The 57375-nt window shown below is 47.5% G+C and carries 68 protein-coding genes, 1 rRNA gene and 2 other annotated features (1 of these 71 only partly in view); all 69 genes read left to right on the top strand.

Translation table 11 applies throughout. The features are described from left to right. A 5S ribosomal RNA gene (gene rrf, locus DFR62_RS15995) occupies positions 1–93 on the top strand; the annotation flags it as partial. 112 nt (positions 94–205) lie between these two features. Next, entirely contained in the window at positions 206–451 is a 246-nt protein-coding gene (locus DFR62_RS16000) for a hypothetical protein (protein ID WP_121301273.1), read from the top strand. Between the two features lie 139 nt (positions 452–590). Beyond that, positions 591–1076 carry a CtsR family transcriptional regulator gene (locus tag DFR62_RS16005; RefSeq protein ID WP_058382202.1) on the top strand — a complete coding sequence of 162 codons (486 nt, stop codon included), beginning with the start codon at positions 591–593 and terminating at the stop codon, positions 1074–1076. Next, positions 1073–1606 (top strand): UvrB/UvrC motif-containing protein, encoded by a 534-nt coding sequence (locus DFR62_RS16010; protein ID WP_121301274.1) that lies wholly within the window; start codon positions 1073–1075, stop codon positions 1604–1606. Before DFR62_RS16005 ends, DFR62_RS16010 begins: the two co-directional genes overlap by 4 nt. Next, positions 1596–2687, top strand: coding sequence for a protein-arginine kinase McsB (mcsB, locus tag DFR62_RS16015; RefSeq protein WP_121301275.1), 1092 nt, complete (start codon positions 1596–1598; stop codon positions 2685–2687). Before DFR62_RS16010 ends, mcsB begins: the two co-directional genes overlap by 11 nt. Beyond that, positions 2684–5128 (top strand): ATP-dependent Clp protease ATP-binding subunit, encoded by a 2445-nt coding sequence (locus DFR62_RS16020; protein ID WP_112233950.1) that lies wholly within the window; start codon positions 2684–2686, stop codon positions 5126–5128. The genes mcsB and DFR62_RS16020 overlap by 4 nt, the downstream gene beginning before the upstream one ends. Before the next feature lie 59 nt (positions 5129–5187). Continuing rightward, the gene (gene radA, locus DFR62_RS16025) at positions 5188–6570 is read left to right on the top strand and encodes a DNA repair protein RadA (protein ID WP_121301276.1); all 1383 of its coding nucleotides are present in this window, start codon (positions 5188–5190) and stop codon (positions 6568–6570) included. Between the two features lie 103 nt (positions 6571–6673). Further along, positions 6674–7774, top strand: coding sequence for a PIN/TRAM domain-containing protein (locus DFR62_RS16030; RefSeq protein WP_101189178.1), 1101 nt, complete (start codon positions 6674–6676; stop codon positions 7772–7774). A gap of 12 nt (positions 7775–7786) precedes the next feature. Then, positions 7787–8476 carry a 2-C-methyl-D-erythritol 4-phosphate cytidylyltransferase gene (ispD, locus tag DFR62_RS16035; RefSeq protein WP_121301277.1) on the top strand — a complete coding sequence of 230 codons (690 nt, stop codon included), beginning with the start codon at positions 7787–7789 and terminating at the stop codon, positions 8474–8476. A 2-nt stretch (positions 8477–8478) separates the two neighbouring features. Next, on the top strand, positions 8479–8979 hold the full coding sequence (ispF, locus tag DFR62_RS16040; RefSeq protein ID WP_058382195.1) for a 2-C-methyl-D-erythritol 2,4-cyclodiphosphate synthase: 501 nt from the start codon (positions 8479–8481) through the stop codon (positions 8977–8979). Between the two features lie 42 nt (positions 8980–9021). Continuing rightward, positions 9022–10485 (top strand): glutamate--tRNA ligase, encoded by a 1464-nt coding sequence (gene gltX / locus DFR62_RS16045; RefSeq protein ID WP_121301278.1) that lies wholly within the window; start codon positions 9022–9024, stop codon positions 10483–10485. 45 nt (positions 10486–10530) lie between these two features. After that, positions 10531–10743: a binding site (T-box leader), on the top strand. A gap of 51 nt (positions 10744–10794) precedes the next feature. Further along, complete coding sequence (gene cysE / locus DFR62_RS16050) at positions 10795–11469, top strand: serine O-acetyltransferase (RefSeq protein WP_058382193.1); 675 nt, start codon at positions 10795–10797, stop codon at positions 11467–11469. Continuing rightward, on the top strand, positions 11466–12863 hold the full coding sequence (cysS, locus tag DFR62_RS16055) for a cysteine--tRNA ligase (RefSeq protein ID WP_121301279.1): 1398 nt from the start codon (positions 11466–11468) through the stop codon (positions 12861–12863). Before cysE ends, cysS begins: the two co-directional genes overlap by 4 nt. 5 nt (positions 12864–12868) lie before the next feature. Beyond that, positions 12869–13285 (top strand): Mini-ribonuclease 3, encoded by a 417-nt coding sequence (locus tag DFR62_RS16060; protein ID WP_121301280.1) that lies wholly within the window; start codon positions 12869–12871, stop codon positions 13283–13285. After that, entirely contained in the window at positions 13282–14031 is a 750-nt protein-coding gene (gene rlmB, locus DFR62_RS16065) for a 23S rRNA (guanosine(2251)-2'-O)-methyltransferase RlmB (protein ID WP_121301281.1), read from the top strand. The genes DFR62_RS16060 and rlmB overlap by 4 nt, the downstream gene beginning before the upstream one ends. Positions 14032–14035: 4 nt before the next feature. Further along, positions 14036–14545 (top strand): NYN domain-containing protein, encoded by a 510-nt coding sequence (locus DFR62_RS16070; RefSeq protein ID WP_121301282.1) that lies wholly within the window; start codon positions 14036–14038, stop codon positions 14543–14545. A 113-nt stretch (positions 14546–14658) separates the two neighbouring features. Further along, positions 14659–15267 (top strand): RNA polymerase sporulation sigma factor SigH, encoded by a 609-nt coding sequence (gene sigH / locus DFR62_RS16075; protein ID WP_232787237.1) that lies wholly within the window; start codon positions 14659–14661, stop codon positions 15265–15267. 69 nt (positions 15268–15336) lie between these two features. Beyond that, complete coding sequence (gene rpmG / locus DFR62_RS16080; protein WP_058382187.1) at positions 15337–15483, top strand: 50S ribosomal protein L33; 147 nt, start codon at positions 15337–15339, stop codon at positions 15481–15483. Between the two features lie 59 nt (positions 15484–15542). Continuing rightward, entirely contained in the window at positions 15543–15728 is a 186-nt protein-coding gene (gene secE, locus DFR62_RS16085; protein WP_058382186.1) for a preprotein translocase subunit SecE, read from the top strand. A gap of 96 nt (positions 15729–15824) precedes the next feature. Then, on the top strand, positions 15825–16358 hold the full coding sequence (nusG, locus tag DFR62_RS16090; RefSeq protein ID WP_058382185.1) for a transcription termination/antitermination protein NusG: 534 nt from the start codon (positions 15825–15827) through the stop codon (positions 16356–16358). 173 nt (positions 16359–16531) lie between these two features. Further along, complete coding sequence (gene rplK / locus DFR62_RS16095) at positions 16532–16957, top strand: 50S ribosomal protein L11 (protein WP_058382184.1); 426 nt, start codon at positions 16532–16534, stop codon at positions 16955–16957. Positions 16958–17063: 106 nt separating this feature from the next. After that, complete coding sequence (gene rplA / locus DFR62_RS16100) at positions 17064–17762, top strand: 50S ribosomal protein L1 (RefSeq protein WP_068459658.1); 699 nt, start codon at positions 17064–17066, stop codon at positions 17760–17762. A gap of 42 nt (positions 17763–17804) precedes the next feature. Further along, positions 17805–17955: a sequence feature (ribosomal protein L10 leader region), on the top strand. A gap of 35 nt (positions 17956–17990) precedes the next feature. After that, entirely contained in the window at positions 17991–18491 is a 501-nt protein-coding gene (gene rplJ, locus DFR62_RS16105) for a 50S ribosomal protein L10 (RefSeq protein ID WP_101189186.1), read from the top strand. Positions 18492–18545: 54 nt separating this feature from the next. After that, on the top strand, positions 18546–18905 hold the full coding sequence (gene rplL / locus DFR62_RS16110; protein ID WP_121301283.1) for a 50S ribosomal protein L7/L12: 360 nt from the start codon (positions 18546–18548) through the stop codon (positions 18903–18905). Positions 18906–19018: 113 nt separating this feature from the next. After that, complete coding sequence (locus DFR62_RS16115) at positions 19019–19621, top strand: class I SAM-dependent methyltransferase (protein WP_121301284.1); 603 nt, start codon at positions 19019–19021, stop codon at positions 19619–19621. Positions 19622–19837: 216 nt separating this feature from the next. Continuing rightward, the gene (rpoB, locus tag DFR62_RS16120; protein WP_121301285.1) at positions 19838–23392 is read left to right on the top strand and encodes a DNA-directed RNA polymerase subunit beta; all 3555 of its coding nucleotides are present in this window, start codon (positions 19838–19840) and stop codon (positions 23390–23392) included. Between the two features lie 110 nt (positions 23393–23502). After that, complete coding sequence (rpoC, locus tag DFR62_RS16125; protein WP_121301286.1) at positions 23503–27108, top strand: DNA-directed RNA polymerase subunit beta'; 3606 nt, start codon at positions 23503–23505, stop codon at positions 27106–27108. Between the two features lie 305 nt (positions 27109–27413). Beyond that, positions 27414–27833 carry a 30S ribosomal protein S12 gene (rpsL, locus tag DFR62_RS16130; protein WP_068459672.1) on the top strand — a complete coding sequence of 140 codons (420 nt, stop codon included), beginning with the start codon at positions 27414–27416 and terminating at the stop codon, positions 27831–27833. A gap of 44 nt (positions 27834–27877) precedes the next feature. Further along, positions 27878–28348 (top strand): 30S ribosomal protein S7, encoded by a 471-nt coding sequence (gene rpsG, locus DFR62_RS16135; RefSeq protein ID WP_058382176.1) that lies wholly within the window; start codon positions 27878–27880, stop codon positions 28346–28348. Positions 28349–28398: 50 nt separating this feature from the next. Further along, positions 28399–30477: an elongation factor G gene (fusA, locus tag DFR62_RS16140; RefSeq protein WP_058382175.1), complete on the top strand. Its 2079-nt coding sequence runs from the start codon at positions 28399–28401 to the stop codon at positions 30475–30477. A 118-nt stretch (positions 30478–30595) separates the two neighbouring features. Next, positions 30596–31783, top strand: coding sequence for an elongation factor Tu (gene tuf / locus DFR62_RS16145; protein WP_121301287.1), 1188 nt, complete (start codon positions 30596–30598; stop codon positions 31781–31783). 425 nt (positions 31784–32208) lie between these two features. Beyond that, positions 32209–33111: a branched-chain-amino-acid transaminase gene (ilvE, locus tag DFR62_RS16150; RefSeq protein ID WP_058382173.1), complete on the top strand. Its 903-nt coding sequence runs from the start codon at positions 32209–32211 to the stop codon at positions 33109–33111. Between the two features lie 339 nt (positions 33112–33450). Then, positions 33451–35184, top strand: a complete 1734-nt coding sequence (ilvB, locus tag DFR62_RS16155) for a biosynthetic-type acetolactate synthase large subunit (RefSeq protein ID WP_121301288.1) — start codon at positions 33451–33453, stop codon at positions 35182–35184. Further along, entirely contained in the window at positions 35181–35693 is a 513-nt protein-coding gene (gene ilvN / locus DFR62_RS16160; protein ID WP_058382171.1) for an acetolactate synthase small subunit, read from the top strand. Before ilvB ends, ilvN begins: the two co-directional genes overlap by 4 nt. A 34-nt stretch (positions 35694–35727) precedes the next feature. Then, positions 35728–36756, top strand: coding sequence for a ketol-acid reductoisomerase (gene ilvC, locus DFR62_RS16165; protein ID WP_121301289.1), 1029 nt, complete (start codon positions 35728–35730; stop codon positions 36754–36756). Further along, positions 36743–38284, top strand: coding sequence for a 2-isopropylmalate synthase (locus DFR62_RS16170; RefSeq protein WP_121301290.1), 1542 nt, complete (start codon positions 36743–36745; stop codon positions 38282–38284). The genes ilvC and DFR62_RS16170 overlap by 14 nt, the downstream gene beginning before the upstream one ends. A gap of 29 nt (positions 38285–38313) precedes the next feature. Continuing rightward, positions 38314–39414, top strand: coding sequence for a 3-isopropylmalate dehydrogenase (gene leuB, locus DFR62_RS16175; protein ID WP_121301291.1), 1101 nt, complete (start codon positions 38314–38316; stop codon positions 39412–39414). A 19-nt stretch (positions 39415–39433) separates the two neighbouring features. Then, complete coding sequence (gene leuC / locus DFR62_RS16180) at positions 39434–40852, top strand: 3-isopropylmalate dehydratase large subunit (protein WP_121301292.1); 1419 nt, start codon at positions 39434–39436, stop codon at positions 40850–40852. Positions 40853–40870: 18 nt separating this feature from the next. Further along, entirely contained in the window at positions 40871–41464 is a 594-nt protein-coding gene (leuD, locus tag DFR62_RS16185; RefSeq protein ID WP_121301293.1) for a 3-isopropylmalate dehydratase small subunit, read from the top strand. A 142-nt stretch (positions 41465–41606) separates the two neighbouring features. Next, entirely contained in the window at positions 41607–42935 is a 1329-nt protein-coding gene (locus tag DFR62_RS16190) for a Na+/H+ antiporter family protein (RefSeq protein ID WP_121301294.1), read from the top strand. 256 nt (positions 42936–43191) lie between these two features. Then, positions 43192–43500: a 30S ribosomal protein S10 gene (gene rpsJ, locus DFR62_RS16195; protein WP_068459695.1), complete on the top strand. Its 309-nt coding sequence runs from the start codon at positions 43192–43194 to the stop codon at positions 43498–43500. Positions 43501–43549: 49 nt separating this feature from the next. After that, on the top strand, positions 43550–44179 hold the full coding sequence (gene rplC / locus DFR62_RS16200) for a 50S ribosomal protein L3 (protein WP_058382164.1): 630 nt from the start codon (positions 43550–43552) through the stop codon (positions 44177–44179). Positions 44180–44207: 28 nt separating this feature from the next. Then, positions 44208–44831 carry a 50S ribosomal protein L4 gene (rplD, locus tag DFR62_RS16205; protein ID WP_068459697.1) on the top strand — a complete coding sequence of 208 codons (624 nt, stop codon included), beginning with the start codon at positions 44208–44210 and terminating at the stop codon, positions 44829–44831. Next, positions 44831–45115, top strand: coding sequence for a 50S ribosomal protein L23 (gene rplW / locus DFR62_RS16210; RefSeq protein WP_058382162.1), 285 nt, complete (start codon positions 44831–44833; stop codon positions 45113–45115). Before rplD ends, rplW begins: the two co-directional genes overlap by 1 nt. A 47-nt stretch (positions 45116–45162) precedes the next feature. Continuing rightward, a complete protein-coding gene (gene rplB / locus DFR62_RS16215; RefSeq protein ID WP_058382161.1) occupies positions 45163–45993 on the top strand; it encodes a 50S ribosomal protein L2 in 831 nt (276 codons plus the stop codon). 60 nt (positions 45994–46053) lie between these two features. Beyond that, on the top strand, positions 46054–46332 hold the full coding sequence (gene rpsS / locus DFR62_RS16220; RefSeq protein ID WP_058382160.1) for a 30S ribosomal protein S19: 279 nt from the start codon (positions 46054–46056) through the stop codon (positions 46330–46332). A gap of 19 nt (positions 46333–46351) precedes the next feature. Then, positions 46352–46693 carry a 50S ribosomal protein L22 gene (rplV, locus tag DFR62_RS16225; RefSeq protein ID WP_058382159.1) on the top strand — a complete coding sequence of 114 codons (342 nt, stop codon included), beginning with the start codon at positions 46352–46354 and terminating at the stop codon, positions 46691–46693. 3 nt (positions 46694–46696) lie between these two features. Next, positions 46697–47353 (top strand): 30S ribosomal protein S3, encoded by a 657-nt coding sequence (rpsC, locus tag DFR62_RS16230; RefSeq protein ID WP_068871364.1) that lies wholly within the window; start codon positions 46697–46699, stop codon positions 47351–47353. A gap of 1 nt (position 47354) precedes the next feature. Continuing rightward, positions 47355–47789, top strand: coding sequence for a 50S ribosomal protein L16 (gene rplP / locus DFR62_RS16235; protein ID WP_058382157.1), 435 nt, complete (start codon positions 47355–47357; stop codon positions 47787–47789). Then, a complete protein-coding gene (gene rpmC, locus DFR62_RS16240) occupies positions 47779–47979 on the top strand; it encodes a 50S ribosomal protein L29 (RefSeq protein ID WP_058382156.1) in 201 nt (66 codons plus the stop codon). Before rplP ends, rpmC begins: the two co-directional genes overlap by 11 nt. 23 nt (positions 47980–48002) lie before the next feature. After that, positions 48003–48266: a 30S ribosomal protein S17 gene (gene rpsQ, locus DFR62_RS16245; RefSeq protein ID WP_121301295.1), complete on the top strand. Its 264-nt coding sequence runs from the start codon at positions 48003–48005 to the stop codon at positions 48264–48266. Between the two features lie 47 nt (positions 48267–48313). Next, positions 48314–48682, top strand: a complete 369-nt coding sequence (gene rplN / locus DFR62_RS16250; RefSeq protein ID WP_033542790.1) for a 50S ribosomal protein L14 — start codon at positions 48314–48316, stop codon at positions 48680–48682. Between the two features lie 36 nt (positions 48683–48718). Next, entirely contained in the window at positions 48719–49030 is a 312-nt protein-coding gene (rplX, locus tag DFR62_RS16255; protein WP_058382154.1) for a 50S ribosomal protein L24, read from the top strand. A gap of 27 nt (positions 49031–49057) precedes the next feature. Next, entirely contained in the window at positions 49058–49597 is a 540-nt protein-coding gene (gene rplE / locus DFR62_RS16260; protein WP_058382153.1) for a 50S ribosomal protein L5, read from the top strand. Between the two features lie 19 nt (positions 49598–49616). Then, on the top strand, positions 49617–49802 hold the full coding sequence (locus tag DFR62_RS16265) for a type Z 30S ribosomal protein S14 (RefSeq protein WP_068489164.1): 186 nt from the start codon (positions 49617–49619) through the stop codon (positions 49800–49802). Between the two features lie 29 nt (positions 49803–49831). Further along, complete coding sequence (gene rpsH, locus DFR62_RS16270) at positions 49832–50230, top strand: 30S ribosomal protein S8 (protein ID WP_058382152.1); 399 nt, start codon at positions 49832–49834, stop codon at positions 50228–50230. A gap of 30 nt (positions 50231–50260) precedes the next feature. Next, positions 50261–50800 (top strand): 50S ribosomal protein L6, encoded by a 540-nt coding sequence (gene rplF, locus DFR62_RS16275; protein WP_121301296.1) that lies wholly within the window; start codon positions 50261–50263, stop codon positions 50798–50800. 33 nt (positions 50801–50833) lie between these two features. Next, positions 50834–51196: a 50S ribosomal protein L18 gene (gene rplR / locus DFR62_RS16280; protein WP_058382150.1), complete on the top strand. Its 363-nt coding sequence runs from the start codon at positions 50834–50836 to the stop codon at positions 51194–51196. 20 nt (positions 51197–51216) lie between these two features. Beyond that, positions 51217–51717, top strand: coding sequence for a 30S ribosomal protein S5 (rpsE, locus tag DFR62_RS16285; RefSeq protein WP_058382149.1), 501 nt, complete (start codon positions 51217–51219; stop codon positions 51715–51717). A 14-nt stretch (positions 51718–51731) separates the two neighbouring features. Next, complete coding sequence (gene rpmD, locus DFR62_RS16290; RefSeq protein WP_058382148.1) at positions 51732–51914, top strand: 50S ribosomal protein L30; 183 nt, start codon at positions 51732–51734, stop codon at positions 51912–51914. A 33-nt stretch (positions 51915–51947) separates the two neighbouring features. Continuing rightward, on the top strand, positions 51948–52388 hold the full coding sequence (gene rplO / locus DFR62_RS16295; protein WP_058382147.1) for a 50S ribosomal protein L15: 441 nt from the start codon (positions 51948–51950) through the stop codon (positions 52386–52388). Continuing rightward, a complete protein-coding gene (gene secY, locus DFR62_RS16300) occupies positions 52388–53683 on the top strand; it encodes a preprotein translocase subunit SecY (RefSeq protein WP_112233917.1) in 1296 nt (431 codons plus the stop codon). Before rplO ends, secY begins: the two co-directional genes overlap by 1 nt. 57 nt (positions 53684–53740) lie before the next feature. Further along, positions 53741–54394, top strand: a complete 654-nt coding sequence (locus DFR62_RS16305) for an adenylate kinase (protein WP_121301297.1) — start codon at positions 53741–53743, stop codon at positions 54392–54394. 404 nt (positions 54395–54798) lie between these two features. Further along, positions 54799–55017, top strand: a complete 219-nt coding sequence (infA, locus tag DFR62_RS16310; RefSeq protein ID WP_050613653.1) for a translation initiation factor IF-1 — start codon at positions 54799–54801, stop codon at positions 55015–55017. A 37-nt stretch (positions 55018–55054) separates the two neighbouring features. Continuing rightward, entirely contained in the window at positions 55055–55168 is a 114-nt protein-coding gene (gene rpmJ, locus DFR62_RS16315; protein ID WP_006828951.1) for a 50S ribosomal protein L36, read from the top strand. A gap of 24 nt (positions 55169–55192) precedes the next feature. Continuing rightward, complete coding sequence (rpsM, locus tag DFR62_RS16320) at positions 55193–55558, top strand: 30S ribosomal protein S13 (protein WP_058382144.1); 366 nt, start codon at positions 55193–55195, stop codon at positions 55556–55558. 25 nt (positions 55559–55583) lie between these two features. Continuing rightward, positions 55584–55973: a 30S ribosomal protein S11 gene (rpsK, locus tag DFR62_RS16325; RefSeq protein WP_058382143.1), complete on the top strand. Its 390-nt coding sequence runs from the start codon at positions 55584–55586 to the stop codon at positions 55971–55973. Positions 55974–56100: 127 nt separating this feature from the next. Then, complete coding sequence (locus DFR62_RS16330; RefSeq protein WP_058382142.1) at positions 56101–57045, top strand: DNA-directed RNA polymerase subunit alpha; 945 nt, start codon at positions 56101–56103, stop codon at positions 57043–57045. 45 nt (positions 57046–57090) lie between these two features. Then, positions 57091–57375, top strand: the 5' portion of a protein-coding gene (gene rplQ / locus DFR62_RS16335) for a 50S ribosomal protein L17 (protein ID WP_058382141.1). 90 nt of this gene lie beyond the right edge of the window; only the first 285 of its 375 coding nucleotides appear in the window; its start codon is at positions 57091–57093; its stop codon lies off the right edge, out of view.

The raw sequence follows: 57375 nt of genomic DNA on the forward strand, positions 1-57375 counted from the left end.
CACACCCGTTCCCATCCCGAACACGGAAGTTAAGCTCTTTTGCGCCGATGGTAGTTGGGGGTTTCCCCCTGTGAGAGTAGGACGTCGCTGGGCAAGTAGAAAGGCCGTTACCGGTTCATTCCGGTAGCGGTCTTTTTTGTATTTCAAATTAAAAAAAGGATTGAAAATATAGTATAAAGGGAAAAAAGAACTGAGGTGAAAACTTATGAAAGCTGGTTATTACAAAGTGAAAACGGTCGAGAAAAGAACAGCATTATTAGTTTCATTAAAAGATTCTGCTGAACAATATACTTACCCCATTGCAGATTTTACTCATGATGTAAATAAAGGGGATATAGTAGAAGTTTGGCAAGAAGGCACCCGTTGGAGAACCAAGTATGTCGAAGAAAAAACTCGTTCGGTATCTAGTCATACTAAAGATTTTATGAAACGGATGATGGACGAAGAATGAGGAGTCTCGGGATATTCTACCCGAGACTTTTTCTATCTCAAACTAAGTATTTGATATCCGTAAAACGCTTATGTATAATTAAGTCAAATATAGTCAAAGTCAATCATTAGCGCATTTAAACGCTAAAGAGGTGAAAGCGATGCGGAATATTTCAGATATAATTGAAGGTTATTTAAAAGAGATTATCGAAATAAGCGGTAAGGATCATATTGAAATTAAACGAAGTGAGGTTGCTGAGAAATTTCAATGTGTTCCATCCCAAATTAATTATGTGATAAATACCAGATTCACATTAGATCGTGGATACTTAGTTGAAAGTAAGCGTGGTGGCGGAGGATATATTCGTATTAAGAAAGTACGCCTTCATAAGAAGTCAGATTTAATTGCTCAAATTATTAATAGGCTTGAAACTGGTGCTTCACAAACCATGGCCGAAGATATTGTGTGGAGGCTTTTAAGTGAAGATGTTATATCAAAGCGTGAAGCTAAATTGATTTTGAGTGCCATTGATCGTTCTACTCTCGGGCTGCCTCTTCCTGTACGAGATGAAGTACGAGCGCGGATTCTAGTGGCAATGCTGTTTACTATTCAATATGAGTCGAACGGGCAAGGAGTGATCAAGTGATTTGTGAACAATGTGGAGAACGGCCAGCTACAGTCATCGTGAAGCAAAACCAGCAGGGCCATTTAACAGAAAGGCACCTCTGTCACGTTTGCGCGGCAGAAAATCATAATATCAGTTTTTCTTTTGACCAAGACCCAATGGCGATCCATAATCTATTAGCTAATTGGTTTCCGAAGCAGCAAGCCGCTGTGAGTCCTGTAAGAAAGGAAGTTCCAGCTTGCCCGTCTTGTGGATTTACTTTCCAAAAGTTTTTGAGTCTTGGTAAATTCGGCTGTGCTGAGTGTTATAGCACTTTCTCACCTCAGTTAATTGAGATTTTGAAACGAGTGCAAAATGGAAATACAGAACACACAGGGAAGATTCCTGCTTCTTATGGAACGACGTTGAAAATTAAAAAAGAAATTGAAGAATTGAGAAAGCAAATGCAGGCTGCGATACAAGATGAGAACTTTGAAGAAGCTGCAAGACTACGAGATCAAGTAAAGGCCTTGAATGAAAAGCTTGAAGGAGGTGGGGACGTTGGCGATTGACCGTTTCCTTCAACCCCGTGCGAGCAGTTGGATGGCTAATAACGGTGAACATGTTGATATAGCTATGAGTACGAGAATCCGATTGGCACGGAATTTAGACGAGTTTAAATTTCCATATGCATTTTCCGAGGATGAGGCGTTGAAAGTTGATAAAGCCGTTTCCTCGGTATTACTGGATAAGGGAAAGGAAGTTGGATACGGGTTTACTCATATCAATATTGAGGAATTAAATGACCTGCAGCGTGAAGTGTTGGTAGAAAAACATTTAATTAGCCCTTATTTAGCGAACAGTCAGCATTCCAGTGCCGTATTATTATCGGATGAAGAAGAGCTTAGCATTATGGTCAATGAAGAAGATCATATGCGGATTCAAAGTTTGCAGTCAGGCTTTCATTTGCAGGAAGCATATGACATAGCGAATAAAATGGATTCGCTTTTGGAAGAAAATCTTTCATACGCTTTTCATGAGAAATTTGGTTATTTGACCAGTTGCCCTACAAACACCGGTACAGGAATGCGTGCTTCTGTCATGCTTCATTTGCCAGCTTTAACGATGTCCCATCAAATCAACCGGATCATCCCGGCTATATCCCGTCTGGGGATGGTTGTTAGAGGGATTTACGGAGAAGGAAGTGAAGCGCTTGGTAATGTATACCAGATTTCTAACCAAGTAACATTGGGGAAATCGGAGTATGAGATTTTGCAGGATTTGCAAAACATGACCGAGCAGATTATTGAACAGGAACGAAGAGCAAGGGAAGCGTTGAATGCGAATTCTCCGCTTCTCCTTGAAGATAGGGTGTACCGGTCGTTAGGTGTCCTGACTCACGCCCGTCTGTTGAATACGGAAGAAGCCGCTACCTGTTTATCAGATGTGAGACTTGGCATCGACCTTCATCTAATTACGGATGTAGACATGTCGATACTGAATGAATTGATGGTCTTTATGCAACCTGCGTTTTTGCAGCAGTATGCGGGACGACCATTGGAAGCGAAGGAACGTGACCTGGCCCGGGCGGAATTGTTCCGGGAGAGGTTAGCTGATAACGGGATAAATACAAAAGGAGAGGATTTTGCATGATGTTCAACCGATTTACACAACGCGCACAAAAAGTTCTTCAATTAGCCCAAGAAGAGGCAATCCGTATGAAGCACGAATCAATCGGAACTGAGCATATTTTGCTTGGTTTGATCCGAGAAGGCGGCGGAATCGCTGCAAAAGCACTTGAAGCAATTGAAGTGAATACACAATTGATCGAAGACGGTGTCAAAGAACTGGTCGGTGTCGGAGAAAAAGATGTCGGTCCGATTGTTCATTATACGCCGCGGGCTAAAAAAGTGATCGAGCTGTCTGTTGATGAATCCCGCAAGCTTGGCCACTCTTATATCGGAACCGAGCATTTATTGCTTGCTTTAATCCGTGAAGGCGAAGGAGTCGCTGCACGTGTACTTGGAAATGCCGGTGTCAGCTTGAATAAAGCGCGCCAGCAAGTGTTGCAGCTACTTGGCAGCAACGAGCAAGCATCGACTGGCACAAGCCCGAATGCTTCTGCCAATACACCGACTTTGGACGGCTTGGCACGTGATTTGACGCAAGTTGCGCGTGAAGGCAGCTTGGATCCAGTCATTGGACGCAGTGACGAAATCACGCGTGTGATTGAAGTATTGAGCCGTAGAACGAAAAACAACCCGGTATTGATCGGGGAGCCTGGCGTTGGTAAAACAGCCATCGCAGAAGGGCTTGCACAACAGATTGTTAACAATGAAATTCCAGAAACATTGCGCGATAAACGCGTGATGGTGCTTGATATGGGTACAGTCGTTGCCGGAACGAAATACCGCGGTGAATTTGAAGACCGTTTGAAAAAGGTAATGGATGAAATCCGCCAAGCGGGCAATGTCATTCTCTTCATCGATGAGCTTCATACATTGATCGGGGCTGGCGGAGCTGAAGGAGCGATCGATGCTTCGAATATCTTGAAACCATCGCTTGCACGTGGTGAATTGCAGTGCATCGGTGCGACAACATTGGACGAGTACCGCAAATACATCGAAAAAGATGCAGCGCTTGAGCGCCGTTTCCAACCGATTCAAGTGGATGAGCCGACGGTTGAGGAATCAATCGAGATCATTAAAGGCTTGCGAGACCGTTACGAAGCGCATCACCGCGTGAAAATTACTGATGAAGCGATTGTTGCGGCAGCGAAAATGTCTGACCGTTATATTTCCGACCGTTTCTTGCCGGATAAAGCGATCGATTTGATCGATGAGGCCGGTTCGAAAGTGCGTTTGCGTTCGTATACGACTCCACCCGATTTGAAAGAGCTTGAAGCCCGTCTTGAGGCTGCGCGTTCTGAAAAGAATGAAGCGGTGCAGAGCCAGGAATTCGAAAAAGCGGCTTCTCTTCGTGATGCCGAGCAGAAGTTGAAAGATGAGCTCGACCAGACGAAGAAAGAATGGAAAGAAAAGCAAGGCAAAGAAGAGTCTGAAGTGACAGTAGAAGATATCGCAAAAGTCGTCTCTATGTGGACAGGCGTGCCGGTATCGAGATTGGCGCAGACAGAATCCGATAAATTGCTTAATTTGGAGCAGATTCTTCATAGCCGTGTAATCGGCCAAGATGAAGCGGTGACTTCGATTTCGAAAGCGATTCGCCGTGCGCGTGCCGGGTTGAAAGATCCGAAGCGTCCGATTGGCTCGTTCATTTTCCTAGGGCCAACAGGCGTCGGTAAAACCGAGCTTGCGAAAGCTTTGGCGGAGTCGATGTTCGGGGATGAAGATGCGATGATCCGCATCGATATGTCCGAGTACATGGAACGCCATACGACTTCACGCCTTGTCGGTTCGCCTCCAGGCTATGTCGGCTATGAAGAAGGCGGCCAACTGACGGAGAAAGTCCGCAGAAAGCCATATTCAGTGGTCTTGCTTGATGAAATTGAGAAAGCTCACCCTGAAGTCTTCAATATCCTCTTGCAAGTGCTTGAAGATGGGCATTTGACAGACTCCAAAGGTCGCCGTGTCGATTTCCGTAATACGGTTATCATTATGACGTCGAACGTCGGTGCACAGGAATTGAAATACAATAAGTATGTTGGCTTTAACTTGGAAGATTCGAAGACGGATTATAAAGACATGAAGGGCAAAATGCTTGCGGAATTGAAGAAAGCGTTCCGTCCTGAATTCTTGAACCGTGTCGATGATATGATTGTCTTCCATTCACTTGAAAAGAACGATTTGCGCAAGATTGTCGAGCTGATGACACAGCAATTGACGGATCGTTTGAAAGAACAGGACATCGATTTGGAGCTGACAGAAGCAGCGCTTGATAAAATTGCCAAAGAGGGGTATGATCCGGAATACGGAGCACGTCCTTTGCGCCGCTCACTTCAAAAACATGTCGAAGACCGTTTGTCTGAAGAGTTGTTGAAAGGTACAGCAATTGCCGGGCAAAAAATCATTTTCGATGTACAGGGTGATGAATTCATTGTCCGTACGAATGAAGGGGCCGTAGAGAAATCGTAACGATATCCCGCCCGCCGGATATGTCTCCGGCGGGCTTTTTCTATATATAGGAGGTAACTATGGCGAAGAAAAAAATAAAGTTCATCTGCCAATCCTGCGGTTATGAGTCTGCAAAATGGATGGGGAAATGCCCAGGTTGTGCGGCATGGAATACGATGACAGAAGAAACGGAAGTTACAGCACCGAAAGGCACAAGGGGCGCATTCCAGCATAGCGCACCGCAAATTGCCCAAAAAGCGACACCGATCAATTCGATTGAAACGAAAGAAGAGCCAAGGACGAAAACGGAAATGGAAGAATTGAACCGCGTGCTCGGCGGCGGGATTGTTTCCGGTTCGCTTGTTTTGATTGGGGGCGACCCGGGGATCGGGAAATCAACTTTGCTGTTGCAAGTCTCGGCGCTTCTTGCGAAAGCTGGCAAGAAAGTGTTGTATATTTCAGGTGAGGAGTCAATTCGCCAGACGAAAATGCGTGCGGAGCGGCTGGATGCGGTTTCGGGAGACTTATTGATTTTTGCGGAAACCAACTTGGAGCTGATCCATCATACGATTGAGGAAGTAGAGCCGGATTTCGTTATTGTCGATTCGATTCAGACGGTTTATCATCCGGAAGTGACATCAGCGCCCGGCAGCGTGACGCAAGTGCGTGAAAGCACGGCGGAATTGATGCGGGTGGCGAAAACGAAAAACATCGCGATTTTCCTGGTCGGCCACGTGACGAAAGAAGGGCAGATTGCCGGGCCTCGTATTTTGGAACATATGGTCGATACAGTACTTTATTTTGAAGGGGAACGGCATCACACATACCGGATTTTGCGCAGTGTCAAAAACCGCTTTGGTTCGACGAACGAAATTGCGATTTTTGAAATGCTGCAAGGTGGATTGAAGGAAGTATTGAATCCGTCCGAGTTGTTTTTACAGGAACGTTCAAGCGGGACAGCGGGATCGACGGTTGTCGCTTCCATGGAAGGAACACGGCCGATATTGGTGGAAATCCAGGCGCTGGTGACGCCGTCGAGCTTTAATTATCCGAAGCGGATGGCGACTGGGATTGACCAAAACCGGGTATCATTATTAATGGCGGTGCTTGAGAAGCGTGTCGGCTTGATGCTGCAGTCGCAGGATGCATATATTAAAGTGGCGGGCGGCGTGAAGCTGGATGAGCCGGCGATCGATTTGGCAGTGCTCGCGAGTATTGTCTCGAGTTTCCGGGATATTGCACCGAAAGTGGATGATTGTATTATCGGTGAAGTCGGGTTGACCGGAGAGGTGCGCCGTGTGTCGCGCATTGAACAGCGCGTGCAGGAAGCGGCGAAACTGGGCTTTAAGCGTGCCATTATCCCGAAATCGAATATGGGCGGTTGGGATTTTCCGGAAGGAATCCGCGTCGTTGGTGTTGAAACTATAAACGAGGCGCTGAAGGAATTATTCCCTCAACAATAAGGGGGCAGCAATGCCTCTTTTTTTCTATTATTGGAAGGGTAAGGTTATGCAGAGAGTTTCATAAATAAAACGTGTATAATATCAAGAGAAGGAGGTGGAATAGATGCTTCGAAAAATTATTCAGCTATTGTTTTTATTAGTAGGCGCTACGGTTGGAATTTTGTTTTTGCCATATGCTTTTGAACTTATTTCTATCTCTAATAATCCTTGGATCAACAACCCGTATGTCGCTGCCATTATCGGTGCTGCGATTTTTTATGTATTGTCATTATTGTTTGTCGATTCGATTGTCCATTTCATGAAATGGATGGAGGGCAAACTGCTCCATGCCCCGACAGCGGATTTGCTGTTTGGCTCGCTTGGGATGATTATTGGCTTGGTGGTTGCCTTTTTGATCGGCTTTGCCTTAAATACTATTGATGTGCCATTAATTGCGACAGTGGCGCCGATCATTCTTTCCGTTGTTCTCGGTTATTTGGGATTCCAGGTCGGTTTCCAAAAACGCGATGAACTGACGGGGATGCTCGCGCCTGCCAAACTTTCTAACGGCAAAAAGCCAGAAGATGAACCGGTGGAAAAATCGGTGTATAAATTGCTCGATACGAGCGTCATCATCGATGGGCGGATTGCGGATATTTCAGAGACCGGATTTATGGAAGGGACGTTCGTCGTGCCACAATTTGTGATTGCAGAGCTTCAGCACATTGCGGATTCGTCCGACACGTTGAAGCGCACACGCGGCAGACGGGGACTCGATATCCTGAAGCGCCTGCAGACAGAGCGCGTAGGGGCGATCATGATTACGGAAGAGGATTTTGGCGATGCGGCTGAAGTCGATATGAAGCTCATGCGCGCAGCCCAGAAAATGGGTGGGAAAGTTGTGACGAATGATTTTAATTTGAATAAAGTGTGTGAGCTCCATAATGTGCCGGTCTTGAATATCAATGACCTCGCCAATGCAGTGAAGCCTGTCGTCATACCGGGCGAGGAGATGCATGTGGTCGTCATTAAAGACGGCAAAGAGCAAAATCAAGGAGTCGCGTATTTGGATGATGGCACGATGATTGTCATCGAAGAAGGCAAAGGCCATATTGGCGAAGCGATCGACGTCGTAGTGACAAGCGTATTGCAGACTTCTGCAGGACGGATGATTTTTGCCAAGCCTAAAGGTCTGGCTGTGAAGAAAAATGGATCAAAAAAATAAAGGATGTCTGTCATGAAATATACAGTCGTATTGCCTGCTGCTGGCAGCGGGAAACGAATGAAAGCCGACCGCAATAAATTATTGCTTGAGCTGTCCGGCAAACCGATTTTCATTTATACATTGGAAGTGTTTGACCGGGACCCGGATTGTGAGGGCATGTGGCTTGCGGTTAAAGAAGATGAGCGCGAACTGATCGAGAAGTATGTCGAGCATTATGGAATCAAGAAAGTCAAAGGCTATGCAGCAGGTGGAGCGGAGCGGCAAGACAGCGTGCGCGCGGGCCTTGAAATGGCAAGACAATCCGAAGTCGTGCTCGTGCATGACGCTGCGCGGCCGTTCATCAGCCCAGCTGTCATTCGCGAGTTGGTGGAGCGGGCAAATGAATCCGGCGCTGCGATTGCCGGCGTGCCGGTAAAAGACACGATCAAAAAAGTTCGCGAAGGCGTCATTACCGAAACGGTGGATCGTGCGGAGCTGTGGATGATCCAGACGCCGCAGGCATTCCGTTACAAACTCTTGATGGAAGCGGCGCAACGGGCGCAAGCCGACGGGTTCCTCGGGACGGACGAGGCGATGCTTGTCGAACGGACGGGACACCCGGTGCAGATTGTCGAAAGTACGTATGAGAACGTCAAGATGACGACACCGGATGATTTGATTTATGGAAAAGCGATTCTTGAGAGTCGATTACAGGAGGAATAATCATGATACGAATTGGACAAGGATACGATGTGCATCAATTGGCAGAAGGGCGCCCGTTTATTTTAGGCGGCGTTGAAATCGAACACGACCGCGGGCTTCTCGGCCATTCGGATGCGGATGTGCTATTGCATACGATCACGGACGCAGCACTCGGCGCAATCGGCGGGGGAGATATCGGCAAACATTTCCCGGATACCGATCCGGAATTTAAAGATGCCGATTCCAAGAAATTGCTGACGCATATTTGGGAATACGTCAAAGAGCAGGGTTATGAACTCGGCAATGTCGATTGCACGGTCATTGCGCAAAAACCGAAGCTTGCGCCTTATATCGAGCAAATGCGCGCATCGATTGCGGAGCTATTAGAAGCGGATATTTCGCAAGTGAACGTCAAAGCGACGACATCCGAACATCTCGGCTTTACCGGCCGGGAAGAGGGAATCGCGGCGCTCGCGGTCATTCTACTCAATCAGCGCCCGCTTTCGCTGGACGTTCCGGAGTGATAGAATAACTAAAGGATTAAGGCAATTTTAGGAGGAAACCAAATGACACAAGAAACACGCGTACGCTATGCACCGAGCCCGACCGGCCATTTACATATCGGCGGAGCCCGCACAGCGCTATTTAATTATTTATATGCTCGCCATATGAATGGCAAATTCATCGTCCGCATCGAAGACACGGATACTGCCCGCAATATTGAAACGGGCGTCATGTCCCAGATTGACAACTTGAAATGGCTCGGCATCGAGCACGACGAGTCGATCGACGTGGGCGGAGAATACGGCCCATATCGCCAGATGGAGCGTTTGGATATTTACAAAAAATATGCTGATGAGCTATTGGAAAAAGGCGATATCTACAAATGCTTCTGTACGCCGGATACGCTTGAGAAAGAACGTGAAGCCCAGCGCGCCTCTGGTGTTGCGGCACCTCAGTACAGCGGGACTTGCCGCAATTTGACGGCCGAAGAAGTGGCTGAAAAAGAAGCGGCTGGCGAGACGTATTCCCTTCGCATGAAAGTGCCGGCGGACGTCACGTATAAATTCGATGACATGGTGCGCGGCGAGATTTCATTCGAATCAAAAGATGTCGGCGACTGGGTTGTCGTGAAGACGAACGGCATCCCGACGTATAACTTCGCAGTGGTCATCGATGACCATTTGATGAAGATCACCCACGTGTTCCGCGGGGAAGAGCATTTGTCGAATACGCCGAAACAGCAAATGGTCTACGATTCGTTCGGCTGGGATCATCCAACTTACGGACACATGACCTTGATCGTCAACGAAGATCGCAAGAAGCTATCGAAGCGCGACGAGTCGATTATCCAGTTCATTTCCCAGTACAAAGACCTTGGCTATATTCCGGAAGCGCTGTTTAACTTCTTTGCGCTGCTCGGCTGGTCTCCAGAAGGCGAAGAAGAGATCTTCTCGAAAGAAGAATTGATCCGCATTTTCGACACCGAGCGTTTGTCGAAATCGCCGTCGATGTTCGATAAGCAAAAATTGACATGGATGAACAACCAATACATCAAGCAAATGTCGCTTGAAGAAGTGGTGGGACTAGCATTGCCACATCTTCAAAAAGCAGGCAAGCTGCCGGAGGAATTATCGGAAGAGCAAGCGCAGTGGGCAGAGAAATTGATCGCCTTGTACCATGACCAATTGAGCTTTGGCGCAGAAATCGTCGAGTTGTCCGACTTGTTCTTTACGGACGATCTTCATTACGGCGAAGCCGAAAAAGAAGTCTTGAGTGGCGAACAAGTACCGGAAGTCATGGCGGCTTTCAAAGAGCAGCTAGCTTCTTTAGACGCGTTCGAACCGGCTGAAATCAAATCCGCGATCAAAGCGGTACAAAAAGCGACTGGCCATAAAGGGAAAAACCTCTTCATGCCGATCCGCGTCGTGACGACAGGGCAGACGCACGGACCGGAATTGCCGGATGCGATTGCGCTTCTTGGCAAGGAAAAAGCGATTGCGCGCGTCGGCCAATACGCAGGGGCATAAAGTTTTGACTTATGCGCATAAGCGTGTACAATGAATTTACCAATTATCAAAACGTTGACGGGAAGAAGTAAGGAAAGCATGCTCAAAAGAGAGGGTCATCACCGGCTGTAAGTGACCTGTGCCGCTGCGTTCCTGAAATGCCTCCCCGAGTGCTGAGTCGAAACGAGTAGACCAGACGTTTGCCTGCGTTAAAGGCTTCGAGAGAAAAGGACATGTCCTTTTAATCAGAGTGGAACCGCGCGGGAAAGCGTCTCTGTCAAGCAATTGACAGGGGCGCTTTTTATATTGGAACAGAAAGGAGAATGCCGGATGTGGAAATTATTGAAAGAAGATATTGATGTTATTTTTGAACAAGACCCTGCTGCCCGCAGTTATTTTGAAGTGGTGCTGACGTACGCCGGACTGCACGCCATCTGGGCCCACCGTTTGGCGCATTTCTTCTTTAAGAAGAAACTGTTTTTCATCGCGCGGGCGATTTCCCAAGTCAGCCGCTTCTTCACAGGAATTGAAATCCATCCGGGTGCCGTCATCGGCCGGCGTTTGTTTATCGACCACGGCATGGGTGTCGTTGTTGGGGAAACCTGTGAAATCGGCAACGATGTGACGCTCTATCAAGGCGTTACACTTGGGGGAACCGGCAAAGAGCGCGGGAAACGCCATCCGACACTCGCAGATAACGTGCTGGTCGCGACAGGCGCCAAAGTGCTCGGCTCGATTACGGTAGGCGAAAACTCCAAAGTCGGAGCGGGATCGGTCGTTTTGAAAGACGTGCCGCCGAATTCGACGGTTGTCGGCATCCCAGGAAAAGTCGTCATTCAGGACGGCGTTAAAGTGAAAAAGCGAGATTTAAACCACCAGAACATGCCGGATCCGGTCATGGATAAATGCGATGGCATGGAAATGAAAATCGCTGCCTTGCAGCGTGAAGTGGAACAATTGAAAAGAGAAAATAACCAGCAGCAGGAAGAAGGGAAGTTACTATGAGTATCCAGATTTTTAATTCATTGACGCGTCAAAAAGAAGCGTTCGTGCCGCTTGAAGAAGGCAAAGTGAAAATGTATGTGTGCGGCCCGACTGTCTACAACTACATCCATATCGGTAACGCCCGCCCAGTCATCGTGTATGACACAGTGCGCCGTTACTTGGAATACCGCGGGTACGACGTAAAATATGTATCGAATTTCACGGATGTCGACGATAAATTAATCAAAGCGGCAAATGAACTTGGCGAGGAAGTGCCGGAAATTGCAGAACGCTTTATCACTGCATATTTCGACAACACGAAAGCACTCGGCTGCGCAGAAGCAGATGTCCATCCGCGTGTTACGGGGCATATGCCGCAAATCGTGGAGTTTATTGAAGCGCTCATCGAAAAAGGCTATGCCTATGAATCGCAAGGCGATGTGTATTACCATACGCGTAAATTCGACGGATATGGGAAATTATCCCATCAGTCGGTAGATGAATTGAAAGTCGGCGCCCGTATCGAAGCTGGCGATAAAAAACAGGATGCCCTGGATTTCGTATTATGGAAAGCGGCAAAACCTGGCGAAATTTCCTGGGAAAGCCCATGGGGCAAAGGACGCCCGGGCTGGCATATCGAATGCTCGGTGATGGCAAGAGAACACCTTGGCGATACGATCGATATCCATGCCGGCGGCCAGGATTTGACGTTCCCACACCATGAAAATGAAATCGCCCAATCGGAAGCTTATACGGGCAAGCCGTTTGCGCGTTATTGGATGCATAACGGGTATATTAATATTGAAAACGAAAAAATGTCCAAGTCCTTGAATAACTTCGTATTGGTCAATGACATTCTAAAAGAACTTGACCCGCAAGTATTGCGTTTGTTTATGCTGTCGGTTCATTATCGCCATCCGATCAATTACTCCAAAGGATTGGTAGAAGACGCAAAAGCCGGGATGGAGCGGATCCGTACGGCGTATGGCAATGTTAAACACCGCTTGGAGAATTCAGCCGGCCTTGGCGACCATAACGATATTTGGCTGTCGAAAATCGAAGCGATCAAGCAGGAATTCATCGAAACAATGGACGATGATTTCAATACGGCGAATGCCATCTCAAAGCTGTTCGACCTGTCGAAACTTGCGAATACTTACTTGCTTGAGAAACAGACGGCTGAACCGGTTCTTCAAACTTTCATCGATGTGTTTGATGAGTTGGTGGAAGTTCTTGGCTTGCCGTTTGCGCAATCGGAGCTTTTGGATGCGGAAATTGAAGCATTATTGGAAGAGCGTATCGAAGCACGCAAAAACCGTGATTTCGCAAGATCGGATGAAATCCGCGACCAATTGAAAGAACAGAACATCATTTTGGAAGATACAGCGCAAGGTACACGCTGGAAGAGAGGCTAATCGGCATGGTATTGAGAAAACAAGACGTTGATCAATTGAATGCCTTGGCACTCGCTTATATGGGAGATGCCGTTTACGAGACGGCAGTGCGTGCACACTTGCTTCACGCGGGCCGTGTGAAGCCGAATATCCTTCACCGGTCTTCGACGGCGTTCGTTTCGGCTAAGTCCCAGGCGTTCATTTTGAAGCGCTTTGTTGATGAAGGCGTCCTGACTGAAACGGAGCTTGCCATCATGCGGAGGGGCCGCAATGCAAAATCCGGTTCGGTACCGAGAAATACCGATGTCCAGACCTATAATTTCAGCACCGCCTTTGAAGCGGTGCTCGGCTGGTTGTATTTAAAAGAAGAGCAGGAGCGGCTGGATGAGTTGATCAATTATGCCATCAGCATCGCTGAAGAGCCGAGAGGAGTGGTCAAATGACGGAGGAAACACCTGAAATCATCGGAGGCAAAAATCCGGTGCTAGAAGCATTGCGCGCCAAGCACGACATCAATAAAATCTGGGTCGCGGAAGGCGTCCAGAAAAAAGGCATTGCAGAACTTCTGCAATTGGCAAAAGAACAAAAAGTACTGGTGCAGTTTGTCCCGAAGAAGAAAATCGATGGGCTGACTGATACCAATCACCAGGGAATTGCCGCAGCAGTCGCGGCGTACCGCTATGCAGAACTGGAAGAGTTGTTCGCGAAAGCCCAAGACAAGCAAGAAGATCCGTTCTTCCTCATCCTCGATGAACTGGAAGACCCGCATAATCTTGGGTCGATCATGCGCACGGCAGATGCCGTGGGCGCCCACGGCTTGATCATCCCGCAGCGCCGTGCAGTCGGCTTGACCGGCGTTGTCGCGAAATCATCGACTGGGGCGATTGAACACGTGCCGGTTGTGCGCGTTAATAATTTGTCTCAGACGGTCGATGAATTGAAAAAGCGTGGCGTATGGATCGCCGGCACCGACGCCAAAGAATCGGTGGACTACAGGCGCATGGATGCGACCTTGCCACTTGCCGTCATCATCGGCAGCGAAGGCAAAGGCATGAGCCGCATCTTGCGCGATAAATGCGACTTCCTTTATCAATTGCCGATGGTCGGCCATGTGACTTCGTTGAATGCATCGGTGGCTGCCAGCCTGTTGATGTATGAAGTCTACCGCAAGCGCCATCCAATCGGGTGATGCCATGAATATTCTGCTGGTAGATGGTTATAACATCATTGGCGATTGGGCAGAACTAACAGCGCTGAAGAAAGAACGCCTGGCAGACGCGCGCGACCGGTTGATCGAACGGATGGCCGAATATCAAGGGTTCAAAGGGTGGCGCGTCATCATTGTGTTCGATGCCCATCTGGTGCCCGGCATCGAAGCGAAAAATTTGCACAGCGAAGTGGAAGTCATTTTCACCCGTTCCAGTGAGACGGCCGATGAACGGATTGAAAAGCTGGCGATCAGCCTGAATAGCCGGCGCGACCAAATTTACGTCGCCACATCCGACTCGACCGAACAATGGGTGATTTTTGCTAAAGGAGCTTTGCGCATCTCCGCGCGTGAATTGGAAATCGAGATGGAGGAAATTGACAAGCGCATTGCAAAGAAAGTGCGTGAGATCCAAGAGCAGCGCTCCATCTCCAAGATTCCACTTGAAGGAGAAGTGGCAGAAATTTTCGAAAAATGGCGACGAGGCCTCAAATGAACTGTTGACGCTCAAATTTTTCTTCCTGTATACTGGAAATATCGAGGCTCACCCAATCGGAGGGATCACCCGTGGAAAATTTTGAGCAAGTTCGCAACCGTAACTTTACTGAAATGGCAGATGAAGAACTTGTCGGTCTGGTCCATAGCGGCAATACGGAAGCCTTGGATTTTCTTATCACCAAGTTCCGTCCGTTTGTGCGGATGAAAGCCCGTTCCTATTTTCTCATTGGCGCAGATAAAGAAGACATCATCCAAGAAGGCATGATCGGCTTGTACAAAGCGATCCGTGACTTCAGGAGCGATAAACTGTCTTCATTCCGCGCATTTGCAGAGCTATGCATCGTCCGCCAGATCATCACGGCGATCAAGACAGCCACTCGCCAGAAGCATATCCCGCTGAATTCTTATGTCTCTCTCGACAAGCCGATCTACGATGAAGAGTCGGACCGGACATTGATGGATGTGCTTGCCGGAAGCGGCGCGGACGACCCGGAAGAATTGATGATCCATAATGAAGAATTCCGGTACATGGAAGGCAAAATGGATGAAGTGTTGAGTGAACTGGAACGTGAAGTGTTGACGCTATATCTCGATGGGCAGTCTTATCAGGAAATCTCTGAAAAGCTGGAACGGCATGTAAAATCAATCGACAATGCCTTGCAGCGGGTCAAGCGGAAACTTGAGCGGCATCTGCAGGCGAGTGAAAGCCGGTCCTCGTAAGTACTATTGACAGCAAGTTTTTATGATGATACTCTTGAAAAAGCTGTAAAATAGAGCAAGGTGAGAATAATGGCTAAAAAAATCGTGTTGAGCTGCTCGAAATGTGCTTCCCGCAATTATGCGGTACCTGCGAAAGCGGATTCAAGCACACGTTTGGAACTCAAAAAATTCTGTGCTCATTGCAACGAGCATACCGTGCATAAACAAACGAAATAGTATTACTTTGAATGCCGGACGATATAGAGTGATTTTGAAATTCGGAGGTTTTTACGATAATGGGTAACATTGGCGATTTCTTTAAAAATGTCGTTTCGGAAATGAGAAAAGTCAGCTGGCCAAAACGCAAGGAATTGACGCGCTATACAATCGTCGTCTTGTCAACGGTCATCTTCATGGCTCTTTTCTTCGCATTGATCGATACCGGCATATCGGAATTATTCCGTTGGTTCCTGGCACTGTAACACAGTCATAAGAATAACGAAAAATAGCCCGTCATTCCATGGAACGGGTTTTTTCATTTGTAAAAAAGGAGGGATGGACGCTTAGTCCGCTCGAATATGGAGAAAAATTGGTATGTAGTCCATACGTATTCCGGTTATGAAAATAAGGTAAAAGCGAACCTGGAAAAGCGCGTAGAAACAATGGGAATGGAAGATTTGATCTTCCGCGTCATCATCCCTGAAGAACAGGAAACAGATTTCAAAGACGGAAAAAAACGCACAGTCATGCGCAAAACCTTCCCGGGTTACGTGCTAGTAGAACTAGTCATGACGGATGAGTCTTGGTACGTCGTCCGCAATACGCCGGGTGTGACCGGATTTATCGGTTCATCGGGCGGGGGAGCGAAACCGACGCCTCTTTTAGAAGAAGAAGTTGATTTCATCCTCAAGCAAATGGGCATGACCGAACGCAAAGTGGATATCGATTTCGCAGTCGCTGACACCGTCGAAGTAATGGAAGGGCCATTCGCCAACTTCCAAGGGAAAGTCGAGGAAATCGATGACACGAAAGGCAAAGTCAAAGTGTCGATCGACATCTTTGGGCGCGAAACGAAAATGGAACTCGATTTCGAGCAGGTCCAAAAAGTATAACAACGCCCCTTGCTATTTTTTTGCAATGGTGGTATCATTTCATAGGTCAGACTGCCAAAGCGCAGCATCTGTACAAACCAATTAATTCTATCAACGAAAATCAAGTTGACGGACAGATATGAGTGGGAGGGGCAACCCTATTACCACATCACGGACTTAAGGAGGTGTGTTTCGTGGCTAAAAAAGTAGTTAAAGTCGTAAAATTGCAGATTCCTGCAGCAAAAGCTAACCCAGCGCCGCCAGTAGGACCAGCACTAGGTCAAGCAGGCGTCAACATCATGGGCTTCTGTAAAGAATTTAACGCGCGTACTGCTGAACAAGCAGGACTTATTATTCCGGTTGAGATTTCGGTATTTGAAGACCGTTCATTTACTTTCATTACGAAAACTCCGCCAGCTGCAGTTCTATTGAAGAAAGCAGCAGGTATTGAATCAGGTTCAGGTGAACCGAACCGCAATAAAGTAGCGACTGTGAAACGCGACCAAGTTCGCGAAATCGCAGAAACTAAAATGCCAGATCTAAATGCCGCTTCAGTTGAAGCTGCAATGTTGATGGTTGAAGGTACTGCTCGCAGCATGGGCATTACAATCGAAGACTAATTTCAAGAAGTTGTTTTTGGATGGGTTGCGCAGTTCAACGCGAACAGCGCAGCCCTTAATCGTGGGAGGTTCAATCCGTTAGACCACAACAAGGAGGACGTTTAAAATGGCTAAAACAGGCAAAAAGCTGCAAGAAGCAGCAAAACTGATCGACCGTTCTAAGCTCTACGAAGCGAAAGAAGCTATCGAACTTGCAAAAAAGGCAAGCACAGTTAACTTCGACGCTACTGTAGAAGTCGCTTTCCGCCTAGGAATCGACACGCGTAAAAATGACCAGCAAATCCGTGGGGCAGTCGTGCTTCCAAACGGTACTGGTAAAACTCAAAGCGTTTTGGTTTTTGCTAAAGGCGATAAACTGAAAGAAGCTCAAGAAGCAGGCGCTGACTATGTCGGCGATGCTGAGTACATCCAGAAAATCCAACAAGGCTGGTTCGAATTCGACGTTATCGTCGCTACTCCGGACATGATGGGCGAAGTTGGTAAACTTGGACGCGTTCTTGGACCAAAAGGCTTGATGCCAAACCCGAAAACAGGAACTGTTACATTTGATGTAGCGAAAGCTGTTCAGGAAATCAAGGCTGGTAAAGTGGAATACCGTGCAGAAAAATCCGGTATCATTCACGCGCCGATCGGCAAAGTGTCTTTCGAAGACGACAAACTTGCTGAAAACTTGCAAGCAATCTATGACGTGATCTTGAAAGCTAAGCCATCTGCTGCTAAAGGCACGTACATGAAATCACTAAACGTAACGACTACAATGGGACCTGCTGTCAAAGTAGACCCTGCAAAAGTAGTAGTTAAATAAAATATTGACATTCTTTCACAACTTCGTTATACTGGCGAAGTTGTGAAATAACCATTTGTACCGCAGACAGTAGGGGCGGCTTGCCGCTTAATGAATCCCTGCCGAGGACATGATGAATTCAGATTCCATCTTAATTGATGCTGATTTTATGCCTCTGCGTCTGTACTGGACCAGAGGCTTTTCTTATGGACGGACGGTATGAATGACAAATCTATAGGAGGTGCCCACATGAGCAAAGCAATTGAAACGAAAAAAGTTGTTGTGCAAACAATCGCTGACAAATTCAACGCTGCTGCATCGGTTGTCGTTGTTGACTATCGCGGTTTGAACGTTGCCCAACTTACAGAACTTCGTAAACAGCTTCGTGAGGAAGGCATCGAGTTTAAAGTTTACAAAAACTCCATGACTCGCCGCGCGACAGAAGTTCACGGCCTTGAAGCGATCAACGAACACTTCACAGGACCGAACGCTATCGCATTCTCGAACGAAGACGTCGTTGCTCCAGCGCGAATCATCAACGATTTCGCAAAAGGCAACGAAGCACTAGAAATTAAAGCCGGTATCATCGAAGGCAATGTTGCATCTGCAGATGAAATGAAAGCTCTTGCTGAACTTCCATCACGCGATGGCCTATTGTCTATGCTACTCAGCGTACTACAAGCTCCAGTCCGCAACTTCGCTGCTACTACAAAAGCAGTTGCAGACCAAAAAGAAGAACAGGGCGCTTAATCTCTTAGCATCCTGAGTACGACAAAAAATTACCTATCATAGGAGGAAATTATAATGACACAAGAACAAATTCTAGACGCAATCAAAGAAATGACAATTCTTCAACTTAACGACCTAGTAAAAGCAATCGAAGACGAGTTCGGCGTAACTGCTGCTGCTCCAGTTGCTGCAGCTGCTGCTGGTGGCGCTGCTGAAGAAGAGCAAACTGAGTTCGACGTAATCCTTAACTCTGCTGGCGACCAAAAAATCAAAGTCATCAAAGTTGTTCGCGAAGTTACAGGCCTTGGCTTGAAAGAAGCGAAAGGTCTTGTTGACGAAGCTCCTAAAGCTCTTAAAGAAGGCGCTACTAAAGAAGAAGCTGAAGAAATCAAAGCTAAACTTGAAGAAGTTGGCGCTTCTGTAGAAGTTAAATAATTCACCTATATTATAAGAAAGAAAGCTCGTCAGTATTCACCGACGGGCTTTTTCTTCTTTTTAAATCCAATCCAGTGAGAACTTGAGATTGTATGATGGAAGGAGGGCTCCGTATGTCCCAACACTATTATTCCAAAAATCCTCAAACTAAAAGCAAACCCCAAGAGTGGACCTACACATTGCGGGGCGAGACGTTCCGGTTTCAAACGGATTCAGGCGTTTTCAGTAAAAATGATGTCGATTTCGGTTCGCGGCTATTGATTGAGGCGTTTGATGAACCGTCTGTAGAAGGGCCTATCCTCGATGTGGGTTGTGGGTATGGACCGATCGGAATGGCTATCGCCAAAGCATTTCCACAAAGACATGTGCACATGGTGGACATTAATGCCAGAGCCATTGAACTCGCACAAAAAAACACCGTGTTAAACGGTGTTGAAAATGTTTCAGTCTATGAAAGCGACGGCTTGTCCAATGTTGAGCAACAAGGATTCGGCGCTATTTTAACAAATCCGCCAATTCGTGCGGGTAAAGAGACGATTTTCCGGTTTTATGAAGAAGCGTATGCAAAACTTGTGGCTTCCGGATCGTTATGGGTTGTTATACAGAAAAAGCAGGGAGCCCCTTCGACTGAAGAGAAATTGCAGCAGTTGTTTGGTGAGGTTCGGGTGGCTGATAAGAAGAAAGGTTACTTTATTTTCGAGGCCAGAAAAGTTTGACTTGACAAAACGCCTGTGATATTATAATAAAATGCAAAAAATATTATTTTGAGGTCGTTTGCCCTTTTTCGGGCAGAGCATGGCGGCCAGTTTTAACATGTGTAAACCGAAAATGAGCTCATATGCGGTCTCGTTTTCTTTTTGTCTTTTCGATATCATACACTATTTTACAGATGTCGCAAAGTCCTATAATCGTTTTATTGAGGGGTGAATAAGTTGACAGGTCAACTAGTTCAGTACGGTCAGCATCGTCAACGCAGAAGTTTTTCGAGAATCAGTGAAGTTCTAGATCTCCCGAATCTGATTGAGATCCAATCGTCTTCTTACGAATGGTTCTTAGAAGAGGGGCTTCGTGAAATGTTCCGCGACATTTCACCAATCGAAGATTTCACAGGAAACCTTTCCTTGGAATTCGTCGACTACAGCCTAGCGGATCCTAAGTACCCGGTTGATGAATCGAAAGAACGGGACGTTACTTACGCAGCACCACTTCGCGTAAAAGTGCGTCTTCACAACAAAGAAACGGATGAAGTGAAAGAACAGGATGTCTTCATGGGTGATTTCCCATTGATGACGGAGACTGGAACTTTCGTCATCAACGGCGCAGAGCGCGTCATCGTTTCGCAATTAGTCCGCTCGCCAAGTGTTTATTTCCACGACAAGACAGATAAAAACGGCAAACGAGGTTTTGGCGCTACTGTCATTCCAAATCGTGGTGCATGGCTTGAGTATGAAACCGATGCAAAAGATGTCGTATACGTACGTATCGACCGCACACGCAAATTGCCTGTAACGGTTCTTCTGCGTGCATTAGGCTTTGGTTCCGATCAGGAAATCATTGAATTGCTCGGCGATAACGAGTATTTGCAAAACACTTTGGAAAAAGATAACACCGAAAACACGGAAAAAGCGCTTCTTGAAATTTACGAACGCCTTCGCCCTGGAGAGCCACCGACAGTAGAGAGCGCTAAGAGCTTACTTTACTCGCGTTTCTTCGACCCAAAACGCTATGACTTGGCGAATGTCGGCCGTTACAAGATGAACAAAAAGCTTCATATTAAAAACCGCTTGTTTAATCAGACGATTGCAGAAACACTCGTCGATCCTGAAACGGGCGAAATTTTAGTAGAAGCTGGAACTGTTATTGACCGCCGTGTCCTTGACCGCTTGATCCCTAATTTGGAGAATGGCGTTGGTTTCCATACCGTTTCCCAAGCTGGAGGCGTTCTTGAAGACGACGTAACACTTCAATCCATTAAAATCTATGCGCCAAATGACGATGAGCAAAAAGAAATCACTGTTATCAGCAATGCATATATCGAAGACAAGATCAAAAACGTAACGCCTGCGGATATCATCTCGTCTATCAGCTACTTCTTCAACTTGCTGCATGGCGTCGGCAACACAGATGATATTGACCACCTAGGTAACCGTCGTCTGCGTTCAGTTGGCGAACTTCTACAGAACCAATTCCGTATCGGTTTGTCCCGTATGGAGCGCGTGGTGCGCGAGCGTATGTCGATCAACGACACGCAATCGATCGTACCGCAGCAATTGATTAATATCCGCCCGGTTATTGCATCGATTAAAGAGTTCTTCGGCAGCTCCCAATTGTCCCAGTTCATGGACCAAACGAACCCGCTTGCTGAATTGACGCATAAACGCCGTCTATCTGCGCTTGGGCCCGGTGGTTTGACACGTGAACGCGCCGGCTTTGAAGTGCGTGACGTTCACTACTCTCACTATGGCCGCATGTGCCCGATCGAAACGCCTGAGGGCCCGAACATCGGCTTGATTAACACGCTTTCAACATTTGCGAAAGTGAATAAATTCGGATTCATCGAAACACCTTATCGCCGCGTCGATCCGGAGACGAATAAAGTCACCGACCAAATCGACTATTTAACGGCTGATGAAGAAGACAACTATGTTGTCGCTCAGGCGAATTCGCGCTTGAATGAAGACGGATCGTTTGTCGAAGAAGAAGTCGTTGCCCGCTTCCGCGGCGAGAACACTGTTTACAGCCGTTCTAGCATCGATTATATGGATGTTTCTCCAAAACAAGTCGTGTCTGTTGCGACTGCTTGTATTCCGTTCCTTGAAAACGATGACTCCAACCGTGCATTGATGGGAGCGAACATGCAGCGCCAAGCTGTGCCTCTATTGAATCCAGAAGCTCCGTTTGTCGGAACTGGCATGGAGCACTTGGCTGCACGTGATTCAGGTGCTGCCGTAATCGCGAAGCATGGCGGAATTGTTGAATTCGTTGAAGCGAAAGAAATCCGCGTTCGCCGCATCGAAAACGTAGAAGGCAATGAAGTCAAAGGCGATGTGGATACGTACCGCCTGCAAAAATTCATCCGTTCAAACCAAGGTACCAGCTATAACCAGCGCCCGATCGTCAAAGTCGGCGATCGTGTAGAAAAACGCGATATCCTAGCCGATGGACCTTCAATGGAACGCGGCGAAATGGCACTTGGCCGTAACGTGCTTGTCGGATTCATGACTTGGGATGGCTTTAACTATGAGGATGCGATCATCATGAGTGAGCGCCTCGTTAAAGATGACGTCTACACGTCAGTCCATATTGAAGAATACGAATCCGATTCCCGTGATACAAAACTCGGGCCTGAAGAAATCACGCGCGATATCCCGAACGTCGGCGAAGATGCTTTGCGCAACTTAGACGACCGCGGCATCATCCGTGTCGGTGCTGAAGTGAAAGATGGCGACATCCTAGTCGGTAAAGTAACGCCTAAAGGGGTTACGGAACTGACAGCAGAAGAACGCCTGCTTCATGCAATCTTCGGTGAAAAAGCGCGTGAAGTACGCGATACTTCCTTGCGTGTGCCTCACGGTGCAGGCGGGATCGTACTTGATGTGAAAATCTTCAACCGCGAAGACGGCGACGAATTGCCGCCGGGCGTCAACCAATTGGTACGTGCTTATATTGTCCAAAAACGGAAAATCTCCGTCGGGGACAAGATGGCCGGACGTCACGGGAACAAAGGTGTTATTTCCCGCATCTTGCCGGAAGAAGACATGCCGTTCATGCCGGATGGCACGCCGATCGATATCATGTTGAACCCGCTTGGTGTTCCGTCCCGTATGAATATCGGACAGGTGCTTGAACTTCACCTTGGTATGGCTTCTCGTTCTCTAGGCCTTCACATGGCATCATCCGTATTTGATGGCGCGAATGAAGAAGATGTCTGGGAAACAATGGAAGAAGCCGGGATGCCACGCGACGGAAAAACCATCCTTTATGATGGCCGCTCCGGTGAGCCATTCGACAACCGCGTATCTGTCGGGATCATGTACATGATTAAACTGGCACACATGGTTGACGATAAACTCCATGCACGTTCAACTGGACCTTACTCACTGGTTACGCAACAGCCACTCGGCGGTAAAGCGCAATTTGGCGGTCAGCGTTTCGGGGAGATGGAAGTTTGGGCACTTGAAGCATACGGTGCTGCACATACACTCCAAGAAATCTTGACAGTTAAATCAGATGACGTGGTCGGCCGTGTGAAAACGTACGAAGCGATTGTCAAAGGTGAAAGTGTTCCAGAACCAAGCGTTCCGGAATCCTTCAAAGTATTGATCAAAGAGCTTCAAAGTTTGGGCATGGACGTTAAGATGCTCACAATCGACGATGAAGAAATCGAATTGCGCGATTTGGATGAAGAAGACGATCTTCAACCTGCAGATTCACTGAATATCCTGCCGATCGCTGACGAAGAATCACCAGTAGGCACGATTGAATAACGTATATATAGAAGAAACCGTCCGGCATAGCGCCGGGCGGAAACTTATCGATTTAGCCATAAACGAGGAAGAGCCGTACAGAAACTCGAGACAAAAGGGAGGTAGGCTCCTTGATAGATGTAAATAATTTTGAGTATATGAAAATCGGATTGGCATCACCCGATAAAATTCGCTCATGGTCCTATGGGGAAGTCAAGAAACCAGAAACAATCAACTACCGTACGTTAAAGCCTGAAAAAGACGGTTTGTTCTGTGAACGTATTTTCGGTCCTACAAAAGACTGGGAATGCCATTGCGGAAAATACAAACGCGTCCGTTATAAAGGTGTCGTCTGTGATCGCTGTGGCGTCGAAGTAACCCGTTCAAAAGTGCGCCGTGAGCGCATGGGCCATATCGAGCTTGCAGCACCGGTTTCCCATATTTGGTATTTCAAAGGAATCCCAAGCCGCATGGGTCTTATCTTGGATATGTCCCCGCGTTCTTTGGAAGAAGTTATCTATTTTGCTTCTTACGTAGTAATCGATCCGGCGGATACACCGCTCGAGAAAAAACAATTGCTTTCCGAAAAAGAATATCGCGCATACCGCGATAAATTCGGCAAGAAGTTCCAAGCAGCAATGGGTGCTGAAGCGATCAAACGTTTGCTTCAGGAAATTGATTTGGAACGCGAAACAGATGCGTTGAAAGAAGAACTTAAATCTGCACAAGGCCAGCGCCGCACACGTGCGATCAAACGCCTTGAAGTAGTAGAGTCTTTCCGCAACTCTGGAAACAACCCGGATTGGATGATTTTGGATGTCCTTCCTGTCATCCCGCCCGAATTGCGTCCGATGGTTCAGTTAGACGGTGGCCGTTTTGCGACCTCTGACTTGAACGACCTTTACCGCCGTGTCATCAACCGTAACAACCGCCTTAAGCGTTTGCTTGACCTTGGTGCGCCAAGCATCATCGTTCAGAACGAAAAACGCATGCTTCAAGAAGCTGTTGATGCATTGATCGACAACGGTCGTCGCGGCCGTCCGGTTACAGGTCCTGGTAACCGCCCATTGAAATCTCTTTCTCATATGTTGAAAGGGAAGCAAGGGCGTTTCCGCCAGAACTTGCTCGGAAAACGTGTCGATTACTCGGGACGTTCTGTAATCGTCGTAGGACCGAACTTGAAGATGTATCAATGCGGCTTGCCTAAAGGCATGGCAATTGAACTCTTTAAGCCGTTCGTCATGAAAGAATTGGTTGAACGCGGTCTCGCACACAACATTAAGAGCGCGAAGCGTAAAATCGAACGTCTCCATTCGGAAGTTTGGGACGTACTTGAAGATGTTATCAAGGAGCACCCGGTTCTATTGAACCGCGCACCGACACTTCACAGACTCGGTATCCAAGCATTTGAACCGACACTTGTCGAAGGTAAGGCCATCCGCCTTCACCCACTCGTTTGTACGGCTTATAACGCCGACTTTGATGGTGACCAAATGGCTGTCCACGTACCGCTTTCATCTGAAGCGCAAGCAGAAGCTCGTCTTCTAATGCTTGCAGCACAGAACATCTTGAACCCGAAAGATGGAAAACCGGTCGTAACGCCTTCACAGGATATGGTTCTTGGAAACTATTACCTGACGCTAGAGCGCAAAGGCGCAACAGGCGAAGGGGCTACGTTCTCCGGATCTGAAGAAGTATTGATTGCTTACCAAACTGGACATGTGCATCTGCACACGCGTATCGCGGTTCAGGCTGGATCGGTAAACAACCCGACGTTTACGGAAGAACAAAACAAAATGCTTCTTTTGACGACAGTCGGGAAAGTCATTTTCAATGAAATTCTTCCGAAATCGTTCCCTTATATCAATGAACCGACCGATTACAACCTGCAAGTGGAAACACCTGCGAAATACTTCGTCCCTACAACGACGGATGTTCGCAAGCATATCCAGGAGTCAGAACTTGTAACGCCGTTCAAGAAGAAAATCCTTGGGGAAATCATTGCAGAAGTATTCAAACGTTTCCATATTACGGAAACTTCCCGCATGCTTGACCGCATGAAGAGCCTCGGATTCAAATATTCTACACAAGCCGGCATCACGGTTGGTGTGGCGGATATCGTCGTCTTGCCTGACAAAGGTGAAATCCTAGTTGAAGCCCAGAACAATGTAGATAAAGTGATGAAGCAATTCCGCCGTGGTTTGATTACGGAAGAAGAGCGCTACACACGCGTTATCTCATATTGGAGCAATGCAAAAGATATCATCCAGGAAAAACTGATGGCATCCCTTGATACGCTGAACCCGATCTACATGATGAGTGATTCTGGAGCGCGTGGTAACGCGTCCAACTTCACGCAGCTTGCGGGTATGCGCGGACTCATGGCCAACCCGGCCGGCCGCATCATCGAACTTCCGATCAAATCCTCATTCCGTGAAGGTCTGACGGTACTTGAATACTTCATCTCGACTCACGGTGCACGTAAAGGTCTTGCCGATACAGCACTGAAAACAGCTGACTCCGGTTACTTGACTCGCCGTCTTGTCGATGTTGCACAAGATGCTATCGTGCGCGAAAATGATTGCGGAACTGACCGTGGCTTATTGGTTGGCGCACTCATGGAAGGCACAGAAGTCATCGAAGAGCTTGAAGAACGGATTGTCGGCCGTCACGCTAAGAAAACGGTCCGTCACCCGGAAACAAAAGAAGTAATTGTAGAAAGAGACGCACTTATTACGCAAGACTTGGCTCGCCTCGTAATCGAAGCCGGCATCAAAGAAGTGACGATCCGCTCTGCATTCACTTGTAATACAAAACACGGCATTTGCAAAAAATGCTACGGTACGAACCTTGCTACAGGCGACGAAGTGGAAGTCGGCGAAGCAGTCGGAATCATCGCTGCCCAGTCCATCGGGGAGCCAGGTACACAGCTTACGATGCGTACATTCCACACAGGCGGCGTAGCAGGAGACGATATCACACAAGGTTTGCCACGTATCCAAGAGATCTTCGAATCCAGAAATCCGAAAGGGCAAGCTGTTATTTCTGAAATCACCGGTACGATTACCGAGATTGATGAAATCCGCGAAGGCCAGAAGGAAATCACGATTCAAGGCGATGTGGAAACACGCAAATACTTGGCGCCTTACAATGCACGTTTGAAAGTTCAAGTAGATGATACAATCAAGCGCGGTGAAGTGCTGACAGACGGCTCTATCGATCCGAAGCAATTGCTTCAAGTCAAAGAAGTCCAATCTGTACAATTGTATCTATTGAAAGAAGTTCAAAAAGTTTACCGCATGCAAGGGGTAGAAATCGGTGATAAGCACGTTGAAGTTATGGTTCGTCAAATGTTCCGTAAAGTCCGCGTCATTGAAGCCGGAGATACTGACTTGCTGCCAGGTTCTCTTCTTGATATTCACCAGTTCACAGAAGCAAATGAAAAAGCAGTGCTTGCCGGCAATATGCCAGCAACTAGCCGACCTGTCATCCTGGGGATCACGAAAGCTTCCCTGGAAACAGAATCGTTCTTGTCTGCTGCGTCCTTCCAAGAAACGACTCGTGTCCTTACCGACGCGGCAATCAAAGGAAAACGCGATGAGCTTCTCGGACTGAAAGAGAATGTCATCATCGGGAAACTGGTTCCAGCAGGGACTGGCATGCAACGCTACCGCCAGATCGAAATCGAGCAAAGCGAAAAAGCCCAGCAAGAAGAGATTGTCGGAAGCGAATCATAAGCTAGAAACACTAATCCCGGAGAGCGATAAGCTCTCTGGGATTTTTTTTGAAATTTTTGTTGACAGTTACGCTAAGGGAATGATAGTATATTAAGGGTTGATGATTATCGATCTTTGCATGTCAGGAACATGATCGTCAGGTACTAAGCAAAAACAGTAAAAGCGTTCAGCTTTGCTGGATGTAGCCATGATGGCATTACTGGATACCGGTTTTTGTGTGAAATCACAAAGACTTTGTTTTTTACCCAAAAATGAACCACCTGGATATGTGGTATTAGAACACCTTTTGAGAGGAGGAAAAATCGATGCCTACAATTAACCAATTGGTTAACAAGCCTCGTAAACCAAAAAGCACTAAATCAGACTCACCAGCGTTGAACAAGGGGTATAACAGCTTCAAGAAAGCACAAACTAACTTGAGCGCTCCACAAAAACGCGGCGTCTGCACACGTGTTGGAACGATGACACCGAAAAAACCAAACTCCGCATTGCGTAAATACGCGCGTGTACGTTTGACAAACCAAATTGAGGTCAATGCATATATCGGCGGCGAAGGTCACAACCTTCAAGAGCACAGTGTTGTTCTTATCCGCGGAGGACGCGTAAAAGACCTTCCGGGTGTACGTTACCACGTTGTACGCGGCGCACTTGATACTGCTGGAGTAAACGGCCGTATGCAAGGACGCTCTAAATATGGAACAAAACGCCCTAAAGCAAAAAAATAATAACAATGAATTAACGATAGTTTTCGTTGAAAGGAGGAACATACATGCCTCGTAAAGGTCCTGTAGCTAAACGTGACGTGTTGCCAGATCCGATTTACAGTTCGAAATTGGTAACTCGTTTAATTAACAAATTGATGGTTGACGGAAAAAGAGGTACTTCACAAAAGATCCTCTACGGTGCGTTCGAACTAATTAAAGAACGCAGCGGGAAAGATCCGATCGAAGTATTCGAACAAGCGTTGGAAAACATCATGCCGGTTCTTGAAGTTCGCGCTCGCCGTGTTGGTGGAGCTAACTACCAAGTACCAGTTGAAGTTCGTCCAGAACGCCGTACGACTCTTGGACTTCGCTACCTAGTGAACTACTCACGTCTACGTGGGGAAAAAACTATGGAAGAGCGTCTAGCTAACGAAATCCTAGATGCTGCCAACAACACTGGTGCTTCCGTCAAAAAACGTGAAGATATCCACAAAATGGCAGAAGCCAACAAAGCATTTGCTCATTACCGCTGGTAAATTCTTGCGAAACTTAAAATCTTATTTCGAGACGGAAGGAGAAAGACCATATGCCTAGAGAGTTCTCCTTAGACCATACACGTAATATCGGAATCATGGCTCACATCGATGCCGGTAAAACGACTACTACGGAGCGTATTTTGTATTACACAGGCCGTATCCACAAAATCGGCGAAACGCATGAAGGTGCTTCTCAAATGGACTGGATGGAGCAGGAGCAAGAGCGTGGAATCACGATCACATCTGCTGCGACAACAGCTTCATGGGAAGGCCACCGCGTTAACATCATCGATACTCCAGGACACGTAGACTTCACAGTTGAAGTTGAACGTTCACTGCGCGTACTTGATGGTGCTGTAACGGTTCTTGATGCCCAATCAGGCGTTGAGCCCCAAACAGAAACTGTATGGCGTCAAGCGACAACATACGGAGTACCGCGTTTGGTATTCATTAACAAAATGGATAAAATCGGCGCTGACTTCCTGTATTCAGTAGGCACTCTTCACGATCGCCTGCAAGCTAACGCACACCCGATTCAATTGCCAATCGGCGCAGAAGACGAGTTCTCAGGGATCATTGACCTTGTAAACATGAACGCGCGCTTCTATGCGAACGATTTGGGAACTGAAATCACTGAAGGCGAAATTCCTGAAGAGTACAAGGAGCTTGCTGATGAGTGGCACACGAAACTACTCGAAGGCGTTGCTGAGCTTGATGAAGACTTGATGGAAAAATACCTTGGTGGCGAAGAAATTACTGTTGATGAACTTAAAGCTGCAATCCGTAAAGGAACGCTTGACGTTGAGTTCTATCCAGTAGTTTGCGGAACTGCTTTCAAAAACAAAGGGGTTCAATTGATGCTTGATGCAGTAATTGATTACCTCCCATCACCACTAGATGTACCGCCAATGACAGCACTTCGTCCGGATTCAGACGAAGAAGTATTGCGTAAAGCATCTGAAGACGAGCCTTTCTCTGCTCTGGCATTTAAAGTAATGACAGACCCATATGTAGGGAAATTGACGTTCTTCCGTGTTTACTCTGGTACTTTGAAATCTGGTTCGTACGTACAAAACTCTTCAAAAGGCAAGCGTGAGCGCGTAGGACGTATTCTACAAATGCACGCCAACTCCCGCGAAGAGATCGCTGAAGTATATTGCGGGGATATCGCTGCTGCGATCGGCCTAAAAGATACTTCTACAGGCGATACGCTATGCGACGAAAAAGACCAAGTAATCCTTGAGCGCATGGTCTTCCCGGAACCGGTTATCTCACTTTCAGTAGAGCCGAAATCCAAAGCGGACCAAGACAAGATGGGCCAAGCCCTTGCGAAATTGCAAGAAGAAGACCCAACTTTCCGTGCGCATACAGACCAGGAAACTGGTCAAACGATCATCGCGGGTATGGGTGAGCTTCACCTTGATATCCTAGTTGACCGTATGAGACGCGAATTCAACGTTGAAGCAAACGTCGGAGCTCCTCAGGTATCTTACCGTGAGACATTCCGCCAGTCTGCAAAAGTTGAAGGGAAGTTCGTACGTCAATCCGGTGGCCGTGGTCAGTTCGGACACGTTTGGATCGAGTTCTCTCCAAACGAAGAAGGCGCTGGCTTTGAGTTCGAAAATGGAATTGTCGGTGGTGTTGTTCCACGTGAATACATCCCAGCAGTTGAAGCGGGTCTTCGCGACTCTCTTGATAACGGTGTAGTTGCCGGTTATCCATTGGTAGACATTAAAGCACGTTTGTTCGACGGATCTTACCATGATGTTGACTCCAACGAGATGGCATTTAAAGTTGCTGCTTCTATGGCACTGAAAAATGCTGTATCAAAAGTTAACCCGGTAATCCTTGAGCCGATCATGAAAGTTGAAATTGTAATCCCTGAAGAATACCTTGGCGATATCATGGGTGACGTTACGTCTCGCCGTGGACGCGTAGAAGGTATGGACGCTCGCGGAAACGCACAAGTTGTCCGTTCAATGGTTCCACTTTCTGAAATGTTCGGTTATGCAACAAACTTGCGTTCTAACACGCAAGGACGCGGTGTGTTCTCTATGCACTTCGATCACTATGAAGAAGTGCCGAAATCCATCGCTGAAGAAATTATCAAGAAAAATAAAGGCCAATAATTGAATTTTGACCTTTAATCAAGTATAAATAGTTTGTATGCCCAATCTGCGGTTTATTTCGACAGCTTGGGTACTCAAACTACTACTATTAACTTACATTCTGAGGAGGATTTTTCTAATGGGTAAAGCTAAATTTGACCGTTCTAAAACACACGCTAACATTGGTACAATCGGACACGTTGACCATGGTAAAACAACTTTGACTGCAGCAATCGCTACAGTTCTTGCTAGAGCATCAGGCGGGGAAGCTCGTTCTTACGACCAAATCGATAACGCACCTGAAGAAAAAGAGCGCGGTATCACAATCAACACTTCTCACGTTGAGTACGAAACTGAAACACGCCACTATGCACACGTTGACTGCCCAGGTCACGCTGACTATGTTAAAAACATGATCACTGGTGCTGCACAAATGGACGGCGGGATCCTAGTAGTATCTGCTGCTGACGGCCCAATGCCACAAACTCGTGAGCACATCTTGCTTTCACGTCAAGTAGGCGTACCTTACCTTGTAGTATTCATGAACAAATGCGACATGGTAGACGACGAAGAGCTTCTTGAGCTAGTTGAAATGGAAGTTCGCGACCTATTGTCTGAATATGACTTCCCTGGCGATGACATCCCAGTCATCAAAGGTTCTGCGCTTAAAGCCCTTGAAGGCGAGCCAGAATGGGAAGAAAAAATTCTTGAGTTGATGGCTGCTGTTGATGAGTACATCCCAACTCCAGAACGCGACACTGACAAGCCATTCATGATGCCAGTTGAGGACGTATTCTCAATCACTGGCCGTGGTACAGTTGCAACTGGCCGTGTTGAGCGTGGACAAATCAAAGTCGGCGACAACGTTGACATCATCGGTATCAACGAAGAAGCTAAATCTACAACTGTTACAGGTGTAGAAATGTTCCGCAAATTGCTTGACTATGCTGAAGCTGGCGACAACATTGGCGCACTTCTTCGCGGAGTTTCCCGTGACGACATCCAGCGTGGACAAGTTCTTGCTAAACCAGGCACAATCACTCCACATACAACTTTCAAAGCTGAAGTTTATGTTCTTTCAAAAGAAGAGGGTGGACGTCACACTCCATTCTTCACAAACTACCGTCCGCAGTTCTACTTCCGTACAACTGACGTAACTGGCGTTTGTAACCTTCCTGAAGGAGTAGAAATGGTTATGCCTGGCGACAACATCGAAATGGATGTTGAGCTTATCTCACCAATCGCTCTTGAAGAAGGTACTAAGTTCTCTATCCGTGAGGGTGGACGTACTGTAGGCGCTGGCGTTGTAGCTTCTATCCAGAAGTAATTCGCTTTTGCCCGAATCCCCTAGCTCATTATGAGTTAGGGGATTTTTTGTGTTCATTTCTTGAAAGTGGAAGGAATATTTTGTGACAGTATTGTGAAATGAGGGCGTTTATGAGCTTACGATCCATGTCTTGGATAGAGGACTTTCAGGTAATCTGAGCACCTTGTAAGCCTGATTCTCTTTATTTTATACGCAATATATCGCATTTCAATAAAATATTCAAACTTTTTTAAAAACATTTGAAACCGCGCTGCGACAACGATGTAAACGGATACAAATGATTTCAATGTTCAGAATTAGCAAAAAAATCACATTTTGTTTGTTGACACCCTTTGGAATAGGCGATATGATAGCAACAATTTAACAGAACAAAGCATTTACAGCGCTAATCCTCATAAAAAATTTCGGAGAAAGAAGTGGACATCATGACTGAACAAGTAATCTATATGAATGGTGAATTTGTAAAAAAAGAAGATGCCAAGGTTTCGGTTTATGATCATGGCTTCCTATATGGCGACGGAGTTTTCGAAGGCATTCGTTCATACAACGGAAATGTCTTTCGTTTAGAAGAACATCTGGAGCGCCTTTACGATTCGGCTAAATCAGTGATGCTTGAAATTCCGCATACTTTCGAAGAAATGACGCAGCTGGTCGTAGAAACGCTCCGGCAAAACAAATTGAAGGATGCGTATATCCGCTTAGTCGTCTCACGCGGAGTCGGGAATCTCGGGCTCGATCCATTCAGTTGTGCAAAGCCGAATGTCATCGTCATCGCAGAGCCGCTTTCTTTGTTCCCGAAAGCCTTATACGACAGCGGCATTGAAATCGTCTCGGTCGCTTCCAGAAGAAGCCGCTCAGACGTCCTTAGCCCGAAAGTGAAATCACTAAACTATATGAACAACATCCTAGTGAAGATTGAAGCTAGCCTGGCGGGTGTCTCTGAAGCACTCATGCTGAACGATCAAGGCTATGTGGCTGAAGGATCGGCCGATAATATCTTCATTGTCCGCAAAAACAAATTGCTGACGCCTCCCGGTTATGTAGGGGCGCTTGAAGGGATTACGCGCAACGCCATCATGGAGGTCGCAGCTGAAAAAGGTTACCAAATGGAAGAAGGCGTCTTTACTAGACACGATGTCTATGTCGCAGACGAAGTGTTCCTGACAGGGACGGCAGCAGAAGTCATCGCCGTCATCAAAGTGGATGGACGCGTGATCGGCGACGGCAAGCCAGGACCTGTCACGAATGACCTGTTAGAAGCATTCCGTGAGCTGGTACAGCAAGACGGCGTTAAAGTGTATAACGAAGAACATCTAAACGTAGTATAAATTCATATGATCAATTCAATGACGAGGTTAAAGCAAATGGAATACAGCATTCACAGAGAGCCGGGGTGGTGGAAGCCGGCAATGCTGCCAGATGCGACATCCCCTCTGAGTGGAATGCTGAACGGCTTCGGCCTTCTAGGTGTTCCCGGTGACTGCAAGCGACGGGTTATCGTTATCAGCGGATAAGCAATTATCCAAGAGGCTGCAAATCGCAGTGAAATAGGGTGGTACCATGAAGCTTTTTCATCCCTATGCAAAGAAGATGTCTTCTTTGTGTAGGGATGGAAAAGCTTTTTCATTTGCTACTTCCGAAGACTTAAGAAGAAGGAGGCGGAAAGATTGGGAGTAAACGTAAAGGTCAGAGAAGAACTCAAACAAGGATTATCCGGCAGCGGGGCAGACGTATTAATTCAATCATTGAAACAGCAGGGTGTTGAGATCATTTTTGGCTACCCAGGAGGTGCGGTTCTGCCAATCTACGATGCTTTGCATCGAAACCCGATCCGACACATATTAGCGAGACATGAACAAGGCGCGATCCATGCAGCGGAGGGCTACGCTAGAGTTTCCGGAAAAGCAGGAGTGGTCATTGCAACGTCCGGGCCGGGGGCGACGAACCTCGTCACCGGGATTGCGGATGCCATGCTCGATTCATTGCCACTCGTCATCTTCACGGGGCAAGTTGCTACATCGGTTATAGGAACAGATGCTTTTCAGGAAGCGGATATCGTCAGCATCACACAGCCGATCACAAAGCATAATTACCAAGTGAAAAAAGCGGAAGACTTGCCGCGGATCATTAAAGAAGCATTCTTCATCGCTTCAACAGGGCGCCCGGGACCGGTCGTCGTCGATATCCCTAAAGACGTGTCGACGATGCTGTTCGCCGGAAGTGAAGAACAAGGGGATGCAGATGTTTACTTGCCAGGCTATCAACCGACCATCTCGCCGAATTATCTGCAGATCCAAAAAGCAGTGCAATTGCTGTCCAAAGCGAAAAAGCCTGTGATTCTAGCAGGTGCCGGGGTATTGGCAGCGAGAGCTTCCGAAGAGCTTCAAGCGTTTGTGGAACATCATCAAATCCCGATCGTGAACACCTTGCTGGGGCTTGGAACAGTCGGCGGCGATCATGAATTGTTCCTCGGCATGGGAGGCATGCACGGAACGTATGCAGCGAACACTGCGATTTGTGAATGTGATGTCTTACTCAACATCGGGGCCCGTTTTGACGACAGGCTCACCGGCAATTTGGCATCATTCGCGCCGAACGCAGAAGTTATCCATATCGATATCGACCCTGCAGAAATCGGGAAGAACGTTCCGACAGCCATTCCGATCGTGTCGGATGCCAAAGCAGCATTGGTCGAGCTATTGAAAAGCAATTTCGAAAGCCCGGACACAGAAGAATGGTGCGGCAAGCTCAATGCTTACCAAGAAGCTTACCCGCTTCAATATCATCAAAAAGAACGAAAAGGCATCATGCCTCAACAAGCCGTCGAATTGATCCACCGATTGACTGGAGGCGACGCGATCGTCACGACGGATGTCGGCCAACACCAAATGTGGACGGCTCAGTATTACCGCTTCAACAACCCGCATAACTGGGTGACATCCGGCGGGCTTGGAACGATGGGCTTCGGTTTCCCGGCAGCGATCGGGGCGAAGTTCGCAAGACCGGAAGAAACGGTGGTGGCTGTTGTCGGCGATGCCGGCTTCCAGATGACTTTGCAGGAATTGTCGCTATTGCAGGAATACCGCTTGCCGGTGAAAATCGTCATCTTGAACAATCAAAGCCTTGGGATGGTTCGCCAGTGGCAAGAAACCTTCTATGAGGAACGTTATTCCCAATCGATGATGCCCGTGCAGCCGGATTTCGTAAAACTGGCAGCCGCTTATGATCTCGACGGCTATAAAGTCGAAACGATGGAAGAAGCGGAAGAAGTATTCAAAAAAGCGTTTGAATCAGATGGCCCAGCGCTCATCGATTGCCGGGTAATCCAACTTGAATGTGTGTACCCGATGGTAGCGCCAGGCAAAGGGCTCAACGAAATGATCGGGGTGAAAGGCGAATGAAGCGAGTAATCACAACGACAGTCATCAACCAGAGCGGCGTCTTGAACCGGGTTACCGGGCTGTTGATGAAACGCCAATTCAATATTGAAAGCATTTCAGTCGGACATACCGAACAAGCAGGCATATCCAAAATGACTTTCGTCGTCAATGTGGAAGATAAAGGGAAGCTGGAGCAATTGCTCAAACAGCTGCAAAAGCAGATCGACGTGTTGAAAGTCAATGACATTACCGATAAGGCGATGGTCATGAGAGAACTCGCATTGATTAAAGTGGTCGCACCGCCCGCAGCGCGCAGCGAGATTTATAGCATCGTGGAACCGTTCCGTGCGACGGTGGTCGATATGAGCAAAAACGTCACCACGTTCCAGGTCACAGGCGACCCTGAGAAAATCGAAGCCTTCATCGATTTGATGAAGCCATATGGCATCAAAGAATTAACAAGAACCGGAGTATCCGCTTTTGTCAGAGAAACGCAAAAAGCCCATACACCGCAATTGAACATCCTTTAAACTAAAACCCCAAACCCTGAGGAGGAAATTAAAAATGGCAAAAATGTATTATAACCAAGACGTAAACGACCAGGCACTAAAAGGACAAACAATCGCGGTGATCGGCTACGGTTCACAAGGCCATGCCCATGCGCAGAACTTAAATGATTCTGGATTCAAAGTAGTGGTCGGCGTAAGACCCGGCAAATCATTCGATCAGGCAAAAGCAGACGGCCTGGAAGTGGCGACAGTAGCGGAAGCCGCACAAGCAGGCGACGTCATCATGGTACTCGTGCCGGATGAGCGCCAGACACAAATCTACGAAGAATCGATCGAGCCGCATCTCACGGCAGGCAAATCGCTCGTCTTCGCACACGGTTTTAACGTTCATTTCAACCAAATCGTGCCTCCGAAAGATGTGGACGTGTTCCTTGTCGCCCCGAAAGGCCCTGGACATCTTGTCCGTAGAACGTTCGAAGCAGGAGCAGGCGTACCGGCATTGTTCGCAGTACATCAAGATGTCTCCGGCAATGCAAAAGATACTGCTTTAGCTTATGCAAAAGGCGTCGGCGCTGCACGTGCGGGAATCTTGGAGACGACGTTCAAGGAAGAAACAGAAACGGATCTATTCGGTGAACAAGCTGTTCTTTGCGGCGGGGTGACTTCACTCGTCAAAGCCGGATTCGAGACATTAGTGGAAGCAGGCTATCAGCCGGAACTTGCATACTTCGAATGCTTGCACGAACTGAAATTGATTGTCGACCTCATGTATGAAGGCGGCATGTCCGGCATGCGCTACTCGATCTCCGATACAGCGCAGTGGGGTGACTTCGTCTCTGGCCCGCGCATTGTCGATGCCGATACAAAAGCCCGCATGAAAGACGTCTTGACGGATATCCAAACTGGCAAGTTCGCTAAAGGCTGGTTGCTTGAGAACCAATTGAACCGCCCGGAATTCACGGCGATCGAAAACGCGGAAGCGGAACACCAAATCGAACAAGTCGGTCGCGAGTTGCGTGCCATGATGCCATTCGTCAATGAAAACAAAAAACCAAAAGAGGTGGCTGCTAATGTCTCAAATTGATATTTTCGATACGACACTACGGGACGGAGAACAGTCGGCCGGGATCAACTTGAATACAGCTGAGAAAATCGAAATCGCCCGCCAGCTCGAACGTCTAGGCGTGACGATTATCGAATCGGGGTTCCCGGCTTCATCGCCAGGAGACTTCGACGCAGTGCAGCGGATAGCCGGTACGGTGAAGAACTCTATCGTAACGGGACTGTCCCGCTCCATGAAAGCGGATATCGACCGGACATGGGAAGCCTTGAAGGGAGCGGAACAACCGCATATCCACATCTTCTTGGCAACATCCCCTATCCATATGGAACATAAATTGATGAAAACACCGGAACAGGTCGTCGACATCGCCGTCGAATCTGTCCGTTATGCAAAGAAATTCTTCCCGCTCGTCCAGTGGTCAGCGGAAGATGCTTCAAGATCCGACCCGGAATTCCTAGCGCATATCATCAAGAAAGTCATCGAAGCAGGCGCGACGACAGTCAATTTGCCGGATACTGTCGGTTATGCGACACCTGAAGAATACGGGGCGATGTTCCGTTATATGACGGAAAACGTACCGGGCATCGAAAACGTCAAGCTGTCCGCGCATTGCCATAACGATTTGGGCATGGCGACAGCGAACACGCTTGCTGCGATTGAAAACGGCGCGACGCAAGTCGAAGGCACGATCAATGGCATCGGTGAACGCGCAGGGAACGTCGCGTTGGAAGAAATTGCGGTGGCGCTCCATATCCGCAAGCAATTCTACGAAATCGAAACCGGCATTAATTTGAACGAAATTAAACGCTCGAGCCAATTGGTCAGCCAGTTGACCGGCAGCATCATCCAGCCGAATAAAGCAGTTGTCGGGAAGAACGCTTTTGCGCATGAATCAGGCATCCACCAGGACGGCATGCTGAAAAACCCGCTGACCTATGAAATCATCACGCCGGAATTGATCGGCGATGCAGCGACTGAACTGGTGCTTGGCAAACATTCCGGCAGGCACGCATTCCGCGACCGTGCGGTGAAGATGGGCTTCGAGTTGCCTGACGCTAAATTGAATGAAGCGTTCATTGAATTCAAGAAACTCGCCGACCGTAAAAAACAGATCACAGAAGACGATTTGTTCGTCTTGTTGACCGACCAGCAAATCAATGACACCGAGACACCTATCTATGAGCTTGAAAGTGTGCAGGTGCAATACGGCACAGCGAATATCCCGACGGCGACAGCATCCGCTATCGGCCCGGACGGCACCGCGATTCACGAAGCAGCAACTGGCTCCGGATCGGTCGAAGCGATCTTCAATACACTTGAACGCATCGTCGAAGGCAAAGTGCACATCTTGGACTACCGTGTAACATCGATCGGCAAAGGCCGCGATGCACTCGGTGAAGCCGTTATCAATATGAGCTACGACGGAGAGACCGTTACTGGCCGCGATGTCGCACAGGATGTGTTGGAAGCGACCGCGAAAGCATATTTCAACGCAGTGAATCGCCAGCTTGTGAAACAGGGAAATAAAACGAAGATCGAAGCAGTATAAAAAAGCAAACCCACAGAGGAGGAATTACTATGGAAAAGACAATCGCAGTATTGCCAGGAGACGGCATCGGACCAGAAGTAACAGAAGCAGCAGTAAAGGTGCTAAAATCCATTGCGATGCGCTATGGGCACACATTCCATTGGAAATTCGCGGCGATCGGGGGAGCGGCAGTCGATGAATTCGGTAGCCCGCTGCCAAAAGAAACCGTTGAAGCGTGTGAAGCGAGCGACGCCATCCTCCTCGGTGCGGTAGGCGGCCCGAAATGGGACAACAACCCCGCAGAACAGCGCCCAGAAAAAGGGCTGTTAAATATCCGCAAACACTTCGATTTGTTTGCCAACGTCCGCCCAGTCAAAGCGGTACCGGCACTTCTCGGATCTTCCCCATTAAAAGAAGAAATCGCGCGTGAAGTGGACATGGTCATCGTCCGCGAATTGACTGGCGGCTTGTATTTCGGTGAACCGAAACGCCACAATGAAAATTCCGCAGTCGATACACTCGTCTACACGCGAACAGAAATCGAGCGCATCGTCGACCAGGCATTTGAAATGGCCCGCTCGCGCCGCGGCAAATTGGCGTCCGTCGACAAAGCAAACGTCCTGGAATCAAGCAAGCTTTGGAGAAAAGTCGTTGAAGAACGCAAGGCCGGTTATCCGGACGTGGAAGTCGAGCATATGCTGGTCGATTCGGCTGCCATGAAATTGATCACTAACCCACGGGCATTCGATGTCTTGGTCACAGAGAACATGTTCGGTGATATCTTGAGCGATGAAGCATCGGTCATCACCGGCTCACTCGGCATGTTGCCGTCAGCGAGCATCCGTTCAGATGGATTCGGCTTGTATGAACCGGTACACGGCTCGGCACCGGATATCGCAGGGCAAAACAAAGCGAACCCATCGGCTGCGATGTTGTCGGCAGCGATGATGCTGCGCCAATCGTTCGGCATGGATTCAGAAGCATCGTCGATTGAAGATGCGGTCATGAGTGTCCTTGAAGATGGCTATTGCACAGGCGATTTGTCAGCTTGTGGCAATAAAGTCATCTCAACGGAACGCTTCGTGGAAAAAGTCATCGAAGAATTGGAACGGGAATTCGTGTCGGAACACATCATGTTTTCCTACGTGTAAATGGAAGGGGCACTCTGCTATGGCAAAAACGATTATTGAAAAAATCTGGGAACAGCATATTGTATTCGAAGAGCCGGGAAAACCCGACCTGTTGTATATCGACCTTCATCTCCTGCATGAAGTTACTTCCCCGCAGGCGTTTGAAGGCTTGCGCCTGAACGGCCGAAAAGTGCGGCGTCCGGATCTGTGCTTTGCGACGATGGACCATAACGTGCCGACGCGCAATCGCTCAGTGATCAAAGACCCGATTTCCCGTAAGCAAATCAAGACGCTTCAGGAAAACTGTGATGAGTTCGGGGTGCCGCTTGCTGGGATCAATCACCCCGACCAAGGCATCGTCCACGTCATCGGGCCGGAACTCGGCCTTACACAACCCGGCAAGACGATTGTCTGCGGCGATAGCCATACGTCCACGCACGGAGCGTTCGGCGCGTTGGCATTCGGCATCGGCACAAGTGAAGTAGAGCATGTGTTGTCGACGCAGACGCTGTGGCAGTCCAAGCCGAAAACGATGGAAATCCGCATCGACGGTGAGCTTGGCTTCGGTGTTTCCGCAAAAGACGTCATTCTTGCGATCATCTCGAAGTACGGCGTCGATATGGGGACAGGGCATATCATTGAATACACCGGGGAAGCGATCCGCAATTTATCGATGGAAGAACGCATGACGATCTGCAATATGTCCATCGAAGCGGGTGCACGCGCCGGCCTTGTCAGCCCAGACGAAACAACAGTCGAGTATTTGCGCGGCAGAAGAAACGTCCCAGAAGGTGATGCGTTCGAACAAGAAGCCGAACGTTGGCTGGCGCTTGCGACAGATGAAGGCGCGAGCTACGACGTGTCGCACACGATCCATGCGGACGACATTTCCCCATTCGTTACATGGGGCACCAACCCGTCAATGGGTTCAGGTATTGCCGAACACGTGCCGACAGCGGCAGATTACGACAAGCAAGAAGACCGGGATGCTTTGCGCCAAGCGCTTGCTTATATGCAATTGGAAGAAGGCGCCCCGTTGTCATCCATCGCGATCCAGCATGTCTTTATCGGCTCATGCACGAATGCCCGCCTCAGCGATTTGCGGGCAGCGAGTGAAATTGTCAAAGGCAGAACGGTGCATCCGTCGGTGACGGCGATTGTCGTACCGGGCTCTGAAACCGTCAAGCGTGCAGCTGAAGCGGAAGGGCTTGACCGAGTGTTCTTGCAGGCAGGCTTTGAATGGCGCGAGACAGGCTGCAGCATGTGCCTGGCAATGAATGAGGATGCTGTACCGGCAGGCGAGCGCTGCGCCTCCACTTCGAACCGCAATTTTGAAGGGCGCCAAGGCGCAGGCTCCATGACGCATTTGGTGTCACCTGTGATGGCGGCAGCTGCAGCCATCGAAGGGCATTTGACGGACGTCCGCAATTATATGAAAGAACCTGTGCCCTCAGCATAACGGAAGGAGGAACTGAATTTGAAACCCATCAATGAAATCTCGAGCGTCTTAACGCCGCTCGACCGCAAAAACGTCGATACCGACCAAATCATTTCAAAGGAATTCCTCAAGCGCATCGAGCGCACAGGGTTCGGGAAGTATTTGTTCTATCATTGGCGCTTTCATTCAGACGGCACGCCTAATCAAGATTTTGTCTTGAACGACCCCCGCTTCCAAAGCTCCGAGATCCTTGTGGCGCAGGAAAACTTCGGCTGCGGCTCGTCTCGTGAACACGCGCCATGGGCCATCCTGGACTACGGTTTCCGTGTCGTCATCTCGCCGAGTTATGCGGATATCTTCTATAATAACTGTGTGAAGAACGGCATCTTGCCGATCCGCCTCGAAGAAGCGGAAGTGGCTGCCTTGCTGGAAAAAGGCAAACAGGCGCCGTACCGTCTTGATGTCGACTTGAAACACCAAACGGTGACAGCAGAAGACGGCGCCAGCTATTCATTCGACATCGATCCGTACTGGAAAGAAATGCTGTTGAACGGCTGGGATGAGATCGCCTTGACGATTCAATACGATTCCTATATCCAGGCATATGAAGAAAAAACACAACAAGCCCAATAAAGCACTGCCGCTCTTTGCCTTTGGGCAGGGAGCGTTTTTTTGTGCCATTCAGGAGCGGTTTTGCTGTGTTGACATCATTGTACAGATTTGTTACTTTAGTAAAGTACTTTAACGCTTTAGCAAACTAAAGGAGAAATGAACAATGAATGCAGTTATTATCGCCGTTTTAGTGATGCTCATATTGAGCTTGCTTCGTGTCAACGTCGTCTTTGCCTTATTGATCGGCGCACTCGCCGGAGGGCTTAGCGGAGGGCTTAGCTTCACTGAAACTTTGACTTCCTATACAGATGGTCTCGGTGCAGGGGCGACCATTGCACTGAGCTACGCCATGCTCGGCGGATTCGCTGTTGCGATTTCGCGTACCGGCATACCGGAATTGCTCGTTGCCGGTGTATTGAAACTGGTCAATAAAGAAGGGGAGGCGACGCGCGAGAACTTAGCGAAGGCGCTTATCATCTTTGCGCTGTTCGCGATGGCGATCTTCTCGCAAAACCTGATCCCTATCCACATTGCCTTTATCCCGCTCTTGGTGCCGCCGATTCTGCACATCCTGAATGAATTGCGCATCGACCGCCGCCTTATCGCCTCGGTGCTGACATTCGGCCTGACGGCGCCATATATTTTATTGCCGTATGGCTTCGGGTTGATCTTTCATGAGATTCTCGCCACGCAGATGGAACTCGCGGGCATGCCGATCGATATGGCAGACATCCCAAAAGCGATGGCATTGCCAGTCGCTGGCCTATTCCTCGGCTTAGTCGTTGCGGTTTTCATCTCTTACCGCAAGCCGCGTGATTATCGGACTGTGGAAGCAGCTACTACTATAGAAGAAACTCCAAAACGGACTGCTTCCGTTAAAGACATCATCGTGACGGTGATCGCCTTGATCGCAGCGCTCTTCGCACAGATCCAAAGCGACTCGATGATCATCGGTGCACTTGCCGGGATTCTCATCCTTTACGTCTTCGGTGCAATGAAATGGAAAGAAGCGGATGATGTATTGACGGCAGGCATGCGCATGATGGCCTTCATCGGTTTTGTCATGATCTCAGCAAATGGATTCGCTTCGGTCATCCAAGCGACTGGTGCCATCGATTCGCTCGTTGAAAATGCAGCAGCTATCTTCGGCGACAATAAAGGCCTAGCAGCACTCGCGATGTTGATCGTCGGGCTGTTCGTCACGATGGGCATCGGATCGTCGTTCTCGACGATCCCGATCATCGCAGCGATATTTGTTCCGCTCAGTGTCGAGTTCGGATTCTCGACCTTGGCGATCATCGCTTTGATCGGGACAGCGGGCGCACTCGGCGATGCCGGGTCGCCAGCTTCCGACTCGACGCTTGGGCCGACAGCTGGCTTGAACGTCGACGGCCAGCACAATCACATCTGGGATACGGTCGTCCCGACGTTCATCCATTACAATATCCCGCTCGTGTTATTTGGCTGGATTGCAGTCATGTTCCTGGGATGAGTCCGAAAGATTTCGACTATTACCGTATCGGTTGAAACTGAAAAGAATCCTGCTATACTAGTAAAAGCGAATGAAAAAGAATTTCGTGCAAAGTCTTGCGGAATTCTTTTTTATTTTGTATAATGGTGAATGTTGGTCTTTGACTGCGAAGAAGCGAGAGGTTACCGACACACCCGGCCGCTTTGCCATGGCGAGTGTGAGGAAAATTTTCGTGGAGAAGTCTATCCCAAAAATAGGCGAAAAGGGAGGGAAAATAATGGCAAAACAAAAAATTCGTATCCGTTTGAAAGCATATGATCACAGAATCTTGGATCAGTCTGCTGAAAAGATTGTTGAAACTGCTAAACGTTCAGGTGCTAGCGTATCGGGTCCGATACCGTTGCCGACTGAGAAGTCTGTTTACACAATCTTGCGAGCTGTCCACAAATATAAAGATGCTCGCGAACAATTCGAAATGCGCACACACAAACGTCTGATCGATATCGTTAATCCGACACCACAGACTGTTGACGCGCTAATGAAACTGGATCTACCATCCGGCGTTGATATTGAAATCAAACTATAATTGGTAAACGAAAATAATAAACATAAAATTTTACAGGAGGTGTGACGACATGACCAAAGGAATCTTAGGTAGAAAAATCGGTATGACGCAAGTTTTTGCTGAGAACGGTGATTTGATCCCTGTAACTGTAATCGAAGCTGCTCCAAACGTAGTGCTTCAGAAAAAAACAGTTGAAGTGGATGGCTACGAATCGGTACAACTTGGTTTTGATGACAAACGCGAGAAGCTTTCGAACAAACCAGAGAAAGGCCACGTAGCGAAAGCAAACACTGCTCCTAAGCGCTTCATTCGCGAACTTCGCAATGTAAACTTAGCTGATTACGAGATTGGTCAGGAAGTCAAAGTAGATGTATTCGCAGAAGGCGATGTAGTAGATGTAACAGGAACTACGAAAGGTAAAGGTTTCCAAGGCGTTATTAAACGCCACGGACAATCACGCGGACCAATGACTCACGGTTCACGTTACCACCGTCGTCCTGGTTCAATGGGGCCTGTTGCTCCGAACCGCGTATTCAAACAGAAGAAATTGCCTGGTCAAATGGGCGGCAACACGGTCACTATCCAAAACCTTCACATCGTGAAAGTGGATGCTGAGCGCAACTTGCTTCTTATTAAAGGGAATGTTCCTGGCGCACGTAAATCATTAATCCGTGTTAAGTCGGCTATCAAAGCTAACTAATCACATTTAAGGGAAGGAGGAAACAAGAATGCCTAAAGTAGCGTTACTAAACCAAACTGGTTCACAAGTTGGCGACATCGAATTGAACGATCTTGTCTTCGGCATTGAACCAAATGAATCTGTACTTTTCGATGCAGTCGTTGCACAACGTGCTTCATTGCGTCAAGGTAACCATAAAGTAAAAAACCGTTCTGAAGTAGCTGGTGGCGGAAGAAAGCCATGGAAGCAAAAAGGAACTGGACGTGCCCGTCAAGGTTCGATCCGTTCACCACAATGGCGCGGAGGCGGAGTCGTATTCGGCCCAACACCACGCAGCTATAGCTACAAACTTCCGAAAAAAGTCCGTCGCTTGGCTCTTCGTTCTGCATTGTCTTCGGCTCTAGCAAACGAAAACCTGATGGTACTTGAAGGATTGGCTTTCGACGCACCGAAAACTAAGGAATTCACGAAACTCGTGACTGACTTGTCTGTCGGCAAGAAAGCATTATTCGTAACAGCTGACCTTGATGAGAACGTGGCACTATCTGCACGCAACATCAAAGGCATGACAGTTGTTCCGGCAAACGGAATCAACGTATTGGACTTGCTTGGCCATGACAAAGTTGTCATGACTAAAGGAGCCGTAGAAAAAATCGAGGAGGTGCTTGGTTAATGGAAGCACGTGACATTCTAAAGCGTCCAGTCATTACCGAGCGTTCTTCTGAGGTAATGGCGGAGAAGAAGTACACTTTTGAAGTGGACGTTCGCGCTAACAAAACTCAAGTTAAACATGCAGTTCAGGAAGTCTTCGGCGTTCAAGTTGAGAAAGTCAACATCATGAACTACAAAGGCAAATTCAAACGCATGGGCAAACACGCAGGCTACACGAACAAACGCCGTAAAGCGATCGTGAAATTGACTGCTGATTCAAAAGACATCGAACTATTCGAAATGTAATTGCATAAGTTCTGAACAAGAACTAATCAAAGAAGGAGGGAAACAACGTGGGGATTAGAAAATATAAACCTACCACTAACGGTCGTCGTAACATGACTAGTTCGGATTTCGCTGAAATCACAACGAACAAGCCTGAAAAGTCGCTTTTGCAACCGACGAAGCGTAAAGGCGGCCGTAATAACCAAGGTAAAATCACTGTACGCCACCACGGGGGCGGACATAAGCGCCAATACCGCGTAATTGATTTTAAACGTAACAAAGATGGCATTCCAGGTCGCGTTGCTACGATCGAATACGATCCGAACCGTTCTGCGAACATCGCACTTATCCATTACGCTGACGGAGAAAAACGTTACATCCTTGCACCTAAAGGTGTTCAGGTTGATACGCAAATCATGTCAGGACCAGAAGCAGACATCAAAGCAGGTAATGCTTTGCCGTTGCTTAACATCCCAATGGGTTCTACAATCCACAACATCGAGTTGAAACCAGGCGGAGGCGGCCAATTGGTACGTTCTGCAGGAGCTTCAGCACAGGTGCTTGGTAAAGAAGGAAAATATGTAACAGTTCGCTTGCAATCAGGTGAAGTTCGCATGATCCTTGCTACTTGCCGCGCAACTATCGGCGCTGTCGGAAACGAGCAGCACGAATTGATCAACATCGGTAAAGCAGGACGTAACCGCTGGAAGGGCAATCGCCCAACTGTCCGCGGATCTGTTATGAACCCGAACGATCACCCACACGGTGGTGGTGAAGGACGTTCGCCAATCGGACGTAAATCTCCAATGTCTCCATGGGGCAAACCAACTCTTGGATACAAAACACGTAAGAAAACGAACAAATCCGATAAATTCATCGTACGTCGCCGCAAAAAATAATTTGATTTCGCTGCGGTTCACCGAAAGAACCGTGGTGCAATCACGAAGGGAGGATCCCAAATGGGTCGCAGCTTGAAAAAAGGACCTTTTGTAGACGATCATCTTATGAAGAAAGTCGAAGCGCAAAAGGAATCTGAGAAAAAACAAGTGATCAAAACTTGGTCTCGCCGTTCTACAATTTTCCCGACATTCATCGGGCTAACAATTGCAGTATACGATGGCCACAAACACATCCCTGTATACGTGACTGAAGATATGGTAGGCCATAAACTTGGTGAATTTGCCCCAACGCGCAAATACGCAAGCCATGGTGCAGACGATAAGAAAACAAGACGTTAATTGAGAGGAGGATTTCCCCATGCAAGCAAAAGCTGTTGCTAGAACAGTACGTATTGCTCCTCGTAAAGTCCGTTTAGTAGTAGATTTAATCCGAGGCAAGCAAATCGGTGAAGCGGTCGCAATTTTGAACCACACTCCTAAAGCAGCATCCATTGTTGTTGAGAAGTTGTTGAAATCTGCAGCTGCTAACGCTGAACACAATTACGAAATGAACATCGAGAACCTTGTCATCAGCGAAGTATTCGTTGACGAAGGGCCGACTTTGAAGCGTTTCCGTCCACGTGCAATGGGACGCGCAAGCGCGATCAACAAACGCACAAGCCACATCACACTAGTGGTATCTGAGAAGAAGGAGGGATAATTCGTGGGACAAAAAATTCATCCAATTGGAATGCGAATCGGAATCATCCGTGATTGGGAGTCGAAATGGTACGCTGAAAAAGACTACGCGACACTCCTTCACGAAGATTTGAAAATCCGTGAATACATCGAAACACGTTTGAAAGAAGCTTCAGTTTCGAAAATCGAAATCGAGCGCGCTGCAAACCGTGTGAACGTTACAATCCACACTGCTAAGCCAGGTATGGTAATCGGTAAAGGTGGCTCTGAAGTAGAAGTACTTCGTACGCAACTGAACGCGATGACTGGCAAGCGTGTCCACATCAACATCGTAGAAATCAAAAGAGCTGACCTTGATGCGAAATTGGTCGCTGAAGGAATCGCACGCCAGCTAGAAAACCGTGCATCTTTCCGCCGTGCTCAAAAACAAACGATCCAACGTACTATGCGTGCAGGCGCTAAAGGGATCAAAACTCAAGTATCTGGACGTCTAGGCGGAGCTGACATTGCCCGTGCTGAGTCCTATAGCGAAGGAACTGTTCCGCTCCATACATTGCGCGCAGACATCGACTATGCGCACGCTGAAGCAGACACTACTTATGGTAAGCTTGGCGTAAAAGTATGGATCTACCGCGGTGAAGTCCTTCCAACCAAGAAGAATTCTGAGGAAGGAGGCAAATAATATGTTATTGCCAAAACGCGTAAAATATCGTCGTGAACACCGTGGCAAGATGCGCGGAGAAGCGAAAGGCGGCAAAGAAGTCGCATTCGGCGAATATGGCCTGCAGGCTCTTGAGTCTTCATGGATCACTAACCGCCAAATCGAATCTGCCCGTATCGCTATGACACGTTACATGAAACGTGGCGGTAAAGTCTGGATCAAGATTTTCCCTCACAAGCCATACACGAAAAAGCCTCTTGAAGTACGGATGGGTTCCGGTAAAGGTTCACCTGAAGGCTGGGTAGCGGTAGTAAAAACTGGTAAAATTATGTTCGAAATCGCTGGAGTATCTGAAGAAGTTGCACGCGAAGCATTGCGTCTTGCCTCTCACAAATTGCCAGTGAAAACGAAATTCGTAAAACGCGAAGAAATTGGTGGTGAATCGAATGAAAGCTAATGAAATCCGTGACCTAACCACTGCTGAAATCGAACAAAAAGTGAAATCACTGAAAGAAGAGCTTTTCAACCTTCGCTTCCAATTGGCTACTGGTCAATTAGAAAATACGGCTCGCATCCGCGAAGTACGTAAAGCGATTGCCCGTATGAAAACTGTGATTCATGAAAGAGAACTCAGTGGCAACAACTGATAATTCGAGAGGAGGTTGCAAGTATGTCTGAGCGTAACCAACGCAAAGTATACACAGGCCGCGTCGTGTCTGACAAAATGGACAAAACCGTTACAGTAATGGTTGAAACTCAAAAAAAGCACGCGCTTTATGGCAAACGTGTAAAATACTCTAAGAAATTCAAGACTCATGATGAGAACAACGAAGCGAAAATGGGCGACATCGTTCGCATCATGGAAACTCGTCCGCTATCAGCTACAAAACGTTTCCGTTTAGTGGAAATCGTCGAAAAAGCTGTCATCATCTAATTTAAATAAGTTCGGAATCCTAAAAGTTCCGGAGGGAGGTTACCTAAGTGATCCAACAGGAAAGTCGTTTAAAAGTTGCAGACAACTCGGGTGCTCGTGAAGTACTTACGATTAAAGTGCTTGGTGGTTCTGGTCGCAAGACAGCAAACATCGGTGACGTAATCGTTTGTACCGTGAAAAAAGCAACACCAGGTGGCGTTGTTAAGAAAGGTGAAGTCGTTAAGGCTGTCATCGTTCGCACGAAAAGCGGAGCTCGCCGTAAAGACGGTACTTACATCAAATTTGATGAAAATGCATGTGTGATTATCCGCGACGATAAAGGTCCACGCGGAACACGTATCTTCGGACCAGTTGCACGTGAACTTCGTGACAACAACTTCATGAAGATCGTTTCACTTGCTCCTGAAGTTCTATAAAACATCCAACGTGCGATACCAAGGAGGTGCGACAGAATGCATGTAAAAAAAGGCGATACAGTTAAGGTCATCTCTGGTAAAGACAAAGGCAAAACAGGAGTTGTTTTGACTGCTCTACCTAAGAAAGACCGTGTGCTCGTTGAAGGTGTTAACATCGTCAAAAAGCATACAAAACCGAACCAGGCAAGCCCGCAAGGCGGAATTGTCAGCCAAGAAGCTGCGATCCACGTTTCTAACGTGATGGTAGTTGACCCTAAATCCGGCGAGCCGACTCGCGTAGGATACAAAATGGAAGACGGCAAAAAAGTTCGTGTTGCAAAAAAATCCGGTGAAAAATTAGATAAATAAAATTCCTGAATGAGGGGAGGTACAAACATGAACCGCCTACAAGAAAAATATGTGAACGAAATCACTCCTGCTCTAGTGAGCAAGTTTGAATATTCCTCAGTAATGCAGGCACCAAAAGTTGACAAGATCGTTATCAACATGGGTGTCGGTGAAGCTGTACAAAACACAAAATCACTTGATTCTGCTGTTGAAGAATTGCAGACGATCACTGGTCAAAAGCCAGTCATCACAAAAGCTAAGAAATCTATCGCTGGCTTCCGTCTTCGTGAAGGTATGCCAATCGGATGTAAAGTTACACTACGCGGTGAGCGTATGTATGACTTCCTGGATAAATTGATTGCTATCTCACTACCACGTGTTCGTGACTTCCGTGGCGTATCGAAAAAATCTTTCGACGGACGCGGCAACTACACACTTGGTGTGAAAGAACAATTGATCTTCCCTGAAATCGATTATGATAAAGTTTCTAAAGTACGCGGTATGGATATCGTAATTGTGACAACTGCGAACTCTGATGAAGAAGCTCGTGAGTTATTGACACAATTCGGTATGCCGTTCCAAAAGTAAAGATGAGGGAGGCGTAAACGTGGCTAAAAAATCGATGATTGCTAAACAAAAACGCACGCCAAAGTATAAAGTACAAGAGTACACTCGCTGTGAACGATGCGGACGTCCGCATTCAGTACTGCGCAAATTCAAACTTTGCCGTATTTGTTTCCGTGAACTTGCATATGTGGGACAAATTCCTGGCGTCAAAAAAGCCAGCTGGTAATCCCCTAAATTGGGAAGGAGGTAAATGTAATGACAATGACAGATCCGATTGCAGATATGCTGACACGCATTCGTAATGCAAACATGGTTCGTCACGAGAAATTGGAGCTTCCGGCTTCCAACGTGAAAAAAGACATCGCTGAAATCCTGAAGCGTGAAGGTTTCGTACGTGACGTAGAATATGTTGAAGATGATAAACAAGGCATGATCCGCATTTTCCTTAAATACGGTGCCAACAACGAACGCGTCATCACTGGCTTGAAACGCATTTCAAAACCAGGACTACGTGTATACGCTAAAACTGACGAGGTGCCTCGTGTACTAAACGGTCTTGGAATCGCTCTAGTATCGACATCACAAGGTTTGGTAACTGATAAAGAAGCCCGCGCGAAAAAAGTCGGCGGCGAAATCATAGCTTACGTTTGGTAAGAAGCAACAAACGAATGGAGGTGCAACAGAATGTCACGTGTAGGTAAAAAACCAATCGAGGTTCCTGCTAACGTTACCGTTACTGTCGAAAACGACAATAACGTAACTGTAAAAGGGCCTAAAGGCGAGCTTACTCGCTCGTTTAACTCAGATATCACAATCACGCAGGAAGATAATGTTTTGACATTGTCACGCCCATCAGATTCCAAAGACCACCGCACAATCCACGGCACAACCCGTGCATTGCTCGCGAACATGGTTACTGGAGTATCTGAAGGCTTCTCCCGCTCACTTGAACTAGTCGGTGTAGGTTACCGTGCCCAGCTACAAGGCAAGAAATTGGTCTTGAACGTTGGATACTCTCATCCGGTGGAATTCACTCCGGAAGAAGGAATCGAAATCGAAGTACAAGGCAACACGAAAGTCGTCGTTAAAGGGATCAACAAAGAGATGGTCGGAGCACTTGCTTCAAACATCCGTGCTACTCGCCCGCCAGAGCCGTATAAAGGCAAAGGGATCCGTTACGAAGACGAAAAAGTTCGCCGCAAAGAAGGTAAAACAGGTAAATAATGCTGCTTAGGCAGGCTGAAAGGAGTGACCTCAGTGATTACGAAACTCGATAAAAATGCATCCCGTAAAAAACGTCACGCTCGCGTACGTTCTAAAATCACGGGAACAGCTGAACGTCCACGCTTGAACGTTTTCCGTTCAAACAAATACATCTACGCTCAATTGATCGACGATGTAAACGGCGTAACGCTTGCTAGCGCATCATCTGCAGATAAAGATTTTTCTCTTGAAACAAAAGGCAACGTCGAAGCGGCTGCTCAAGTCGGCGAAACGATTGCAAAACGCGCAGTAGAAAACGGCTTGAAATCAGTTGTTTTTGACCGCGGTGGTTATCTATATCACGGCCGTGTGAAAGCTTTGGCTGAATCTGCCCGTGAAAACGGCTTAGAATTCTAAAAGAAGGAGGGACCCATATAATGCGTCGTATTGATCCAAACAAACTTGAACTTGAAGAACGCGTAGTTACGATTAACCGCGTAGCGAAAGTTGTAAAAGGTGGACGTCGTTTCCGTTTCTCCGCATTGGTTGTTGTAGGCGACAAAAATGGTAAAGTCGGTTTTGGTACTGGGAAAGCACAAGAAGTTCCAGAAGCAATCCGTAAAGCTATTGAAGATGCGAAGAAGAACTTAATCGAAGTACCTATGGTTAAAGGTACTACTCCACATCTAGTAACTGGGCGCTTCGGTGCCGGCTCGATTCTTATCAAACCTGCTTCACCAGGTACTGGTGTTATTGCTGGTGGTCCTGTTCGTGCGGTACTAGAGCTTGCAGGAGTACAAGACATCTTGTCTAAATCTCTTGGTTCTAACACACCGATCAACATGGTCCGTGCTACTATCAACGGTTTGACTCAACTGAAGAGCGCTGATGAAGTTGCAAAACTTCGCGGCAAAACTACAGAAGAGTTATTCCAATAAGGGAGGGAAATTAGATGGCTACTAAACTAGAAATTACCCTCACTAAGTCAGTGATCGGTTCAAAACCGACACAACGTAAAACAGTCCAGTCACTAGGCCTGCGCAAGATGCATCAAACAGTTGAGCACCAAGACAACGCGGCAGTTCGCGGAATGCTTGATAAAGTCGCTCACTTAGTTACTATTAAAGAAGTTTAATCCCTGATTTCTATAGAAGGAGGTGCCAACCACATGAAACTTCACGAATTAAAACCAGCAGAAGGTTCACGCAGCTCACGCAAGCGTATCGGACGCGGAATCGGTTCAGGTACTGGTAAAACAGCCGGTAAAGGTCACAAAGGTCAAAAAGCCCGTTCAGGCGGCGGTGTCCGTCCAGGATTCGAGGGTGGTCAAAACCCATTGTTCCGTCGTTTGCCGAAGCGTGGATTCACGAACATCAACCGTAAAGATTACACTGTTGTAAACCTTGACGTGTTGAACCGTTTCGAAGAAGGCACAGAAATTACACCTGCATTGTTGATCGAAACAGGTGTTGTGAGCAAGGAGCGTTCTGGTATCAAGATCCTTGGTAACGGAAGCTTGGACAAGAAATTGTCTGTACAAGCCCACAAATTCTCTGCATCAGCTAAAGAAGCTATTGAAGCTGCCGGCGGTCAAACCGAGGTGCTTTAATGTTTCAGACAATCTCTAATCTTATGCGCGTATCTGATATTCGAAATAAAATTTTCTTTACTTTAGCAATGCTCATCATCTTCCGTATCGGGACATTCGTTCCGGTGCCGAACGTTGATGCGTCAGTACTCCAAGCTACTGATCAGATGGGTCTGATCGGCTTCTTGAATACTTTCGGTGGAGGCGCCCTTGCCAACTTCTCGATTTTGGCGATGGGAATCATGCCTTATATCACAGCATCGATCATCGTGCAGCTTCTGCAAATGGATGTTGTGCCGAAATTTGCTGAGTGGGCGAAACAAGGCGAAGTCGGAAGACGGAAACTTGCTCAATTCACTCGTTACTTTACAATCGTTCTTGCGTTTATCCAGGCGATCGGCATGTCTTATGGTTTCAATCAAATGTACGGAGGTACATTGATCCAAGACGACTCGATTGCGACGTATGTAGTAATCGCCATCGTACTGACAGCAGGAACAGCATTTCTATTGTGGCTTGGTGAGCAGATCACGGCAAAAGGCGTGGGGAACGGTATTTCGATTATCATCTTCGCAGGGATTGTCGCTGCAGTACCAGGAGCAATCAACCAACTTTATGCGCAGCAGATCCAAGGAGCTGGCGACCAGCTTCCGATCAACATTGCCATTATGGCATTGCTTGCACTCGCAGTTGTTGCAATTACTGTATTGGTCATTTACGTCCAACAAGCGTTGCGTAAAATCCCGATCCAGTATGCCAAACGTGTCGCTGGCCGTGGCCAGAGCTCGAATGGGCAGCAAACGCATTTACCTTTGAAAGTAAACGCGGCCGGAGTTATCCCGGTAATCTTTGCAGTGGCGTTCATCATCACGCCGCAAACTATCGCTTCTTTCTTTGGTGCCAACGCGTTTACGGAGGCAATCCAGAATACGTTTGATTACACGCGTCCTGTCGGCATGATCATTTATGTCGCCTTGATCATTGCATTCACGTATTTCTATGCATTCATTCAGGTTAATCCTGAAAACGTGGCGGACAACTTGAAAAAGCAAGGTGCATATATTCCGGGAATCCGTCCGGGTAAAAATACGCAAGATTATTTAACAAGTGTGCTTTACCGCTTAACGTTTGTGGGAGCGATCTTCCTCTCCGTTATCTCGGTTCTGCCGATTTTCTTCATCAATATCGCAAACCTGCCTCAATCTGCACAGATTGGCGGCACCAGTTTGCTGATTGTCGTTGGGGTAGCCCTGGAGACGATGAAGCAATTGGAATCACAACTTGTGAAACGTCATTACAAAGGCTTTATGAAATAATCAATGGAGAGGAACGTGAAAACGTTCCTTATCCACTTGTCTGAGGGGGCAAAACGTATGAACATTGTGTTGATGGGTCTACCAGGTGCCGGCAAAGGCACGCAAGCAGACGAAATTGTCAAGAAGTACGACATCCCTCATATTTCGACAGGCGACATGTTCCGTGCAGCTATCAAAGGCGGCACGGCACTGGGCCTGGAAGCAAAGTCGTTCATGGATCAAGGTGCCTTGGTGCCTGACGAAGTGACGATCGGTATCGTCCGAGAGCGACTCAGCCAACCGGACTGTGAGAAAGGCTTCCTCTTGGACGGCTTTCCACGCACAGTCCCTCAAGCTGAGGCGCTGGAATCTCTTCTGGCTGATCTTGGCAAACGAATCGAGCATGTCGTAAACATCCAAGTTGAACAAGACGAATTGATTGCACGTTTAACAGGCCGTTGGATTTGCAAAGTTTGTGGAACTGCTTACCATACTGTCTTCAATCCTCCTGCTGTTGCAGGTGTGTGCGATAAAGATGGTGGAGAGCTCTACCAACGCGAAGACGACAAGCCTGAAACCGTCACGAAGCGTTTAGAAGTTAACATGCAACAAACTCAGCCGCTTCTCGACTTCTATGAAGACAAGAACGTGCTGACCAATATAGATGGACAGCAGGACATTGATAAAGTATTTGCTGACATTGATGCTCTTCTAAAGGGCGACCGAGGTTAAGTCCCGGCGCCGGGCGCAGTTAGTTGCCTCCATGTGGCTTTAAGGAGCACCGGAGATATGAATTTTCGAGAGCTGCAAAAGCAAACAAGGCTTGATTATATGAAACCGGTGAGGCTCGTTGCTCCGTGCAATTCCGCACCGGAGGTAGTATAATGGGTTTCGTGGAAGCATCTGTGTAACGGGTTTGGAACTCATCCAAGGCAGTCCGGGCAGTCGAGGATACGTGGGTCAGACTGGCTCAACCGGAACCCCCGAACTCCGCTGTCATAAGTGGGGAGAGGAACCCGGAGAAGGTCTTTCAAATGTCACTCATGAATTCCTGGTGAATGGATAAGAATTATTCAATCAGCAAATACTGTTTGAAGATGAGTACCTGATTTGTATACAGAAGGGAGACTGGGTCGATGGCGAAAGACGATGTAATTGAAATCGAGGGAACAGTCATTGAGACTTTGCCCAACGCGATGTTTAAAGTGGAGCTTGAAAATGGCCATACGATTCTTGCGCACGTATCAGGCAAGATTCGCATGCATTTCATCCGCATTCTGCCAGGAGATAAAGTAACAGTAGAACTTTCTCCTTACGATTTAACACGCGGTCGCATCACATACCGTTTTAAATAATCTTTTGCACTCCGGACTACTAAGGAGGTTGGGTTAGATGAAAGTGAGACCATCTGTTAAGCCGATCTGCGAAAAATGTAAAGTTATTCGCAGAAACGGTAAAGTAATGGTAATCTGTGAAAATCCGAAACACAAACAAAGACAAGGTTAATAAAGAAGGAGGTGCATCGCACACATGGCACGTATTTCTGGTGTTGACATTCCGCGCGACAAACGCGTTGTAATTTCATTGACTTATATCTACGGTGTTGGGAAAACGACTGCTCAGAAAGTTCTTTCTGGTGCTGGTGTTTCTGAAGAGACTCGCGTTCGCGATCTTACAGAAGACGAGTTGAACAATATCCGTGAACAATTGGATCAGTACAAAATCGAAGGTGACCTTCGCCGTGAAGTTTCCATGAACATCAAACGTTTGATGGAAATCGCTAGCTTCCGTGGTATCCGCCACCGTCGCGGTCTTCCGGTTCGTGGTCAAAATACGAAGAACAACGCGCGTACGCGTAAAGGTCCTCGTAAAACTGTAGCTAACAAGAAAAAATAATCAGTAAAGGAGGTTGTTTCTTAACATGGCACGTAAACAACAAACTCGTAAGCGTCGTGTGAAAAAGAATATCGAATCCGGTATTGCTCACATCCGCTCAACATTCAATAACACAATTGTTACGATCACTGATATGCAAGGTAACGCAGTATCATGGTCTTCGGCTGGTGCTCTAGGATTCCGTGGTTCACGTAAATCCACTCCATTCGCTGCCCAAATGGCTGCTGAAACTGCTGCAAAAACTTCCATGGAACATGGTTTGAAAACTTTGGAAGTAACTGTTAAAGGTCCTGGTTCAGGTCGCGAAGCTGCTATCCGTGCGCTTCAAGCTGCTGGATTGGAAGTTACTGCAATTAGAGACGTAACTCCAGTTCCTCACAACGGCTGCCGCCCGCCAAAACGCCGTCGCGTATAATCGTTGGTCTGAATAGGATTTTTGAACATCACGACTTACTCAATGTGTTCTGAATCGTAGCGAAAGTCTGTGACTATCGAATTCTTATGCAACGAAAATACCGACGTTTTGAAGGAGGGTAAACTGAATGCTCGAAATAGAAAAACCAAAAATTGAAACGGTTGAGATCGACAGCAATGCCAAATATGGCAAATTCGTTGTTGAACCCCTTGAGCGTGGATATGGTACCACTTTAGGTAACTCCTTACGTCGAATCCTACTTTCATCTTTACCTGGCGCAGCTGTTACTTCGATCCAAATTGATGGCGTTTTGCATGAATTCTCCACTGTCGAAGGTGTAGAAGAAGATGTAGCCTCTATCATTTTGAATATCAAGAAGCTCGCTTTGAAAATTTACTCTGACGAAGAAAAAGTCATTGAAATTGATGTAAAAGGTGACGGAACGGTTACGGCTGCAGATATCACTCACGATAGTGACGTGGAAATTCTGAATCCGGATCTATATATTGCAACAATCGCTAAAGACGGCCACTTGCGCATGCGCATGTATGCTAACCGCGGCCGTGGGTATGCCCGTGCAGATCAGAACAAACGTGAAGATCTTCCGATCGGCGTCATCCCGATTGACTCTATTTACACGCCAGTTTCACGCGTCAATTTCCAAGTGGAAAATACCCGTGTGGGCCAACTCGCTCATTTCGATAAATTAACCCTCGATGTCTGGACAGATGGAAGCATCGGTCCCAAAGAGGCAATTGCGCTTGGCGCGAAAATTTTCACTGAACATCTGAACATCTTCGTAGGATTGACGGATGAGGCTCAAACAGCTGAAATCATGGTTGAAAAAGAAGAAGACCAAAAAGAGAAAGTGCTTGAGATGACTATCGAAGAGCTTGATCTTTCTGTTCGTTCTTATAACTGCCTGAAACGTGCCGGCATTAACACTGTCCACGAATTGGCCAATAAGTCGGAAGACGACATGATGAAAGTTCGCAACCTCGGACGCAAATCACTTGAAGAAGTGAAAGTGAAGTTGGAAGATCTAGGTCTTGGCCTTCGTAAAGAAGACTGATTGCCCGATTCTTTCTGAACTATTCAACAAAGGAGGGAAACTTCAATGAGAAAACTTCAACGTACAAGTTCTCAACGTAAAGCGCTTTTGCGTGACCTTACGACTGACCTAATCGTTCACGAGCGCATTCAGACAACTGAAGCCCGTGCTAAAGAAGTCCGTTCAACTGTAGAAAAAATGATCACGCTTGGTAAGCGCGGAGACATCCACGCACGCCGTAAAGCTGCAGCATACATTCGCCGTGAACTCGTGACCTCGACTGACGAAGAAGGCAACGAAAACACAATCTTTGCTTTGCAAAAATTGTTTGATGATGTAGCACCACGTTAC

The sequence above is a fragment of the Planococcus citreus genome, assembly GCF_003664125.1.
Lineage (GTDB): Bacteria > Bacillota > Bacilli > Bacillales_A > Planococcaceae > Planococcus > Planococcus citreus.

What these genes read in the sequence shown, in the direction of transcription:
- DFR62_RS16005 (WP_058382202.1), top strand. Translation starts at nt 591, where the DNA reads ATGCGGAATATTTCAGATATAATTGAAGGTTATTTAAAAGAGATTATC.
- fusA (WP_058382175.1), top strand. Translation starts at nt 28,399, where the DNA reads ATGCCTAGAGAGTTCTCCTTAGACCATACACGTAATATCGGAATCATG.
- tuf (WP_121301287.1), top strand. Translation starts at nt 30,596, where the DNA reads ATGGGTAAAGCTAAATTTGACCGTTCTAAAACACACGCTAACATTGGT.
- rplF (WP_121301296.1), top strand. Translation starts at nt 50,261, where the DNA reads ATGTCACGTGTAGGTAAAAAACCAATCGAGGTTCCTGCTAACGTTACC.
- rpsE (WP_058382149.1), top strand. Translation starts at nt 51,217, where the DNA reads ATGCGTCGTATTGATCCAAACAAACTTGAACTTGAAGAACGCGTAGTT.
- rpsG (WP_058382176.1), top strand. Translation starts at nt 27,878, where the DNA reads ATGCCTCGTAAAGGTCCTGTAGCTAAACGTGACGTGTTGCCAGATCCG.
- DFR62_RS16170 (WP_121301290.1), top strand. Translation starts at nt 36,743, where the DNA reads ATGTCTCAAATTGATATTTTCGATACGACACTACGGGACGGAGAACAG.
- rpsQ (WP_121301295.1), top strand. Translation starts at nt 48,003, where the DNA reads ATGTCTGAGCGTAACCAACGCAAAGTATACACAGGCCGCGTCGTGTCT.
- rplO (WP_058382147.1), top strand. Translation starts at nt 51,948, where the DNA reads ATGAAACTTCACGAATTAAAACCAGCAGAAGGTTCACGCAGCTCACGC.
- DFR62_RS16060 (WP_121301280.1), top strand. Translation starts at nt 12,869, where the DNA reads ATGGTATTGAGAAAACAAGACGTTGATCAATTGAATGCCTTGGCACTC.
- gltX (WP_121301278.1), top strand. Translation starts at nt 9,022, where the DNA reads ATGACACAAGAAACACGCGTACGCTATGCACCGAGCCCGACCGGCCAT.
- rplD (WP_068459697.1), top strand. Translation starts at nt 44,208, where the DNA reads ATGCCTAAAGTAGCGTTACTAAACCAAACTGGTTCACAAGTTGGCGAC.
- rplV (WP_058382159.1), top strand. Translation starts at nt 46,352, where the DNA reads ATGCAAGCAAAAGCTGTTGCTAGAACAGTACGTATTGCTCCTCGTAAA.
- radA (WP_121301276.1), top strand. Translation starts at nt 5,188, where the DNA reads ATGGCGAAGAAAAAAATAAAGTTCATCTGCCAATCCTGCGGTTATGAG.
- secY (WP_112233917.1), top strand. Translation starts at nt 52,388, where the DNA reads ATGTTTCAGACAATCTCTAATCTTATGCGCGTATCTGATATTCGAAAT.
- DFR62_RS16020 (WP_112233950.1), top strand. Translation starts at nt 2,684, where the DNA reads ATGATGTTCAACCGATTTACACAACGCGCACAAAAAGTTCTTCAATTA.
- DFR62_RS16305 (WP_121301297.1), top strand. Translation starts at nt 53,741, where the DNA reads ATGAACATTGTGTTGATGGGTCTACCAGGTGCCGGCAAAGGCACGCAA.
- rpmC (WP_058382156.1), top strand. Translation starts at nt 47,779, where the DNA reads ATGAAAGCTAATGAAATCCGTGACCTAACCACTGCTGAAATCGAACAA.
- rpmJ (WP_006828951.1), top strand. Translation starts at nt 55,055, where the DNA reads ATGAAAGTGAGACCATCTGTTAAGCCGATCTGCGAAAAATGTAAAGTT.
- ilvE (WP_058382173.1), top strand. Translation starts at nt 32,209, where the DNA reads ATGACTGAACAAGTAATCTATATGAATGGTGAATTTGTAAAAAAAGAA.
- sigH (WP_232787237.1), top strand. Translation starts at nt 14,659, where the DNA reads ATGGCAGATGAAGAACTTGTCGGTCTGGTCCATAGCGGCAATACGGAA.
- DFR62_RS16030 (WP_101189178.1), top strand. Translation starts at nt 6,674, where the DNA reads ATGCTTCGAAAAATTATTCAGCTATTGTTTTTATTAGTAGGCGCTACG.
- rplA (WP_068459658.1), top strand. Translation starts at nt 17,064, where the DNA reads ATGGCTAAAACAGGCAAAAAGCTGCAAGAAGCAGCAAAACTGATCGAC.
- leuC (WP_121301292.1), top strand. Translation starts at nt 39,434, where the DNA reads ATGGCAAAAACGATTATTGAAAAAATCTGGGAACAGCATATTGTATTC.
- ispF (WP_058382195.1), top strand. Translation starts at nt 8,479, where the DNA reads ATGATACGAATTGGACAAGGATACGATGTGCATCAATTGGCAGAAGGG.
- DFR62_RS16190 (WP_121301294.1), top strand. Translation starts at nt 41,607, where the DNA reads ATGAATGCAGTTATTATCGCCGTTTTAGTGATGCTCATATTGAGCTTG.
- rpsM (WP_058382144.1), top strand. Translation starts at nt 55,193, where the DNA reads ATGGCACGTATTTCTGGTGTTGACATTCCGCGCGACAAACGCGTTGTA.
- DFR62_RS16330 (WP_058382142.1), top strand. Translation starts at nt 56,101, where the DNA reads ATGCTCGAAATAGAAAAACCAAAAATTGAAACGGTTGAGATCGACAGC.
- rplJ (WP_101189186.1), top strand. Translation starts at nt 17,991, where the DNA reads ATGAGCAAAGCAATTGAAACGAAAAAAGTTGTTGTGCAAACAATCGCT.
- rplE (WP_058382153.1), top strand. Translation starts at nt 49,058, where the DNA reads ATGAACCGCCTACAAGAAAAATATGTGAACGAAATCACTCCTGCTCTA.
- rplP (WP_058382157.1), top strand. Translation starts at nt 47,355, where the DNA reads ATGTTATTGCCAAAACGCGTAAAATATCGTCGTGAACACCGTGGCAAG.
- infA (WP_050613653.1), top strand. Translation starts at nt 54,799, where the DNA reads ATGGCGAAAGACGATGTAATTGAAATCGAGGGAACAGTCATTGAGACT.
- rpsK (WP_058382143.1), top strand. Translation starts at nt 55,584, where the DNA reads ATGGCACGTAAACAACAAACTCGTAAGCGTCGTGTGAAAAAGAATATC.
- cysE (WP_058382193.1), top strand. Translation starts at nt 10,795, where the DNA reads ATGTGGAAATTATTGAAAGAAGATATTGATGTTATTTTTGAACAAGAC.
- rplC (WP_058382164.1), top strand. Translation starts at nt 43,550, where the DNA reads ATGACCAAAGGAATCTTAGGTAGAAAAATCGGTATGACGCAAGTTTTT.
- rpmG (WP_058382187.1), top strand. Translation starts at nt 15,337, where the DNA reads ATGGCTAAAAAAATCGTGTTGAGCTGCTCGAAATGTGCTTCCCGCAAT.
- rpsS (WP_058382160.1), top strand. Translation starts at nt 46,054, where the DNA reads ATGGGTCGCAGCTTGAAAAAAGGACCTTTTGTAGACGATCATCTTATG.
- rplL (WP_121301283.1), top strand. Translation starts at nt 18,546, where the DNA reads ATGACACAAGAACAAATTCTAGACGCAATCAAAGAAATGACAATTCTT.
- secE (WP_058382186.1), top strand. Translation starts at nt 15,543, where the DNA reads ATGGGTAACATTGGCGATTTCTTTAAAAATGTCGTTTCGGAAATGAGA.
- rpmD (WP_058382148.1), top strand. Translation starts at nt 51,732, where the DNA reads ATGGCTACTAAACTAGAAATTACCCTCACTAAGTCAGTGATCGGTTCA.
- DFR62_RS16000 (WP_121301273.1), top strand. Translation starts at nt 206, where the DNA reads ATGAAAGCTGGTTATTACAAAGTGAAAACGGTCGAGAAAAGAACAGCA.
- rpsL (WP_068459672.1), top strand. Translation starts at nt 27,414, where the DNA reads ATGCCTACAATTAACCAATTGGTTAACAAGCCTCGTAAACCAAAAAGC.
- ilvC (WP_121301289.1), top strand. Translation starts at nt 35,728, where the DNA reads ATGGCAAAAATGTATTATAACCAAGACGTAAACGACCAGGCACTAAAA.
- rpsJ (WP_068459695.1), top strand. Translation starts at nt 43,192, where the DNA reads ATGGCAAAACAAAAAATTCGTATCCGTTTGAAAGCATATGATCACAGA.
- DFR62_RS16115 (WP_121301284.1), top strand. Translation starts at nt 19,019, where the DNA reads ATGTCCCAACACTATTATTCCAAAAATCCTCAAACTAAAAGCAAACCC.
- rplW (WP_058382162.1), top strand. Translation starts at nt 44,831, where the DNA reads ATGGAAGCACGTGACATTCTAAAGCGTCCAGTCATTACCGAGCGTTCT.
- cysS (WP_121301279.1), top strand. Translation starts at nt 11,466, where the DNA reads ATGAGTATCCAGATTTTTAATTCATTGACGCGTCAAAAAGAAGCGTTC.
- leuB (WP_121301291.1), top strand. Translation starts at nt 38,314, where the DNA reads ATGGAAAAGACAATCGCAGTATTGCCAGGAGACGGCATCGGACCAGAA.
- nusG (WP_058382185.1), top strand. Translation starts at nt 15,825, where the DNA reads ATGGAGAAAAATTGGTATGTAGTCCATACGTATTCCGGTTATGAAAAT.
- rpsH (WP_058382152.1), top strand. Translation starts at nt 49,832, where the DNA reads ATGACAATGACAGATCCGATTGCAGATATGCTGACACGCATTCGTAAT.
- DFR62_RS16070 (WP_121301282.1), top strand. Translation starts at nt 14,036, where the DNA reads ATGAATATTCTGCTGGTAGATGGTTATAACATCATTGGCGATTGGGCA.
- ispD (WP_121301277.1), top strand. Translation starts at nt 7,787, where the DNA reads ATGAAATATACAGTCGTATTGCCTGCTGCTGGCAGCGGGAAACGAATG.
- rlmB (WP_121301281.1), top strand. Translation starts at nt 13,282, where the DNA reads ATGACGGAGGAAACACCTGAAATCATCGGAGGCAAAAATCCGGTGCTA.
- rplX (WP_058382154.1), top strand. Translation starts at nt 48,719, where the DNA reads ATGCATGTAAAAAAAGGCGATACAGTTAAGGTCATCTCTGGTAAAGAC.
- ilvN (WP_058382171.1), top strand. Translation starts at nt 35,181, where the DNA reads ATGAAGCGAGTAATCACAACGACAGTCATCAACCAGAGCGGCGTCTTG.